The 56631-nt window shown below is 58.5% G+C and carries 55 protein-coding genes and 1 pseudogene (1 of these 56 only partly in view); 23 read left to right on the top strand and 33 right to left on the bottom strand.

What is annotated here, in order from left to right:
- Positions 1 to 217: 217 nt before the first annotated feature.
- Positions 218 to 940, top strand: a complete 723-nt coding sequence (locus tag ACR0LZ_RS19250; protein WP_480751704.1) for a YHS domain-containing (seleno)protein — start codon at positions 218 to 220, stop codon at positions 938 to 940.
- A gap of 274 nt (positions 941 to 1214) precedes the next feature.
- Here ACR0LZ_RS19250 and ACR0LZ_RS19255 read toward each other — a convergent pair.
- Positions 1215 to 1430: pseudogene (locus tag ACR0LZ_RS19255) on the bottom strand (IS256 family transposase); the annotation flags it as partial.
- A gap of 574 nt (positions 1431 to 2004) precedes the next feature.
- Here ACR0LZ_RS19255 and ACR0LZ_RS19260 point away from each other — a divergent pair.
- Positions 2005 to 2625, top strand: coding sequence for a hypothetical protein (locus tag ACR0LZ_RS19260; RefSeq protein WP_480751705.1), 621 nt, complete (start codon positions 2005 to 2007; stop codon positions 2623 to 2625).
- Between the two features lie 562 nt (positions 2626 to 3187).
- Positions 3188 to 5044, top strand: a complete 1857-nt coding sequence (locus ACR0LZ_RS19265; RefSeq protein ID WP_480751822.1) for an SLC13 family permease — start codon at positions 3188 to 3190, stop codon at positions 5042 to 5044.
- Between the two features lie 55 nt (positions 5045 to 5099).
- Here ACR0LZ_RS19265 and ACR0LZ_RS19270 read toward each other — a convergent pair whose 3' ends face one another.
- Positions 5100 to 6746, bottom strand: coding sequence for an acyl-CoA dehydrogenase family protein (locus ACR0LZ_RS19270; RefSeq protein ID WP_480751706.1), 1647 nt, complete (start codon positions 6744 to 6746; stop codon positions 5100 to 5102).
- A 51-nt stretch (positions 6747 to 6797) separates the two neighbouring features.
- Positions 6798 to 7040, bottom strand: coding sequence for a membrane protein insertion efficiency factor YidD (gene yidD, locus ACR0LZ_RS19275; protein ID WP_480751708.1), 243 nt, complete (start codon positions 7038 to 7040; stop codon positions 6798 to 6800).
- 237 nt (positions 7041 to 7277) lie between these two features.
- Between yidD and ACR0LZ_RS19280 the strand changes: the two genes are divergently transcribed.
- Positions 7278 to 8066, top strand: a complete 789-nt coding sequence (locus ACR0LZ_RS19280) for a GNAT family N-acetyltransferase (RefSeq protein ID WP_480751710.1) — start codon at positions 7278 to 7280, stop codon at positions 8064 to 8066.
- Positions 8067 to 8173: 107 nt separating this feature from the next.
- Here ACR0LZ_RS19280 and deoD read toward each other — a convergent pair whose 3' ends face one another.
- From deoD to ACR0LZ_RS19295, 3 genes are all read right to left on the bottom strand, one after another.
- On the bottom strand, positions 8174 to 8887 hold the full coding sequence (deoD, locus tag ACR0LZ_RS19285) for a purine-nucleoside phosphorylase (RefSeq protein WP_480751712.1): 714 nt from the start codon (positions 8885 to 8887) through the stop codon (positions 8174 to 8176).
- Positions 8888 to 8905: 18 nt separating this feature from the next.
- On the bottom strand, positions 8906 to 9223 hold the full coding sequence (locus tag ACR0LZ_RS19290; protein WP_480751713.1) for an H-NS histone family protein: 318 nt from the start codon (positions 9221 to 9223) through the stop codon (positions 8906 to 8908).
- Positions 9224 to 9334: 111 nt separating this feature from the next.
- On the bottom strand, positions 9335 to 11302 hold the full coding sequence (locus tag ACR0LZ_RS19295; RefSeq protein ID WP_480751715.1) for a protein meaA: 1968 nt from the start codon (positions 11300 to 11302) through the stop codon (positions 9335 to 9337).
- A 143-nt stretch (positions 11303 to 11445) separates the two neighbouring features.
- Here ACR0LZ_RS19295 and ACR0LZ_RS19300 point away from each other — a divergent pair, with 143 nt between their 5' ends.
- The 6 genes from ACR0LZ_RS19300 to ACR0LZ_RS19325 all read left to right on the top strand — a co-directional run bounded on the left by ACR0LZ_RS19300 (position 11446) and on the right by ACR0LZ_RS19325 (position 18360).
- Positions 11446 to 12819, top strand: a complete 1374-nt coding sequence (locus tag ACR0LZ_RS19300; protein ID WP_480751823.1) for a 1-acyl-sn-glycerol-3-phosphate acyltransferase — start codon at positions 11446 to 11448, stop codon at positions 12817 to 12819.
- A 137-nt stretch (positions 12820 to 12956) separates the two neighbouring features.
- A complete protein-coding gene (ccrA, locus tag ACR0LZ_RS19305; protein WP_480751716.1) occupies positions 12957 to 14243 on the top strand; it encodes a crotonyl-CoA carboxylase/reductase in 1287 nt (428 codons plus the stop codon).
- Between the two features lie 363 nt (positions 14244 to 14606).
- Positions 14607 to 15326, top strand: coding sequence for a helix-turn-helix transcriptional regulator (locus tag ACR0LZ_RS19310; RefSeq protein ID WP_480751718.1), 720 nt, complete (start codon positions 14607 to 14609; stop codon positions 15324 to 15326).
- A gap of 81 nt (positions 15327 to 15407) precedes the next feature.
- Complete coding sequence (locus ACR0LZ_RS19315) at positions 15408 to 16046, top strand: acyl-homoserine-lactone synthase (protein ID WP_480751719.1); 639 nt, start codon at positions 15408 to 15410, stop codon at positions 16044 to 16046.
- Between the two features lie 56 nt (positions 16047 to 16102).
- Positions 16103 to 17635 carry an ATP-dependent DNA helicase gene (locus tag ACR0LZ_RS19320; RefSeq protein WP_480751721.1) on the top strand — a complete coding sequence of 511 codons (1533 nt, stop codon included), beginning with the start codon at positions 16103 to 16105 and terminating at the stop codon, positions 17633 to 17635.
- Entirely contained in the window at positions 17632 to 18360 is a 729-nt protein-coding gene (locus ACR0LZ_RS19325; RefSeq protein WP_480751722.1) for an SDR family oxidoreductase, read from the top strand. Before ACR0LZ_RS19320 ends, ACR0LZ_RS19325 begins: the two co-directional genes overlap by 4 nt.
- On the opposite strand, the gene ACR0LZ_RS19330 is transcribed toward ACR0LZ_RS19325, so the two are convergent.
- The 13 genes from ACR0LZ_RS19330 to ACR0LZ_RS19390 all read right to left on the bottom strand — a co-directional run bounded on the left by ACR0LZ_RS19330 (position 18357) and on the right by ACR0LZ_RS19390 (position 29119).
- A complete protein-coding gene (locus tag ACR0LZ_RS19330; protein WP_480751724.1) occupies positions 18357 to 19121 on the bottom strand; it encodes a TIGR02186 family protein in 765 nt (254 codons plus the stop codon). The two genes, ACR0LZ_RS19325 and ACR0LZ_RS19330, sit on opposite strands and share 4 nt — an antisense overlap.
- A 1-nt stretch (position 19122) precedes the next feature.
- Entirely contained in the window at positions 19123 to 20043 is a 921-nt protein-coding gene (locus tag ACR0LZ_RS19335; RefSeq protein ID WP_480751726.1) for a sulfite exporter TauE/SafE family protein, read from the bottom strand.
- Positions 20044 to 20133: 90 nt separating this feature from the next.
- Positions 20134 to 21099, bottom strand: coding sequence for an ABC transporter permease (locus ACR0LZ_RS19340; protein ID WP_480751728.1), 966 nt, complete (start codon positions 21097 to 21099; stop codon positions 20134 to 20136).
- Entirely contained in the window at positions 21099 to 22193 is a 1095-nt protein-coding gene (locus ACR0LZ_RS19345) for an ABC transporter permease (protein ID WP_480751730.1), read from the bottom strand. The genes ACR0LZ_RS19340 and ACR0LZ_RS19345 overlap by 1 nt, the downstream gene beginning before the upstream one ends.
- A gap of 1 nt (position 22194) precedes the next feature.
- Positions 22195 to 23724: an ABC transporter ATP-binding protein gene (locus ACR0LZ_RS19350; protein WP_480751731.1), complete on the bottom strand. Its 1530-nt coding sequence runs from the start codon at positions 23722 to 23724 to the stop codon at positions 22195 to 22197.
- 91 nt (positions 23725 to 23815) lie between these two features.
- On the bottom strand, positions 23816 to 24814 hold the full coding sequence (locus ACR0LZ_RS19355; RefSeq protein WP_480751732.1) for a BMP family lipoprotein: 999 nt from the start codon (positions 24812 to 24814) through the stop codon (positions 23816 to 23818).
- A 170-nt stretch (positions 24815 to 24984) separates the two neighbouring features.
- Entirely contained in the window at positions 24985 to 25383 is a 399-nt protein-coding gene (locus ACR0LZ_RS19360) for a GNAT family N-acetyltransferase (protein ID WP_480751734.1), read from the bottom strand.
- 11 nt (positions 25384 to 25394) lie between these two features.
- On the bottom strand, positions 25395 to 25985 hold the full coding sequence (gene tsaB / locus ACR0LZ_RS19365; RefSeq protein WP_480751735.1) for a tRNA (adenosine(37)-N6)-threonylcarbamoyltransferase complex dimerization subunit type 1 TsaB: 591 nt from the start codon (positions 25983 to 25985) through the stop codon (positions 25395 to 25397).
- Positions 25975 to 26538, bottom strand: a complete 564-nt coding sequence (locus ACR0LZ_RS19370; protein ID WP_480751736.1) for a NifU family protein — start codon at positions 26536 to 26538, stop codon at positions 25975 to 25977. The genes tsaB and ACR0LZ_RS19370 overlap by 11 nt, the downstream gene beginning before the upstream one ends.
- Positions 26539 to 26607: 69 nt before the next feature.
- A complete protein-coding gene (locus ACR0LZ_RS19375; protein ID WP_480751738.1) occupies positions 26608 to 27201 on the bottom strand; it encodes a DsbA family protein in 594 nt (197 codons plus the stop codon).
- Between the two features lie 9 nt (positions 27202 to 27210).
- Positions 27211 to 27666, bottom strand: coding sequence for a universal stress protein (locus tag ACR0LZ_RS19380; protein ID WP_480751739.1), 456 nt, complete (start codon positions 27664 to 27666; stop codon positions 27211 to 27213).
- 70 nt (positions 27667 to 27736) lie between these two features.
- A complete protein-coding gene (locus tag ACR0LZ_RS19385) occupies positions 27737 to 28600 on the bottom strand; it encodes a branched-chain amino acid aminotransferase (RefSeq protein ID WP_480751740.1) in 864 nt (287 codons plus the stop codon).
- 60 nt (positions 28601 to 28660) lie between these two features.
- Positions 28661 to 29119 (bottom strand): Lrp/AsnC family transcriptional regulator, encoded by a 459-nt coding sequence (locus ACR0LZ_RS19390; protein ID WP_480751742.1) that lies wholly within the window; start codon positions 29117 to 29119, stop codon positions 28661 to 28663.
- Between the two features lie 131 nt (positions 29120 to 29250).
- Between ACR0LZ_RS19390 and ACR0LZ_RS19395 the strand changes: the two genes are divergently transcribed.
- The 3 genes from ACR0LZ_RS19395 to ACR0LZ_RS19405 all read left to right on the top strand — a co-directional run bounded on the left by ACR0LZ_RS19395 (position 29251) and on the right by ACR0LZ_RS19405 (position 31606).
- On the top strand, positions 29251 to 30300 hold the full coding sequence (locus ACR0LZ_RS19395; RefSeq protein WP_480751744.1) for a Glu/Leu/Phe/Val family dehydrogenase: 1050 nt from the start codon (positions 29251 to 29253) through the stop codon (positions 30298 to 30300).
- Between the two features lie 185 nt (positions 30301 to 30485).
- On the top strand, positions 30486 to 30974 hold the full coding sequence (locus ACR0LZ_RS19400; protein WP_480751746.1) for a peptidase associated/transthyretin-like domain-containing protein: 489 nt from the start codon (positions 30486 to 30488) through the stop codon (positions 30972 to 30974).
- Positions 30975 to 31003: 29 nt separating this feature from the next.
- Entirely contained in the window at positions 31004 to 31606 is a 603-nt protein-coding gene (locus ACR0LZ_RS19405) for a ferric reductase-like transmembrane domain-containing protein (RefSeq protein ID WP_480751748.1), read from the top strand.
- A gap of 27 nt (positions 31607 to 31633) precedes the next feature.
- Here the strand turns inward: ACR0LZ_RS19405 and trpS are convergent, their stop codons facing one another.
- Entirely contained in the window at positions 31634 to 32656 is a 1023-nt protein-coding gene (gene trpS / locus ACR0LZ_RS19410; protein ID WP_480751749.1) for a tryptophan--tRNA ligase, read from the bottom strand.
- A gap of 85 nt (positions 32657 to 32741) precedes the next feature.
- On the opposite strand from trpS, the gene ACR0LZ_RS19415 reads away from it, so the two are divergent.
- Positions 32742 to 33428, top strand: coding sequence for a rhomboid family intramembrane serine protease (locus ACR0LZ_RS19415; protein WP_480751751.1), 687 nt, complete (start codon positions 32742 to 32744; stop codon positions 33426 to 33428).
- A gap of 15 nt (positions 33429 to 33443) precedes the next feature.
- Here the strand turns inward: ACR0LZ_RS19415 and ACR0LZ_RS19420 are convergent, their stop codons facing one another.
- From ACR0LZ_RS19420 to ACR0LZ_RS19440, 5 genes are all read right to left on the bottom strand, one after another.
- Positions 33444 to 33635, bottom strand: a complete 192-nt coding sequence (locus ACR0LZ_RS19420) for a YgaP family membrane protein (RefSeq protein ID WP_480751753.1) — start codon at positions 33633 to 33635, stop codon at positions 33444 to 33446.
- Positions 33636 to 33708: 73 nt separating this feature from the next.
- A complete protein-coding gene (locus ACR0LZ_RS19425; protein ID WP_480751755.1) occupies positions 33709 to 34293 on the bottom strand; it encodes a Crp/Fnr family transcriptional regulator in 585 nt (194 codons plus the stop codon).
- A complete protein-coding gene (murJ, locus tag ACR0LZ_RS19430) occupies positions 34290 to 35831 on the bottom strand; it encodes a murein biosynthesis integral membrane protein MurJ (RefSeq protein ID WP_480751756.1) in 1542 nt (513 codons plus the stop codon). Before murJ ends, ACR0LZ_RS19425 begins: the two co-directional genes overlap by 4 nt.
- A complete protein-coding gene (locus ACR0LZ_RS19435) occupies positions 35828 to 38644 on the bottom strand; it encodes a [protein-PII] uridylyltransferase (protein WP_480751758.1) in 2817 nt (938 codons plus the stop codon). The genes murJ and ACR0LZ_RS19435 overlap by 4 nt, the downstream gene beginning before the upstream one ends.
- Positions 38604 to 39776, bottom strand: coding sequence for a penicillin-binding protein activator (locus ACR0LZ_RS19440; RefSeq protein ID WP_480751759.1), 1173 nt, complete (start codon positions 39774 to 39776; stop codon positions 38604 to 38606). The genes ACR0LZ_RS19435 and ACR0LZ_RS19440 overlap by 41 nt, the downstream gene beginning before the upstream one ends.
- An 87-nt stretch (positions 39777 to 39863) precedes the next feature.
- Between ACR0LZ_RS19440 and rsmI the strand changes: the two genes are divergently transcribed.
- From rsmI to gshB, 3 genes are all read left to right on the top strand, one after another.
- Entirely contained in the window at positions 39864 to 40721 is an 858-nt protein-coding gene (rsmI, locus tag ACR0LZ_RS19445; protein ID WP_480751761.1) for a 16S rRNA (cytidine(1402)-2'-O)-methyltransferase, read from the top strand.
- A 1-nt stretch (position 40722) separates the two neighbouring features.
- Entirely contained in the window at positions 40723 to 41094 is a 372-nt protein-coding gene (locus tag ACR0LZ_RS19450) for a YraN family protein (RefSeq protein ID WP_480751763.1), read from the top strand.
- A 61-nt stretch (positions 41095 to 41155) separates the two neighbouring features.
- A complete protein-coding gene (gene gshB / locus ACR0LZ_RS19455; protein ID WP_480751764.1) occupies positions 41156 to 42088 on the top strand; it encodes a glutathione synthase in 933 nt (310 codons plus the stop codon).
- Here gshB and ACR0LZ_RS19460 read toward each other — a convergent pair.
- The 4 genes from ACR0LZ_RS19460 to cobU form a co-directional block, all read right to left on the bottom strand.
- Positions 42085 to 43599, bottom strand: a complete 1515-nt coding sequence (locus ACR0LZ_RS19460) for a YifB family Mg chelatase-like AAA ATPase (protein ID WP_480751766.1) — start codon at positions 43597 to 43599, stop codon at positions 42085 to 42087. The genes gshB and ACR0LZ_RS19460 overlap by 4 nt on opposite strands.
- Positions 43600 to 43663: 64 nt before the next feature.
- The gene (locus ACR0LZ_RS19465; protein ID WP_480751768.1) at positions 43664 to 44545 is read right to left on the bottom strand and encodes a glutathione S-transferase N-terminal domain-containing protein; all 882 of its coding nucleotides are present in this window, start codon (positions 44543 to 44545) and stop codon (positions 43664 to 43666) included.
- Between the two features lie 58 nt (positions 44546 to 44603).
- The gene (locus tag ACR0LZ_RS19470; RefSeq protein ID WP_480751770.1) at positions 44604 to 45182 is read right to left on the bottom strand and encodes a histidine phosphatase family protein; all 579 of its coding nucleotides are present in this window, start codon (positions 45180 to 45182) and stop codon (positions 44604 to 44606) included.
- Positions 45179 to 45700: a bifunctional adenosylcobinamide kinase/adenosylcobinamide-phosphate guanylyltransferase gene (cobU, locus tag ACR0LZ_RS19475; RefSeq protein WP_480751825.1), complete on the bottom strand. Its 522-nt coding sequence runs from the start codon at positions 45698 to 45700 to the stop codon at positions 45179 to 45181. Before cobU ends, ACR0LZ_RS19470 begins: the two co-directional genes overlap by 4 nt.
- A gap of 100 nt (positions 45701 to 45800) precedes the next feature.
- On the opposite strand from cobU, the gene ACR0LZ_RS19480 reads away from it, so the two are divergent.
- From ACR0LZ_RS19480 to ACR0LZ_RS19500, 5 genes are all read left to right on the top strand, one after another.
- Positions 45801 to 46679, top strand: a complete 879-nt coding sequence (locus tag ACR0LZ_RS19480) for an RNA polymerase factor sigma-32 (RefSeq protein ID WP_480751771.1) — start codon at positions 45801 to 45803, stop codon at positions 46677 to 46679.
- Positions 46676 to 47506 (top strand): ChaN family lipoprotein, encoded by an 831-nt coding sequence (locus ACR0LZ_RS19485; protein ID WP_480751773.1) that lies wholly within the window; start codon positions 46676 to 46678, stop codon positions 47504 to 47506. The genes ACR0LZ_RS19480 and ACR0LZ_RS19485 overlap by 4 nt, the downstream gene beginning before the upstream one ends.
- A gap of 80 nt (positions 47507 to 47586) precedes the next feature.
- Positions 47587 to 48783, top strand: coding sequence for a bifunctional phosphopantothenoylcysteine decarboxylase/phosphopantothenate--cysteine ligase CoaBC (gene coaBC / locus ACR0LZ_RS19490; protein ID WP_480751774.1), 1197 nt, complete (start codon positions 47587 to 47589; stop codon positions 48781 to 48783).
- Between the two features lie 48 nt (positions 48784 to 48831).
- Positions 48832 to 49287 carry a dUTP diphosphatase gene (gene dut, locus ACR0LZ_RS19495; protein ID WP_480751776.1) on the top strand — a complete coding sequence of 152 codons (456 nt, stop codon included), beginning with the start codon at positions 48832 to 48834 and terminating at the stop codon, positions 49285 to 49287.
- Entirely contained in the window at positions 49287 to 50333 is a 1047-nt protein-coding gene (locus tag ACR0LZ_RS19500; RefSeq protein WP_480751778.1) for a HesA/MoeB/ThiF family protein, read from the top strand. The genes dut and ACR0LZ_RS19500 overlap by 1 nt, the downstream gene beginning before the upstream one ends.
- Before the next feature lie 16 nt (positions 50334 to 50349).
- Here ACR0LZ_RS19500 and ACR0LZ_RS19505 read toward each other — a convergent pair whose 3' ends face one another.
- Positions 50350 to 51564 (bottom strand): trans-sulfuration enzyme family protein, encoded by a 1215-nt coding sequence (locus tag ACR0LZ_RS19505; RefSeq protein ID WP_480751779.1) that lies wholly within the window; start codon positions 51562 to 51564, stop codon positions 50350 to 50352.
- A gap of 141 nt (positions 51565 to 51705) precedes the next feature.
- Here ACR0LZ_RS19505 and ACR0LZ_RS19510 point away from each other — a divergent pair, with 141 nt between their 5' ends.
- Positions 51706 to 53721, top strand: coding sequence for a M3 family metallopeptidase (locus ACR0LZ_RS19510; protein WP_480751781.1), 2016 nt, complete (start codon positions 51706 to 51708; stop codon positions 53719 to 53721).
- A 57-nt stretch (positions 53722 to 53778) separates the two neighbouring features.
- Here the strand turns inward: ACR0LZ_RS19510 and ACR0LZ_RS19515 are convergent, their stop codons facing one another.
- The 3 genes in view from ACR0LZ_RS19515 to mrdA are tightly spaced (at most 18 nt apart) and all read right to left on the bottom strand, a layout consistent with a single transcriptional unit that may run on beyond the window.
- Positions 53779 to 54711, bottom strand: a complete 933-nt coding sequence (locus tag ACR0LZ_RS19515; protein ID WP_480751782.1) for a 2-hydroxyacid dehydrogenase — start codon at positions 54709 to 54711, stop codon at positions 53779 to 53781.
- An 18-nt stretch (positions 54712 to 54729) separates the two neighbouring features.
- Positions 54730 to 55869 carry a rod shape-determining protein RodA gene (gene rodA, locus ACR0LZ_RS19520; protein WP_480751784.1) on the bottom strand — a complete coding sequence of 380 codons (1140 nt, stop codon included), beginning with the start codon at positions 55867 to 55869 and terminating at the stop codon, positions 54730 to 54732.
- Positions 55866 to 56631, bottom strand: the end of a protein-coding gene (mrdA, locus tag ACR0LZ_RS19525; RefSeq protein ID WP_480751785.1) for a penicillin-binding protein 2. Its footprint extends 1181 nt past the window's final position; 766 of the gene's 1947 nt are visible here — the last part of the coding sequence; its start codon lies off the right edge, out of view — the gene reads right to left on this strand; its stop codon occupies positions 55866 to 55868. Before mrdA ends, rodA begins: the two co-directional genes overlap by 4 nt.

Consider the following 56631-nt stretch of genomic DNA (forward strand, 5'->3'; position numbering starts at 1 on the left):
ACACAGTGCACTGGGCTATCACCCACCAGCGCCCGAGACCATCATCCCGATGGAACACAGGCCGATCATGCACTAACAATAACATTGGACCCGTCAGATAGGGCTGCTCAGCCGCTTTCGTGAAATTCAGCGTCTCACAAAGCGTCAGAAAATACCGAATCTGATACATTTCCATTTTTGGCACACTGACTATAGCTCACGTCTATAAAATTAAATGATGAGTGCCAAAAAAATTCAAGTTTATAGATGTCCGCTATTGATTTGGAAGCCAATGGGTATTTCACGAATTGGAAATCAACAGGTAGCGTCAGCTTCATCAGTTACAGATCCGATGGGACTAATCGGTCAACCCCATTTCGGATCACCCGTGAAAGGACTCCAAATGAACATTGTAGATAGGATGAATCTGGCGATGGCGACAGGGCGAAACGCGCTCCTTGCGACTGCTCTTGTGCTGATGGGGGCACATTCTGCATCTGCAGGGGAGGCGGTCAATGCCTTGGAAAACGGCGTGGCGATGGACGGCTTCGACGTTGTCGCATACTTCACCGAAAACTCCCCAAAAATCGGGAGTGCAGAATACAGCGTTGACTACAAGGGTAAGTCGTGGCGCTTCAGCTCGTCTGAAAACGCTACGAAATTTTCGACAAACCCTGCCAGCTTTGAACCGCAGAACAACGGCTGGTGTTCCTATGCCGTTTCTGAGGGTTACGGTGCAGAGGTTGATTTCGTAAACGGATGGGCCGTGATCAACGACAAACTATATCTCAACTGGGATCAAGAAACCCGCGATCTGTTCATCGCAGAGCAAACTACCCGTATCGCGCAAGCCGAAACGAACTGGCCCTTGGTGCATTCCGGCCTCAAGGACGGGACGGTCGAGTTCTACACCCACGAAGCGGAAGGCGCGGCGATCTCGCATCCCCAGACATTGAACTGAAGCGCTGATGTTACTGGGGTAAAACTGACTCGCAACGCATATCCTGGCTGTACGAATGGTCGCGCGCCATTCGTACTATCGTTTATCGCAGATCTGTTGATAGGCGGACAAAGCACGGCCCAATCGACGAATCCGGAGCTCAGATTGATACAAGCCTCCGATCCTGAAGCAATGGTGGCTCTGTTTTCTGCCCCGCACTCATATTTCAATCACTTAAGCAACATAGCATTGATCTCACTTGATGAGCTATGCCCGAAAGTTGGTGACGGCGTGATCAGGCGGCTGGTTGAATTTGTTTGATGCCGTCGACGAATGCAATGTCCTGAATGATCTCTGGCATGCGGTTTGATCCGTCGAGCTCCCACCATTTGCCCTGCGGCGACATCATCAGTTTGAAGGCCATGGCCAGTCCGGTCTTTCGGCTGAGGTAGCCCTTCGTTTTGCCGGTTCGATGGCGCACCGTGGCGAATGTGCTTTCTATGGCATCTGCACCAGAAACCAGGCAGACAGCCTGCACCGCAAGCTGGTTGCAGCGGACATGGTCCTCAACCATCTCGACGAATTCGTCCCGGGTCATGTAGCCTTTCGGGTCGTCCCCGTCGTATCGGTCGCCCGGCAGGACGGTCAGCACGTTCGGTGTGTTTATCCGGAACGAGTCCCAGTGCTGGGATCGCCAGTTCTGGCAGATACGGTTGCGTTGGAGAATGACCTAGTCGAACCTGGCCTCGCCGAGTACGCAGCCGACGCTCAGCCCGGCCATCCGGCTCCGATCACAACGACCTCTTGACGTTCGAGCATCGGCTGCCCTCAATGATGTGGTGTTCAGACAACCTTATCAGAAATCAGAACCAATGTCCGCTCTGCCCGCATCGGCGACGCAGGATCAGACATACTTGACGTTTGGGCCGGTAATGCGTGACGCGGCTTTCTGATCGGATTCAGAAAATCACGCTCTTCGCGTCGAAGTCTCACGACGGTTCACATGAACCCAAGCGAATTTTGGACAGGTGGCGTAGTGTGCTAACCTGTTGTCATTCTTTCTCATCGGATTTGGATTGAACGACATGGCCGACGCTTTGACTTATGTCCCCCTGCTGGACAGCGATGACGCGCTTGCGAAACACCGTTTTCGCGTGATGGACCCTGGGCACGGGGGCGAGGAAGGTCTTGAGATGCCTATGACCGGCGCCGCCGATCTGGCGGTGACGCTGGATCAGCACTTTGTCAGTTCAGTGGCCTATATACGCGATGCCAGCGGCAAGCTGAGCTGGTTTGCCGGTCTGTTCAAGGGCGGGGCCGAGGGCAGCTCGGTGGGCGTGGTGCAAGAGGCCAAGATGTTCACCACCAGCGAAATCGAAGGCCAGAAGGTCGAAATCGGCGTGGCTGTTCAGCTGCGGATCGAGGCGACCACATTCAAGAGCAACGTTCAGGTCTCGGTCCCCAACATCGCCGCCGAAGCGCAACTGGGGCTGTCACGAGCACAGATGGAGATCAGCGTGCGCGGCTATTCCGGCATTCTGGGCGACATGCTGCCGGTTCCGGCGGGAGTCGATCTGACCTCGTACACCCACTATCTGGAGGCGTTTTCCAAGCTGCAGCGCCATGTGTTCGGCGCGGGAGGCAAGGCGCATTTCTCGCCGGTCGTGCTGGGCAAGGTGGTGACTGCGGGCGCCGGGGCGACGTGATGCGGTGCCAGGCCGATTGACCGGCGTATCTTCGGGGTCGGCTACGCACTATCAGCCGAAAGATTACCATTTGGCGAGATGTGTTTTCGTTCGAAGTGAAACGGACATCCGGAAGCTGCGTGGCAGGTGGCCGGTTTGATCAAGGATTTTCGACGCGGGCCCTTGCGTGCGGGATAGGCTGGGACTGACAGTGGCCTGCGTTGACAAACCTCTCAGGGAGGAAGCTGCGGTGTCTGGGTGCTGCCTGTCCCCGCACCGTGATCCAGAGCACCGCGTCACGCTTGAAATCGACACTTTAGTCGCTTGTCCGCATGTCTTTCCGCTTGCCTCAAAGCTAAGGTGTAAGGCGTCTACAAATCTAAGGGCACCCATAAGCGCTTTGGGTGTCCGTTGAAACGGGGCTGGGTTAGTGTTGCCGGCGTCTAAAGGAAACTTTGTTTCAATAGGTTGCCAAAAATTGAAACATCATGACAGGATGGGCGAAATGGTCTAATTTTCTTGTCAAACAAAACCGAACAAAATCTCGGTGAAATCTGTGGAACAAATTGCGTTTACGTTCGAGATGGGAGTGGTTTGTGCTCTGCTGGCATTCACCGTTTTCTTGTTCGTATCCGAAATTGTCAGAATTGACCTTTCCGCAATACTGGTCCTGGTCATTGTCGGGCTTCTCAGCTATGCGCCAGGTCTTGAGAACCTCTCGGATGCCACGCATCTTTTCGATGGATTTGCATCCAACGCAGTGATTTCTATCATTGCTGTCATGATCGTTGGTGCAGGGCTGGACAAAACCGGCATCATGAACAAAGTTGCCGCCGTCATCTTGAAATACGGCGGCACGGCCGAAAACCGGGTATTGCCGATCGTTTCCGGCACCGTTGGTGTCATTTCATCCTTCATGCAGAATGTGGGCGCAGCCGCCTTGTTTCTGCCAGTCGTCAGCCGAATATCCTCAAGATCCGGAATTCCGTTGTCGCGCCTGCTGATGCCCATGGGATTTTGCGCCATTTTGGGGGGCACAATGACGATGGTTGGGTCATCACCTCTGATTTTGCTTAACGACCTGGTACTGACCGCAAATGAGGGGTTGCCCGAAGGCCAAAAAATCGAACCGTTCGGGCTTTTCTCGGTGACGCCTATCGGTGCTGTCCTGATCCTGACCGGGATCGGCTACTTTCTGCTGCTCGGACGATGGGTATTACCAGGAGACGCCGGTTCCGACAGTACCGGAACGGGGCAGGGCACGCAGGAGTATTTGCAGCGGGTCTACGGGCTCAAAGCGGATGTCTTCGAGGTGGTCGTGCCCGCGGAAAGCCCGTTGGTCGGACAGGTATTGGCGGATATCAACCACGAAAACCATCTTTACATAATCTCCACATTCTATCGCGGTAAAACTTCGATGGTTCAGGTCCTGACCGCCGAGATTGCAGCGCCCTGCAGGCTTGCGATCATCGGGAACCGGTGGACGGTTGAGGAATTTGCCCGGAAGTTCGGTCTGACCGTACTTCCGGAACTGGACATTTTCGTCGAGGAGTTTGCACCCACCAATGCCGGAATAGCCGAAGTCGTTGTGACACCTGACAGCAAGCTGATCGGAAAATGCCCGCGCGAACTTTTGTTTCGTAAAACATACGGCATGTCGCTGCTTGCAATTCACCGAGGTGAGGAAACCCTCAGCCACGTAGAAACCGAAACACATGAGTCCACACAGATCGGGCTTGAGGAATTTCGCGCAGGCGACATGCTTGTTGCACATACCAGGTGGGACAACCTGATGCGGATCAAACGGGATCCTGACTTTGTTGTTGTAACAACAGATTTTCCGCAGGATGAACTGCGCCCGCAAAAGGTCGGCTGGGCCTTGGTCTTTTTCGCGATTTCCCTGTCTTTGATTTTGTTCACCGACGTTCGGTTGTCGCTTTGTCTGCTGACCGGAGCCGCCGGAATGATGCTTACGCGCGTACTCAGCGTGGACGAGGCATACCGCGCGGTCGGATGGAACACCGTTTTTCTGCTCGCATGCCTCATACCACTGGGGCAGGCCGTGCAGAATACAGGAACCGCTGCGTGGATTGCTCAACAAATCATGATCATTTTGAACGGCTGGCCGATTTGGGCACTACAGGCCGGTGTCGCCGTTTTGGCCACTGCCTTTTCGCTCGTCATGTCAAATGTCGGGGCCACCGTACTGCTCGTGCCCCTCGCCGTTTCCATTGCGGTGGCGGCAGGTGGGAACCCGACCGTTTTTGCGCTTACAGTGGCAATCTCGACCTCAAACAGTTTCATCATCCCAACGCATCAGGTAAACGCGCTGATCATGGGGCCCGCAGGTTATAAAGTGATGGATTTCGTGCGTTCAGGCGGGGTCATGACAGTTCTGTTCCTGGTCGTTTCCCTGTTGATGCTGAACGTGGTTTACTGAGCCAAACATTCCGGCTTGCATGCGATCTCTTGTTGCGAACAGGACGCTCATCGCGTCACCCGCCCAATCGGGTCAGTATGTGACCGCTTTCTACCGTTCCGATGGCACCCGGTAAGCGACCGCCTAGGCCCTCCAAACGCGTGGCGATGAATGCGTCGGCAACTGCCTCGGGCGCGCGGCGCAACAGAAGGGATGCCGTCAGCAACAGTGCCGTTCGCTCGGCAAACCACCGGGCTTCGGCCTCGGGAGGAAGACCATTCCAGCGTTCTTCATGGGCACTCAACGCCGCATCATACCGCCTGTCCGCACCGATGCCCGCCCGCAACTCGGCCCGCAGGATTTCATTGGCCAGGGGATCGCGCGCAAGACTGCGAAGGATATCGAGACAGATCACATTGCCGGATCCCTCCCAGATACCGTTCAATGGCGCTTCGCGATAGAGCAGCGGCATAGGCGTGTCTTCGACATAGCCCATGCCACCCAACACCTCCATCGCCTCGGCAATGACGACGGGGCAGCGTTTGTTGGTGTGAAACTTGGCCAGGGCCACACTGATCCGGGCAAAGGCGCGTTCCTCGACCGAGGTGCCGTCGAATGCCTCTGCTACCCGCAGACCAAGGGTCACCGCGCCCTCCCAGTCCAGGACAAGATCGGACAGGACCGCCCGCATCAGGGGTTGGTCGATCAGCCGCCGCTGAAACGCGCTGCGATGCGTGACCCAATGGTGCGCCTCGGTCAACGCTGCGCGCATCAACCCGGCAGGGGCCATCGCTGTATCCAGACGCGTGTGATGCACCATTTCGATGATCGTGCGCACCCCGGCGCCCTCGTCCCCAAGCTGAAATCCCAGCGCGTCGTGAAATTCGACCTCGGCCGACGCGTTGGACTTGTTGCCCAGTTTATCCTTCAACCGCATGAGGTGGAGCGCGTTGCGCTCGCCGTCCAGCCAGCGCGGCAGCAGAAAACAGGTCAACCCGCCCGGTGCCTGGGCCAGTGTCAAAAACCCGTCGGACATCGGCGCCGAGCAGAACCACTTGTGCCCTCGAAGCCGCCAGTGCTCGCCATCGCGGCGTGCAACGGTGGAATTGGCGCGCACATCCGAACCGCCCTGTTTTTCGGTCATGGCCATGCCAAGGGTTGCGGATTGCTTCGCGGCGATGGGTCGGGTCGACGGATCGTAACCACGCGCCATCAGTTTCGGTTTCCACTCGGCTTCAACGTCAGGGTTCGCCGCGAGGGCCGGAATGGCGGCATAGGTCATCGTCATCGGGCAGCAATGTCCGGGTTCGACCTGACTGGCGAGATAGACCATGGCGGCATGGGTCACATGCCCGCCGGGCTGTTGGCCCCAAGCGATACCGGCATAGCCCGCGGACAGGCTGGTGTTCATAAGCTGATGATAGGCGGGGTGAAACCGGACCTCGTCCAGTCGCCGCCCACCCCGGTCAAACAAGCACAATTCCGGCAATGAGCGATTGGCCTCTCGTCCGGCCTCGCGCATCTCTGCGCTACCCATCGTTCCGCCATATCTGGCCAAGGGTTCAACCTGCCCTCCCGTATGTGTGATGTTTTCGCGCAGGACGGGATCGGTTTCCCACAGATTGCAATCGCCACGAACAGGCGGTTGGTTGTGAACCTCATGTGTGGGCAAATCAGAGCGGGCGTTGGAAAACATGGCGACCTCGCGAGGCTGGAACGCCATGCCAATGTTCTGCCCGAATGCAGAAGGGTCAAGAATTACGGCGCGTCGCCGTTACTTGGTTTCGTCTCCGGAATGGTTCGGAACCGGGTCGTATCCTGTCCCTCCCAATGGATGACAGCGCCCGATCCGCTTGGCGGCAAGCCAAGCTCCCTTGACTGCGCCATGATTTTCCAGCGCCTCAAGAGCATAGGCCGAACAGGTCGGTTGATAGCGGCAATTGAACCCGACCCACGGGCTGAAAATCAACCGATAGGCGCGCACCGGAAGGGCCAGAATATGGGCGAACGGGGACATGACCATATTTTAGCCTTTGCAGGAGTTCGTGCAAGACCTGCATATGTCCAAACATAAGAGTTGCCATATGAAAATGACAACTCTAGGTTGCTTCTTTAGGGCGTCACCACATCCAATTGGCCTGCTGACATTTTCATTTGGGGCTTATTGTTTGGCGCTTGGCCGAAATTTGTAAAACAGCGACAGTTGCGGATTGTTTGCACTGGCGCCAGACTATTCACGATGGAAGGTTTGAATATGCCGCTGGATCTTGAGTTCACGACAAGAATGGACACCAACTGCGCGTCATACTGGCGCGAGTATGCCCGTGTTTCAGGGGGGGAGTATCGCGAGTTTTCGGATGCGGTGTTCATGTACTCGAACATCCCTTTGTTCCTTTTCAACAACGTGTTTGTGACTGGGCAGAATGTGGACGCGCTGGACGAGGTTTTTGCGGCGGCGCAACATAGCATTGCGGCCAAGGGCACGCCTGTCTTGTGGCGTATTTGCCCATCTGCTGCGACAGGGGCGGTCAAGGCAAAGCTGGAACAACTGGGCCTGCAACTTGTGGGCCAGCAGCCCGCCATGCATTGCGACCTGACCGAATTCGACCCAACTGCGAAAGTCGAGGGCCTCAGGATCGAACTGATCGAGGGGCAGTCCGCGCGCCACGACTGGGCGGCGGTGGCCGCCGAAGCGTTCGAGCTTGACCCGGCGTCTTGCAAAGCGATGGCAGAAAGCGAAGGCCAGATTCCGGATTCGGCGTTGACCGAACAATGGCGGTACCTTGGGATTCTTGATGGCAAGCCAGTTGCCACCAGCGCCCTGGGAATGGCGGATGGTCTGGCGGGCGTCTTTGTCGTCGGAACCCTGCCGGAATTCCGTAACAAGGGTATCGGGACGGCGATGACGCTGCATGCCATGGCCGAAGGCAAGAAACGCGGCGCCACGTCTTCTATTCTGCAGGCGACGGATATGGGCAAACCGGTCTATGAAGAGATCGGGTTTTCAACTGTCTACAACTATGACTTTTACGTACAGGCATAGTCTGAAAATGTGAGCCATTGCGGTTCTTAAGGAAAACGCCGCCCGTTCTGGGCGGCGTCGCGTTTCAGGTATGCTGAACCATAAATTCTGGCGTTGATATCCACTGGTCAGGCGGCATCGGGAAACGCGGCATGCAGGGCGATCTCGACCATGTCGCCAAAGCTTTTTTCGCGATCTTCCGAAGGCAGGGCCGCACCGGTCAACAGATGATCCGACACCGTCAGAACAGCCAGTGCGCGGCACTTGTGGCGCGCTGCCAGAATGTAAAGTTCTGCGGCCTCCATCTCGACCCCAAGGATGCCATGACGAACCATCTGTTCGTTCAGGTCGGGGCGTTCATCATAGAAGACGTCCGACGAATAGATCCCGCCGACGTGCGTTGGCGTGCCCTTCGTTTCGGCGGCCTTGGCAGCGGATTGCAACAGTCCCCAATCCGCGCAAGGGGCAAAGTTGAGCTCACGGAGTATCCCTCGCGACGGAGTGCTCAGTGTCGTCGACGTCATCGCCAGAATGATATCACGAAGATTCACGCTGTCCTGCATGGCGCCACAAGATCCGATACGGATCAATGTTTTTGCCCCATAGTCGCGGATCAGTTCATTTACGTAAATGGACAACGACGGCATTCCCATGCCGCTACCCTGAAATGTAACACGATTTCCTTTCCAGGTGCCGGTGAAGCCAAGCATTCCGCGAACATTGTTGATCTGACGGATGTTGGTCAAAAACGTTTCCGCGGCCCATTTCGCCCGATAAGGATCGCCGGGCAAAAGAACCGTTTCGGCAATATCGCCCTTTTCCGCACCGATATGAATCGTCATTTCAAAGCGCCGTTCAGGTCAAATTTCCAGATCGGAAACATCCGCACCTGCCTTGAGGGCATCATGCACCCATTGTGGCTTGCGTCCACGCCCGCTCCACGTTTGATCCGGGTTTGCCGGATTGCGATATTTTGCTTTGGCTTTTGGGCCCTTGCCGACGCGGCGCACATCATCGGTAAGCTCGGCGAGCGAAAACCCGTGCTCTGCGGCGGCTTTTTTGACAGCTTCCAAGGCTTCACGGCGTTCCCGCTGCTCGGCCTCCTGCAAAGCGGTTTCGATGTTTCCGCGCAATTCCAACAATTCCTTGCGGGACATTTTGCCAAGGTCGATAGCCATTATTTTTCCATTTCTACAATTGCCGATCAAACGTGATGCGCCGTTTTCGCGCGCACTACGTTAATATGGGCAATTATTATTGTCTGCTAGAAAAAAATGTGGGGAAGTTTTTTATTCCGCTGCAATCTCTTTCGTTTCAACCAAAGTGATCAGATCACCCATGATGGCGTTCAACTCGAAATTCTTTGGGGTATAAACTTTTGCCACCCCCATGGTTTCGAGTTTTTTGGCATCATCGTCAGGAATGATCCCGCCAACAACGACGGGGATATGGCCCAGGCCTCCTGCGCGCAAACGCTGCATCACGTCTTCGACCAGTGGAATGTGGCTGCCGGACAGGATCGACAGGCCGATCACATGCGCGCCTTCCTCAGCCGCAGAAATCACGATTTCCTCGGGTGTCAGCCGGATGCCGTCATAGGTGATATCCATGCCGCAATCGCGCGCGCGGAATGCGATCTGCTCGGCGCCGTTGGAATGGCCGTCAAGTCCCGGCTTGCCGACAAGAAATTTCAGGCGGCGGCCCAGTTTATCGCTTACCGCATCGACGGCAGCTCGCAGATCGTCCAATCCTTCGGTCTTGTTCGAGACCGAGCCGGATACGCCAGTCGGGCCGCGATAGGTGCCATAGGCCTTGCGCATCTCTTCGGCCCATTCGCCCGTGGTCACGCCTGCCTTGGCGGCGGCAATCGAGGGTTCCATGACATTCGCGCCGGTTTTGGCGGCATCGCGCAACGCGGCAAGCGCGGCGGTCACGGCGGTATCGTCGCGCTCGGACCGCCATGCGTTCAGGCGGGCGATCTGCTCCTGCTCGACCGCGGGGTCGACGACCATGATCCCGCCATCCTCGGTCTGCAGCGGCGAGGGTTCGCCCTCGGTCCACCTGTTGACGCCGACAACAACGGTTTCATTGCGCTCGATCCGGTTCAGGCGGTCGGCGTTTGATTCCACAAGGCGTGATTTCATATACTCGATCGATGCGACCGCCCCGCCCATCGAGTCGAGGTTGCCCAACTCCGCCCGTGCACCGGATTTCAATTCTTCGACCTTGGCGTCAACGGCCGGATTCCCATCGAACAAATCGCCATATTCCAGCAAGTCGGTCTCATAGGCCAGGATCTGTTGCATCCGCATCGACCATTGCTGGTCCCAGGGCCGGGGCAGGCCCAACGCTTCGTTCCAGGCCGGCAGCTGCACCGCGCGGGCGCGCGCCTTTTTCGACAAGGTCACCGCCAGCATCTCGATCAGGATACGATAGACGTTGTTTTCGGGCTGCTGCTCGGTCAGTCCCAGCGAGTTCACCTGCACGCCATAGCGGAAACGGCGGAATTTCGGGTCGTTGACGCCATAGCGCTGTTCCAGGATCTCGTCCCACAGATCGACAAAGGCGCGCATTTTGCACATCTCGGTTACAAACCGGATGCCAGCATTCACAAAGAATGAAATGCGGCCGCAGAGCGCCGGGAAATCCTCGGCAGGGACGCGAGGCTTAAGCTCATCCAGTACCGCAATCGCCGTTGCCAGCGCATAGGCCAGCTCCTGTTCCGGTGTCGCGCCCGCCTCTTGCAAGTGATAGGAACACACGTTCATCGGGTTCCATTTCGGCACATTGGTATAACAGTACTCGGCCACGTCCGCGATCATCTTGAGCGAGGGTTTCGGCGGGCACACATAGGTGCCGCGCGACAGGTACTCCTTGATCAGGTCGTTCTGAACCGTGCCCTGCAGTTTGGAAACGTCGGCGCCCTGTTCCTCGGCCGCCGCGATATACAGCGCCAGCAACCACGGCGCGGTGGCATTGATGGTCATCGACGTGTTCATCTGTTCCAGAGGGATCTGGTCGAACAGCACCCGCATGTCCCCCAGATGGCAGATCGGCACGCCCACCTTGCCCACTTCGCCGCGCGCCAGAGTATGGTCGCTGTCATACCCGGTTTGCGTCGGCAGATCGAACGCCACGGAAAGCCCTGTCTGCCCCTTGGACAGGTTGTTGCGGTAAAGCGCGTTCGAGGCCTTGGCGGTGGAGTGACCGGCGTAGGTCCGGATGAGCCAGGGGCGGTCTTTCTGCATCTGCGTCATGGGTGAGCCTCGCATTGAATGGGCAATAATATTTCGTCAAAGCGTTCTAAATCGTAATTTTCGGGATATGTCAATTCGCTGCAATGCGGCATCGGGTGTTTCTAAAGATTGTGGCCCTGTTTGATTGGTGGCACTGTGCGGGCATGACGCGAACCGTGGAACTTCCGCTTTGGCTTTTTATCCTGATCCTGCTGTTCGCGGCGGTCACTTTCGCATCTCATTTCCTGTTTCCTTCCGTGCGCTGGTTTTTCCGGCGCAGGTTGGAACGAGCGGTCGAACGACTGAACAAAAAACTGCAGCGCCCGATCCAGCCATTCAAGCTGGCGGGGCGGCATGACATGATTCAGCGGCTGATCTATGACCCGCAAGTGGCGCGGGCCGTACAGCAAGAGGCTAAAGAAACCGGAATTCCTGAAGCGGTGGCATCCGAGCAGGCGCGCCGATACGCCCGCGAGATCGTACCTTCTTTTTCCGCCTTCGCCTATTTCAGCTTTGCGATTCGGGCGTCGCGTATGCTTGGCAATGCCTTTTACAATGTGCGCATGACGTACGAGGACGAACAGGCAGTGGCCGGGATCGATCCGGATGCGACAGTCGTTTTCGTCATGAATCACCGCAGCAACATGGACTATGTGCTGATAACCTATCTGGCCGCCGAACACTCGGCGCTGTCTTATGCGGTTGGCGAATGGGCCAGGGTCTGGCCGCTCAGCGGTTTGATCCGTGCCATGGGCGCGTATTTCATCCGGCGAAAATCGGGCAGCGACCTGTACCGCCAGGTTCTGGCGGCCTATGTCCGCCACGCCACCGAGGCGGGGGTGACGCAAGCCATGTTTCCCGAAGGAGGACTGAGCCTGACCGGCGGGCTGGGACGCCCCAAGTTGGGGCTTTTGAAATACATTATCGAAGGGGTCGACGCGGGGGGTAAGGATGTCGTCTTTGTCCCCGTCGCCCTGAACTATGATCGGGTGCTGGAAGACACCATTCTGACCGCTGCCGCATCGCGCAAGGAACGGCGGTTCCGGGCAAGGATCGGCGTTATCACGGGATGGATGCTCAAACAGGTCTGGCGTCGTGTGACAGGGCGGTACCGGAGGTTCGGGTTGGCCTCGGTACGCTATGGCCTGCCCTTGTCGCTTTCCGCGTTTCGAGCGGAACATCCTAAGGATCTGACGACGGAACTGGCGCGCGACCTGATGAAGCGGATCGGGTCGGCCGTTCCTGTGGTTCCGGGGCCATTGGCATGCTGGCTGATCCTAAAAAACGGCGACATGAACGAAGCCGAACTGACGTCCGAAGTTACACGGATGATGGAGGAACAAGGTATGGTGCCAGACCAGATCAACGGATCGGTCGCGTTTGCCATCGGTCAGTTGGTAGATCGGCGCATTTTGCTGCGCAACGGAGATATCATCTCGGCGTCGGTCGAACGGCGCGACCTGACTCTCTACTACGGACAGTCGATTGCACATCTCTTCGCAAAGGGTAATGCAGGCAATGCCGCGCATGCAAAATAACTTTCTGCAGTCGCAGGGTCATAAAATTTCAAAAACACACCGAAAATCTATTGCATTGTTACCCGGCGGCCAATATCTCATCCATTGAGAACCGCGATTCTGCATTGCGGCAACAGAATAGAAAGAAGGAGGCCATCATGGCTTTGGATACCGACAGCGGCATTGCGTCGTACGAGGCGCCTGAAAAAGACCTCTACGAAATGGGCGAAATCCCTCCGATGGGCTATGTGCCCAAGCAGATGTACGCTTGGGCTATTCGCAAAGAGCGTCATGGCGAACCGAATACGGCGATGCAGCAGGAAATCGTGGACGTTCCCCAACTGGACAGCCACGACGTACTGGTCCTCGTGATGGCGGCAGGGGTCAACTACAATGGCGTCTGGGCCGCTCTGGGCAAGCCGATCAGCCCCTTTGACGGCCACAAGCAACCTTATCATATCGCCGGTTCCGATGCCGCCGGAATCGTCTGGGCCGTCGGCGACAAGGTCAAGCGCTGGAAGGTCGGGGACGAGGTGGTGATCCACTGCAACCAGGACGATGGCGACGACGAGGAATGTAACGGCGGCGATCCGATGTATTCACCCAGCCAGCGGATCTGGGGGTATGAGACACCGGACGGTTCGTTCAGCCAGTTCACCCGCGTTCAGGCGCAACAGTTGATGCCGCGCCCCAAGCACCTGACCTGGGAAGAAGCGGCGTGCTATACGCTGACGCTGGCGACCGCCTATCGTATGCTATTCGGTCACGAGCCGCACGACCTGAAGCCGGGTCAGAACGTTCTGGTCTGGGGTGCGTCCGGCGGTCTGGGGTCCTATGCGATCCAGCTGATCAACACCGCGGGGGCCAACGCGATCGGCGTGATCTCTGACGAGAGCAAGCGTGAGTTCGTCATGGGCCTTGGCGCCAAGGGCGTGATCAACCGGCGCGATTTCAACTGCTGGGGCCAGCTGCCGACAGTCAACACGCCCGAATATGCAGAGTGGTTCAAAGAAGCCCGCAAGTTCGGCAAGGCGATCTGGGACATCACCGGCAAGGGCGTGAATGTCGACATGGTGTTCGAGCATCCGGGCGAAGCGACATTCCCGGTGTCGTCCTTTGTCTGCAAAAAAGGTGGCATGGTCGTTATCTGCGCAGGCACCACGGGTTTCAACCTGACCTTTGATGTGCGCTATATCTGGATGCACCAGAAACGCCTGCAGGGGTCGCACTTTGCTCACCTCAAACAGGCGGCGGCAGCCAACAAGCTGATGCTTGAACGCCGGCTTGATCCCTGCATGTCCGAGGTGTTCGCCTGGGCCGATCTGCCCGAGGCGCACATGAAGATGATGCGCAACGAGCACAAGCCCGGCAATATGTCGGTTCTGGTGCAATCGCCCCGCACCGGGCTGCGCACACTCGAAGAAGTTCTGGACGCGCGCGGCTGATCCGGAAATGCCACAAGGAAAAGCACCCGCGAATCACGCAAGTGACTCGCGGGTGCTTTCTTTTCCATTCCCGGGTGAATGGTTCCAGAGCTTTGCCCTCAGATAGCTCGCTATTTTTGGGGAATGGAAACCGGTGAATATCTTTCGGAAAGCTGCTCATGCTATGGTTGTGTTAACCCTTCGTTAACCATTCCGGAGAGAGTCTGATGCAGCATAATGAGTGGATACTGGACGTTCTTTCCGACCTCAGAACTTTCGCCGCTGCGAACGGGTTGAATGTGCTGGCCGAACAGCTTGACGACACCAGGCTGATCGCGGCCGCCGAGATTGCGTCTGGCAAAAAAGAGGTACGGGCGCCCGCGCATGCGAAAGAAGGTCGATTTGAACCAGGTCCTAGAGGAGTTGGACAACAGCAGCACGCTTGAAGACCTCGAACGGGTTGCCGACGCACTCCGGGACAGACTGGGTATTGATCACATAATCTATCATTGGGTAGACGGCGCCGGGGACCAATATGGGTGCACCACCTATCCCGACATCTGGGCGGACCGCTATCTTGAGCGGAACTATCATCGGATTGACCCGGTGATTTTGGGATGCTTCCAACGTTTCCACCCTGTTGATTGGAAGAAGCTGGACTGGTCGGGCAGGGTGCAGAAAGCGTTTCTGAAGGACGCTTTGCAGCACGGGGTCGGAAACCAGGGCTATTCCATCCCGATCCGGGGTCCAAATGGCCAGTTCGCGCTGTTCACGGCCAACCACAACTGTGACGACGAAACCTGGAGCAGGTTCACTGAAGCGCATGGGCGAGACCTGATCCTGATCGCGCATTACTTCAACCGAAAAGCGCTGGAATTCGAAAGTGGTCAGCATCCGGAACCAAACCGGGCATTGTCACCACGGGAAGTGGACGCAATGACCTTGCTGGCCCTGGGCTACAACCGTGCTCAGGTTGCGCATTCCCTGTCGATTTCAGAGCACACATTGCGTGTCTACATCGAAAGCGCCCGATTCAAGCTGGGGGCACTGAACACCACTCATGCCATCGCCACCGCGATGAGCAGGGGATTAATAGTGGTTTAACGCCCGCGCGCCCTGATGACAGGATTTTAACCATAGCTTTGTACCCCCTTTGTTCTCAAGTGAACGACGAGGGGAATCGTTATGTTGCGCTATGTCTACGCAGATGAACTGCACAAGTTTCCGAAATTGGCCGAAGGCATGTTTCGCGATCGGGCGGACCAGTTCAAAACCCGGCTGGGCTGGGATGTTCACGTCAATGAAAAGGGGGAGGAACGGGACAACTACGACGACCTGAACCCCCTTTATGTCATCTGGGAAGAAGAAGATGGCAGTCACGGCGGGTCAATGCGTGTTCTGCCAACCACCGGTCCCGTCATGGTCAACGATATCTTTGGGCATCTGACCGGTGGCGCGCCGATTTGTAGCCCGTTGATCTGGGAAGTCACCCGGTTCTGCCTGTCCCGCGATGCCAGCCCGCGAACCGCCGGTGCGATCATGCTCAGCGGTGGCGAGATCATGGAAGGTTTCGGCCTGACCCACATCGCCGGGGTTTTTGACGCCCGGATGGTGCGGATCTATTGCCTGATCGGGTCATCCCCGGTCATTCTGGGGTCCGAAGGAACCGGGCGTGATCAGATCTCTGTCGGGTTGTGGCCCTATTCGGCAGAGGATTGCATGCGTGTTGCCGAACGTGCGGGCATCTCACGCGAATTGTCGCGGATGTGGTTCAACACGGCCTTCGGCAAGGCGCAGCAGCCCCGGTTCGCCCAAAGCGCCTGAACCTGTCGCACAATTGGTGTCTGGTGATGGCTGGCGCGGCCCTGTAGGGTCGCGCCATGTCCTTGCCACAAGTGAAATTTTCCGACGATCAGGCCACCGCCTATGACAGCATCGCCGAGATGCTGCGACTGGCCGGAGTCGATCTGGATGACGACTCCCTGCTGAAATCTCCGGGTGACGGAAAGTCTGGCGTCATGGCCGTGATCGGCAAGGCCGGATCGGGTAAAACACTATTGCTGGCCCAGCTTTACAAGGCCTTGGCCGACGCTGGTATCAACGTTGTCTCGGGTGACTATGAAAGTCGCAAATCGCGTGACAAACGGTCGCTGGCAATTCTCGCGCCGACGAACAAGGCCGCCAGTGTCTTGCGCCTGCGCGGGGTCCCGGCCACGACCATCCATCGCATTCTCTATACTCCCGTCTACGACCCTGAATACGAACGCATTGCCGAGTGGCTCGAAGGCAATGACGAGCGCCCCGAGATCGAGGGGTTGACCGATGAGGCCCTGGATCGCGCCGCCGCGTTTTATTCCAGGAACAAGTCCATCCCCGGTGCGCTGGCAGCCGCCGGTTTGCGCGGGTCCGATTTCATCACCGGTTGGAAACGTCGCGAAGAGCCCCTGGATATCGGTTTCGTGGACGAAGCCTCGATGCTGGATGACCGACAATTCGAGGATTTGAAGGAAATTTTCCCAACACTTCTGTTGTTCGGTGATCCGGCCCAGCTGGCCCCGGTCAACCAGTCTGGCTCAATGGTGTTCGACGGGCTGCCAGAGCCGCGCAAACTGACGCTCAGCCGCATTCACCGTCAGGACGCGGACAACCCCATCCTTGATCTCGCACACGCCCTTGCAGACCCGCAGATGGGGTTCGAAGAGTTCGAGCGCCTGATCGAAGACACCGCGCGCCGGGACGATCGCGTGGTGTGGGGCCAGCGGGTCGAGGTCGATCTTATGGCGCGCAGCCCGGTTCTGGTCTGGCGCAATGCAACGCGCATTCGGCTGATCAATGCCTTTCGCCATGTTCACGGTGCACCCGAGACCGAACTTTTGGAAGGTGAACCACTGATCTGCGACGGGATCGAGCTGCCCTTGAAACACCGCAAGAAGCGCCTCGATCTTGAGGCGCGCGGGCTGATCAAGGGGGCTCAGGTGATCTATCTGGGGCCGGGGCGCAAGGCAGGTTTTTCACGATTGCACGTGATCGGGGCCGAAGACCCGCAGGTCAGCGCCGCTTCGATCGTCAAGATCGAAAAACCGGACGAAGAGGAACCGTTCATCCCCTATGCCGCCCGTATGGGGGCGACGTTTCTGCACGGCGCGGCGGTGACGATTCACAAGGCACAAGGCTCGCAATGGGAAACGGTTCAGGTCTTTGCCCCCGACATTTATGCCGCGGCACGCATGGGGCGCACCGAAGCGGGCCAGCCCTTGTGGAAGCGGCTGGCCTATGTGGCGATCACCCGCGCGCAAGAGCGGCTGATTTGGGTGGTGCGCAACAGGCTGTCAAAACCGACCCATCCGCTACGGGTGGATGACCTGCGTCTGATCGCTACGCCGGAACTGACATTGGAGGCGGAAGAGACATGAAAACGATCATCGTGACCGGCGCCAGCTCGGGCATTGGCCGGGCAACGGCAGAGTTGTTTCTGGCCGAAGGCTGGCATGTCGGACTGCTGGCGCGACGCGGCGACGTTCTGGACGAATTGGCTGAGGGGCAGCCCAACGCCTTGCCATTGGTCGCGGATGTGACCGACCCACACGCCGTGGTGGCCGCGTTTCGCAGGTTTGTCGACCGGGTTGGGCGGCTGGACGTCCTGTTCAACAATGCCGGGATCTTTGCAAGGGGCGGTACAATTGAGCAAATTGCGCTTCAGGACTGGTACAATTCGGTCAATGTGAACCTGAACGGCATGTTTCTGTGCGCCCGCGAAGCGTTTGCCGCGATGCGCAAACAGTCTCCGCAAGGGGGGCGGATCATCAACAACGGCTCCATTGCTGCGCATGTACCCCGCCCGAATTCGGTGCATTACACGGCCACCAAACACGCCATTACCGGGCTGACCCGGAGCCTGTCACTGGACGGAAGGCCGTTCGGTATCGCCTGCGGTCAGATCGATATCGGCAATGCACGCACGCCAATTGTACAAGGGCTGGTGGAGGCCGCCCAGGCCGACGGGCGAGAGCCAGATCCCACGATGGCGGTCGAGGATGCCGCGCGTTCGGTTCTGCACATGGCCAGCCTGCCGCCCGAGGCGAATGTTCAGTTCATGACCGTCATGGCCACGACCATGCCTTATATCGGTCGGGGTTAGTTATTGCGTAGCAACCGGAACGCGGTCGAGGCTCCCCAACCGGCTGCAATGGCAATTGCCAGGGACATCAGGCCATAGAAAATTGGTTGTTCGCGGGACATGGTATACAGGATGCGTTCCAGCCCTACCTTGCGCACGTCAATGGTGGTTTCAAATTCCGAAATCACCTCGCCCTCACGAGTCAGGAAAATGCGCGCCACATAGTCCCCTTCGGTCAAGTCGGCGGGCATGTCGATGGACGTTCTGAACAAGGTCTGCTCGTCCACGGCCACCGTGTTTTCGCGGATCGAATAAAGATGCGCATGCTCGCGAATGCGGACCACGGCATCGGCAAAGGACTGTGCCCCACGGATGTGCATTGCCGCGCCGACCGAGCGAATGGCGCGTTCGATTGAGATGCGGTAGCGCAGATCCTCGGTATCTGTGATCACCTCGTCGATTGGTGCGCTGGTCGCTACTGCATAAAAACTGGGTGCGGAATCGACCAGAACGCTGTCGACGTTGACCCAGATGCCGAACTTCTTCTCTTTCCGTCGTACCAGCACTGGTTCGGAGGGGCCAGAGACCGCCACGATGACCTGAAGTGGCGCACCGGCAGGAATTGGTGTCTCTCGCTTCACGGCACCAAAGATCAGAATTTCGGAGCCATTGAAGTCAGCGGTGATGGCCACACGATCCTGACTAAGTCCCAGAACAACGGTTTCCTGCGCTGCAGAGGCGGGTATGGCTAATAAAAACAAGACAAAGAAAAGGCGCAACATGTCAGTGACCCCCGCTTGCGCCGAGCGAGTACAATTCGGTGGGCTGCAACAACAGATCAAGCGCCAGCTTGCCGCAGACAGCAAGAACCATCAAAGCCAGAAGAATTCGCAATTGCTCGGCTTTCATGCGCGCACCGATTACAGTCCCGAACTGGGCGCCGATGACACCGCCGACCAACAACAGAACGGCCAGAACGACATCCACGGTATAGTTCGTGGTTGCGTGCAACATGGTTGTAAAGGCGGTCACGAAAATGATCTGAAATAGCGAGGTTCCAACCACGACCTTGGTCGGCATGCCAAGCAGATAGATCATGGCGGGAACCATGATGAAGCCACCACCAACGCCCATGATTGCCGACAGCACGCCGACAAACAGGCCGACGATCAGAGGTGGTATCACGGAGATATAGAGACCCGAGGTGCGAAAGCGCATCTTGAGCGGCATCGCGTGGATCCAGCCGCGCTGACGCCGTTTTGCCGGAGTGCCGCCGGATTTGCGGGATTTCCGAATAGCGTTCAGGCTTTCGATGAACATCAGCCCGCCGATGATGCCAAGGAACACCACGTAACAGAGCTTGACGAGCAGATCGACCTGACCGAGGCTTTTGAGGTAGTTGAACACCACCACGCCCAAGGCAGCGCCGGTCAACCCCCCTATCAGAAGAACCGTACCCATCTTGAGATCGACGGTTTTTCGTCGGAAATGCGCCAGCACACCCGAGAAGGATGAGGCGACGATCTGGTTCGCCTCTGTGGCGACCGCAACCGCAGGCGGGATGCCGATGAAGAACAACAGCGGCGTCATCAAAAAGCCGCCGCCAACACCGAACATGCCGGACAAAACGCCAACCATTCCCCCCAGCCCCAGCAGGAGGAACGCGTTGACGGAAACTTCGGCGATAGGAAGGTATATCTGCATACCCTCTTAGAACCGCAACCGTTGGCAAAATCAACTGCCCATGCTGCCGCGCAGCGATCAGGACTGATTTACGATCCCGAACTGGCCTTATCAGCGTTCCTTTACATAGGGTTCGCCACCTGCGCGCGGCGGAATGGCCTTGCCGACGAAGCCTGCAAGAATCACGACAGTCAGGATGTAGGGCAGGGCGTCCATGACCTGCACCGGGATCACGATCCCGCCAAGGTCGATATTCTGAAAGCGCAAGGCGATGGCCTGTAACAGGCCGAACAGCAGGCAGGCCCACATTGCATGCCAGGGTCGCCACTTGGCAAAGATCAGCGCCGCGAGAGCGATAAAGCCCCGCCCGGCGGTCATATCCTTGACGAACCCGGCCTGCAGCGCAGTCGCCAGATAGGCCCCGGCAATACCGCAGAGCACACCGCAGATTGCCACCGCGGCATAGCGCAGGCCGACGACTGATACGCCGGCGGTATCAACCGCCGCCGGGTTTTCGCCCACCGCGCGCAGTCGCAGGCCGAAGCGTGTCCGGAAGAGAATCCACCAGGTCGCAGGTACGGCCAGGAAAGCGACATAGACCAGAATGGAATGGCCTGAGAGGAGCTCGGCATAGATCGGTCCGACAACCGGCACATTGGCGATGGCGTCGGCAAAGGGCCAGTTGATGGGTTCAAATCGTCCACCGCCGAACAGAGAGGGCGTGCGCCCGCCCTGTTGGAACCAGTCCTGCGCCACCAGAACGGTCATGCCTGCGGCCAGAAAATTGATCGCCACACCAGAAATCAGCTGGTTGCCCCGGAACGTGATCGAGGCCATACCGTGCAGTCCGGCCAGTACCATGGAAGATGCAATACCTGCCAGCAATCCCAGCCAGACCGAGCCGGAAACCGCAGCCACGGCGGCCGAGAAAAAAGCAGACATCAGCATCTTGCCTTCAAGACCGATGTCAAAGATGCCGGCGCGTTCTGAATAGAGGCCTGCCAGGCAGGCCAGCAGCAGCGGGGTGGACAGTCGAACCGTCGAATCGAGTATCTGGATGATCGTCAGGAAATCCATCAGGCCGATCCTTTCCGCAATCCGAGAAACAGTTTTTCAAGCGGTGCGCGAACCATGTTGTCCAGCGCGCCTGTAAACAGGATTACCAACGCCTGAATGACGACGATCAATTCGCGAGGGATCGATGTCCATAGCGCCAACTCCGCGCCGCCCTGATAGAGAAACCCGAACAGGATCGCAGCCAGGAACACACCAAAGGGGTGCGAGCGGCCCATCAACGCCACGGCGATACCGATGAAACCCGCGCCTTCGGTCGAGTTGAGCACCAGACGCTCGGCCTCACCCATCACGTTGTTGGTCGCCATAAGTCCGGCCAGGGCACCTGAAATCAGCATTGAAACGATTGTGATCCGTACCGGTGAAATTCCGGCATAGAGCGCGCCGGTCTCCGAATGGCCATAGGCCCGGATTTCATAACCCAGCCGGGTACGCCAGATCAGCGCCCAGACCACGACGCAGGCGATAACTGCGACGATCAGCGAGATATTCGCAGGCGCAGCCTTGGAAAAGTTGATGCCGATCGGGGCCAGCAGTTCATGCAGGGTCGGTAAGTGGACCGCCTCTGGGAACCGTTTTGTCGCCGGGTCCATCGACCCTTCGGGTCGCATCACATTGACCAGCATGTAATTCAGGAAGGCCGCGGCGATGAAGTTGAACATGATCGTTGTGATCACGATGTGGCTGCCCCGCTTTGCCTGCAGATAGGCCGGGATCGCGGCCCATGCGGCGCCAAAGATCATCGAGGCGGCGCAGGCGGCGAGCAATGCGACGGACCAGTGCGGCCAAGGTATATAAAGACACACAAGGGCCACGCCCAGACCGCCCAGCATCGCTTGCCCCTCGCCGCCGATGTTGAACATCCTCGCGTGAAAGGCCACGGCAACCGCAAGGCCGGTGAAGATGAAGTTGGTGGCATAGTAGAGCGTGTAGCCCCAGCCATAGGTTGACCCGAGCGCGCCGGAAACCATCAGCTTGACCGCCGCAACAGGGTCTTCGCCGATGCCGAGGATGACAAGGGCCGAAAGGATCGCGGCCAGGATCAGGCTGATCAAAGGGATCAGGACCACATCGGCCCATTTGGGCATCTTCTCCATCTTAAGCGGCCTCCCCGGCGACACCGGCCATCAAAAGGCCAAGTTCTTTTTCATCCGTTTCCTGTGGCAGGCGTTCGCCCATGATGTGCCCGTCAAACATCACCGCGATACGGTCGGAAAGCGAGAATATCTCCTCCAGCTCGACAGAGACCAGCAAAATGGCTTTGCCCTGGTCGCGCAGGGCGACGATCTGTTTGTGAATGAACTCGATGGCCCCGATATCGACCCCACGCGTCGGTTGCCCGACTAGCAGCAATTCGGGATTGCGCTCGATCTCGCGCGCCACGACGATTTTCTGCTGGTTCCCGCCTGAAAAACTTTTGGCTGCAAGCCAACCGTCAGCGGGACGAACGTCGAATTTCTCGATCTTGCGCTCGGTATCGGCGCGCAGAGCGGCGTTGTCCATGAAAATGCCACGCTGATAGGCCGGGTCGCGGTGATACCCGAAGGCCACGTTTTCCCAGGCGTGAAAATCCATGATCAACCCTTCGCGCTGGCGGTCTTCGGGGACATGCGCGACACCCTGGGCGCGACGTGCTTGCCCATCGGCCCCATGGCCAGACAGCGTCAGTGGTTGGCCATTTAGGCGGATCGTGCCGGTGGCGGGGCGCATACCGCCCAGCACCTCCAGTAACTCGGACTGGCCATTTCCGGCAACGCCCGCGATGCCAAGGATTTCTCCGGCGCGGACGGTCAGATCGATACCCTTCACGCGCTCGACACCAGTTTCGTCGGTGACGCGCAGGTTTTGGATTTCCAGGATCGGGTTGCCGGGCTGCGCCGGTGCCTTGTCTACGCGCAACAAAACTTTGCGGCCAACCATCAGCTCGGCCAGGTGTTCAGGGTTGGTTTCCGATGTTTTGACGGTGGCCGTCATCTCGCCCCGGCGCATCACCGAGACGGTATCGGTCGCCTCCATGATTTCACGCAGCTTGTGGGTGATCAGGATAATGGTTTTTCCTTCTTCCCGAAGGCGGTGGAGAATGCGGAACAGTTGATCAGCCTCGGCCGGAGTCAAAACGCCTGTGGGTTCGTCTAGAATCAGGATTTCCGCCTTGCGATAGAGCGCTTTGAGGATTTCCACCCGCTGTTGCATGCCAACGCCGATCTCGTCGATGCGTTTGTCGGGGTCGACGAACAACTCGTACTCTTCCTCAAGCGCTTTCAGCTCTTTTCGCGCCTTGGCCAGAGAAGGGGCCAAAAGCCCGCCATCTTCGGCGCCCAAAACGATGTTCTCCAGAACGGTAAAGTTCTCGACCAGTTTGAAATGCTGGAACACCATCCCGATGCCCGCGGCGATGGCGGCCTGGCTGTCGGGGATCTCGGTTTTTCGTCCGTTGATCCAGATCTCGCCTTTGTCGGCTTTGTAGAAGCCGTAAAGAATACTCATCAGCGTGGACTTGCCTGCGCCGTTTTCTCCGATGATCCCGTGGATCGTTCCGGGGGTGACGCTAATGGAAATGTCCTTGTTTGCCTGGACCGGCCCAAAGGCCTTGGATATCCCTTTGAGCTCGATTGCGGGGGCGGTCATATCTTGTCCTCATGGCCAAAAGGGCCGTTTGCCAGCCTGGGCTGACAAACGGGAATTTGGGAGTAGGGCAAAGGGGCTGCCCTGCCTTGGATTAGAAGCTCAATGCAGGGCAGCTGTCGTTTTCGTAATAGCTGACCACGCTCACGTTTCCGTCGATGATATCCTGACGAGCTTTGTCAACCGCGGCTTTCATCTCGCCGGAAACGAGCGGAGCATTGTTGTCATCCATCGCGTATCCAACACCCTCGTCGGCCAGACCCATGGTGAAAACACCGGTTTCAACGTCGGCACCGGCTTTCATCGCGTCATAAACGGCGACGTCAACGCGCTTGAGCATCGAGGTAAGCACCTTGCCCGGGTGCAGGTGGTTCTGGTTGCTGTCCACGCCGATCGACAGGATACCTTCGTCGGCGGCGGTTTGCAGAACGCCAACGCCAGTACCGCCAGCGGCCGCGTAGATCACGTCGGCTCCCTGGCTGATCTGTGCCTTGGTCAGTTCAGAGCCTTTGACCGGGTCGTTCCATGCTGCCGGAGTGGTGCCTGTCATGTTCGCCACGATCTTGATGTCGGGATTTACGGCCTTGGCGCCCTGCGCATAGCCGCAGCCAAAGTGACGGATCAGCGGGATGTCCATACCACCCACGAACCCGACGGTTCCGGACTTCGAGGCCATGGCCGCCATCATCCCGACCAGATACGATCCTTCGTGCTCGGCAAAACTTACCTGACGGATATTCGGCGCATCCAGCCAGTTCACGTCGACAGCGACAAACTTAGTGTCGGGATAGTCGGGCGCCACGGCTGCCAGCGGATCGGCCATTGCAAAACCCATTGTGATTACCGGGTTGGCACCCGCTTCGGCAAAGCGGCGCAGGGCTTGTTCGCGCTGGGCTTCGGACTGAAGCTCAATCTCGCGGAAACTACCGCCGGTTTCCTCGGCCCAACGCTGGGCACCGTTGAACGCGGCCTCGTTGAACGATTTGTCGAATTTTCCGCCCAGATCGAAAATCAGGGCCGGTTCGGCGAGCGCGGCGCCTGCGGTCATGGCGACGGCGGCCGCTGCACCCATCAAGGATTTCATGAGGGTCATATGTTACTCCCGTTGTTTTGTTATCGGTCCGAGGTTGGGAATTTCCCGAAGCCTCGCACAAAGCGAGCAGAACTGCTGTGGTGCTGGCAATTAAGGCCGTTTGCAGCGGCGCTGGTCAACCGCTTTTTCACTGATTTTTGACCATATGGTCTGAAATCACCCCCTTGCCGCTAGGGCAGGTCACGCTGCATCAGCATCGCGTCGGCGTTCTCGCTGTTTTCGCGTCGGTAGTACCCCCGACGCATGCCGCAGATGGAATAACCGCAGAGGTTGTAGAGTGCAATGGCCGGAGTGTTGTCAGCGGCAACATCCAGAAAGGCGCGAGTTGCTCCCAGAATTGCCGCTTGCTTGTGCCAATGCTTCATGCAGGCCAAGGCTAGATGTTGACGTTGGTGTTCCGGGTGGGTCGCAATGGTCAGCAGTTCGGCCTCGCCTGCGATTACCTGATACAATGCGAAACACCGTTCGTCACCAATGGTATGCGTGAAGGGATTGGTAAGTAGACTTGCGAATTCCCCTGCACTCCACGGTCGGGATTGCGTGAATGCCACCGCGTGAGTCGCGGCCATCTGCTCGGGTGTCATCCGTCCAGCAAAATCGGTGGCACATCGCTGGACGGCGCCGCGTCGGCCGGTCGAATGTACAGCGGTGCGGGTGGTAGTGTGCTGCTCTCCCATCGGGTGGCCGCGATGCGGGCGATGCCTTCGGCGACGATGGCAGGAGAAACCTCGGAAAATAGTGGACCGTACGAAATAGCGTCGTCACGCGGCATCAATGCCGGGTGAGAGCCTGCGGGATGCAGATAGATCTGGTCACGCGGGGCCGGGATGGCTACCAGATGCCCTTCGGGCGCGCTGGACGCGTGAGATTCGAAGCCTGAAACGCCAACTGCGGGTATGCCCAATCCCAGCGAAAGGCCGCGTGCGGCGGATACCGATATTCGAATACCCGTGAAATTTCCGGGCCCGATGCCCACGCCAATGGCCGTCAGATCGCGCCATTTGGCGTTGTTTTGCCAGAGAAGCTCCTCCAGTAGCGGCATCAGCCGTTCGGCCTGGCCGCGCGTCATGGCCTCGGCAGTAGAAGCGATGATGTTTGATCCCTGCAACAAAGCGGCCGCGCAATGCGCGGCCGATGTGTCAAAACCGAGGATCAGGCGATCAGACGGCAACAGGCCGAACCTCGGTCACTTCGGGAATATAGTGGCGCAACAGGTTTTCGATTCCCATCTTCAGTGTCAAGGTGGACGACGGGCATCCCGCACAGGCGCCTTGCATGTGCAGATAGACAACGCCCCGATCGAACCCGTGGAATGTTATGTCCCCACCATCTTGCGCAACGGCAGGTCGAACTCGGCTGTCCAGCAATTCCTTGATTTGGTTGACGACCTCGGCATCTTCGCCATCGTGATCGGCATGGCCCGAGGCGGTAGAGGCATCGGCGCCCATCACCGGCTGACCTGATTGATAGTGTTCCATCACCGCGCCCAGTATCGCGGGTTTGATGTGATCCCATTCAATCCCGTCTGCCTTGGTGACGGTTACGAAATCGTTGCCGAAAAACACGCCAGTGACGCCATTCACCGAGAATATCCGCGCCGCAAGCGGGGATTTCAATGCTGCGTCAGCTGTAGGAAAATCGGCAGTTCCCGCTTCCAGAACCGTCTGGCCGGGCAGGAATTTCAGGGTCGCCGGATTCGGGGTCGATTCGGTCTGGATGAACATGGCAGCACTCCGTTTCGCTTGGCATTGATATGCGGGCAGAACCAAGGGAAGTCAATATTTGGAACGATTCTAAAAGGTGGCGGCATGTGCGAGCGCCTGATCCAGCCGATCATCACCCCAATATAGCTCATCCTCGACTAAAAAGCTGGGTGCACCGAAGATGCCAAGCGTTTTGGCCTTGGCGACCTGTTCAAACAAAGTCGACTTAATCTCGGGTGACGTGCTCCGCTCCAGCAGGGTGTCCGGCAAATCCGCCGCAGCAAGGCAAGCGGTCAGAACAGAAGGTTTTGAGATATCCTGCCCAATTCCGAACTCGGCGTCGAATACGGCCCGAACAAACGGACCTGCCTTGCCCAATTCCCGGGCTGCCAATGCGATGCGAGCAGCAGCCAGCCCATTTTGCGGGAAGGGATCAGGTCGCACAAATGGTAACTCGCGCGTCGCGCTCAGGCGCTCCAGATCCCGCCACATATAGCGGCCTTTGGCGGGATACAGGTTGAAGGGCGAATTGTCCCATCCCTGTTCGGCAAAAATCGGACCCAAAAGAAACGGCTGCCAATCCACTGCTACGTCGTGCTTGGCCGCCGCCTCTACGATTCGCATGGCGCTGAGATAGGAGTATGTCGAGGCGAACTCGAACCAGAATTGAATGCGCCTCTTCATCCGCTTGCCTCAGGTGATTTCTTCGAGCTTCTCCTTGCTCAGATCGCCCGGAACGATGGTGATTGGGATTGGCAGGCTTCCAGAATTACGGGTCAGTTGCGTGACCAGTGGACCGGGGCCTTTCTTGTCGGTCCCGGCACCCAGAACCAGAACGCCGATTTCCGGATCAGTCTGTACATGTTCAATGATTTCCGGCACCGCCTCGCCTTCGCGGATTGCCAGTTCCGGTTCAATCCCCTGCTTGTCCCGCATCCATTTGGCGAACACTTCGAAATGCGCATGGATACGCTCGCGCGCTTCTTCGCGCATCACCTCACCTACACCGATCCAGTGGTTGAATTCGTCTGGCGGTATGACCGACAGAATTGTCACGCCACCACCGGTGTGCGCCGCACGCATTGCGGCAAAGCGCATGGCGTTCAGACATTCGCGACTGTCATCCAGGACGACAAGGAACTTACGCATGTATTACCTTTCAGTTTGCGGCGATCATGCCGCAGCAAAGAGCAAGTGGCAACTGACAGCGTTCAAGCAATCACCCGTTTGACGCGGCCCAGTCCCAATACAACTCGCGTGTTCGACGGGCGATAGGTCCAACTTGGAATTGTGTTTCGTCCAGTGCAGTGACCGGCGTGACCTTGTTCATGTTGCCGGACATGAACACTTCGTCCGCCTCGTGGAAATCGGCAAAAGTCAGAACCTTTTCATGCACTGTCACCCCATCGGCGCGAAGGTTTTTCATATGTCGCGCACGAGTGATCCCAGCCAGAAAAGTGCCGTTGGCGATGGGAGTAAACACCTCGCCATCCTTGACCATGAAGATGTTTGCCGTTGCCGTTTCGGCCACGTTGCCCATTGCATCAGCCACTAAAGCGTTGGAAAACCCTTTTGACCGCGCCTCGCGAACCATGCGGGCGTTGTTGGGATAAAGGCACCCGGCCTTGGCGTTGACAACGGCATCCTCCAATACCGGGCGGCGGAAATGGGTCTTCGTCAGTGTCGCCGCAGCCGTTGCAGGCGCCATGGGGATTTCTTCGAGGCACACGGCAAAAGCAGTGCTGTCCTCTTTGGGGGCAATGGTCGAGGTATCACCATCAATCGCCCAATACATAGGCCGGATATAGACCGCCTTGTCGGGGCCATAGGGTTTTAGTCCCTCACGGATGATTTGAACCATGTCCTCGACACTTACCGAGGGCGTGAGCATCAGCGCCTCGGCCGAGCGATTGGTGCGGGCACAATGGGCATCCAGATCAGGAGCCAACCCATCGAAATACCGCGCCCCGTCGAATACTGAAGAGCCCAGCCAGGCCCCGTGATCGGCTGCATGCATGATCGGAGTGTTTCCGTCATGCCAGGTGCCATTGAAATATGTGCGGATATTAGTGCCGGCGGCCATCTCTCACTCCCTCGTTTGCGCGAAAGGTAGGGCGGAGTGGGTCAGGGGTCCAGACCTTTTTCAGATCACCATGGGCAGAACCTCACGTTTGACCATGGTTCGCAACGCGAAATTTGACCGTAAATTTCTGATGCCCGGAATCTGCATCAAGCGATTTTCAAGAAAAGCGTCGAAGGCCGACAGATCGGCGGCGACCACCCGCAGCAGGATATCTCGCGACCCGGTCATGAGGTAACATTCCATCACCTCTTCGCAGCGCCGGATCGCGCGTTCGAACGCATCGATGGCCGCCCTGTCCTGTTTGTCCAGCTCAACCGAAACGAATATCGACACCCCCAGCCCGAGTTTTGCCGGATCGACCTGGGCGGCATAACCGGTGATGACTTTGTCCTTCTGAAGTCGTTCCAGTCGCCTTGCGCAGGGCGTTGCTGACAGTCCGATGGTCTCCGCAAGCTCGGTGACGGTTATTCGTCCGTCGCGCTGCAAGGCGCGTACGATTCTGCGATCTATCTCGTCCATTTAGTGAATCCACCCAAAAATTATTTACTCTGTAGGTGAAATCGCTAACACAGCGTTTGTCGACAGGCAATCTTGGTGAAAATCGCTCCAAACTCCGTGCGATGACTCGATAAGATCATTGGAGACGACAAATGAAGATTGTTGCGGTTGATGTGCCTGATCATGAGCAGGTCATCCAATTTGAAGACACGGAAGTTGGCCTCAAAGGATTCATTGCAATACACTCCACGCAACTTGGTCCCGCTGCGGGTGGCGTGAGAATGCGCCCCTACGGCCATCCGACAGAGGCGCTGAATGATGCCTTGCGCCTGTCGCGCGGTATGACGTTCAAGAATGCCGCGGCCGATCTTCCCCTGGGCGGGGGCAAGGCCGTCATCCTCGGCGACCCCACCATAGACAAGACACCCGAACTGATGCAGGCTTTTGGCCGCGCGGTGCAAAGCCTTGAGGGCCGCTATTGGACCGCCGAGGATATGGGCATGACACCCGCCGACATGGCGATGATCGGGACCGAAACGCGCTTTGTTGCAGGGCTCGCCGATGGCGAGTTTGCCAGCGGCGATCCTTCTCCGATCACCGCGCGCGGGATTTTTAATGCGATCCGGACGACAGCCCGGCACCGGTTCGGATCGTCTGATTTGACTGGCAAGACGGTTTCGGTACAGGGGCTGGGACATGTAGGTCACCATCTGTGCAAGCTGCTGACCGACGCTGGCGCCGGGTTGATCGCTACCGATATTGATGCGCAACAGGTGGCGCGCGTGGCCGAAGAGTTCGCGGCCCAACCGGTAAAGCCAGACGCGGTCTATGAGGCAGAGGCCGACATTTTCGCCCCCTGCGCTATCGGGGCGATCCTGAACGATGCCAGTATTCCGCTGCTCAAGGTTGGCGCGGTGGCAGGTGGGGCCAACAACCAGTTGGCAACCGAAGCCGATGCGCAGCGCCTGCATGACCGCGGCATTCTCTATGCGCCCGATTTCGTGGCCAACGGTGGTGGAATCATCAACGTGGCGACGGAAATCCTGCAGATCGCCAATCGAACGGATTGGGTCGCAGGCAAGCTGGATGCGCTGGATCGGACGATGGACCGGATTTTGACTCGTGCGGTCAATCAATCGGTTAGCCCCAATGATGTGGCCGAAGCCATCGTCCACGAGATCCTGCACCAGAAGGCGGCCTGAGACGCGCTGGGTCACTCGATAAAAAATGGCAGAGTACGCTCACGAAACGTTGATTGTGCTTTGCCATGTCTCTCCGTGTCCTGTTCCCGGAAACACTTCAGGTATGTTATGATTGGAGGAAGTACGGATGCGACCGGTCCCATCAGGCTGACCGTGTGTCTGTCCGTTGGACAGGAGACCAACACATGCAGACTTCTTTCTTCACCCGCCGTTCCCTTCTTGTCACGGGCGGCGCCCTTGTGGCGACCGGTGTGTCGGGCCATCTGGTTCCTGCCCGCGCCCAAGATCTTGCGCCTACGCCCTCGATGCGAGGTGGGGCCAACAATTATCTGCCGGGAGCTCCGATCGTGGAAAGGATCGGGGGCGGCGGGTTCTGGATGACGGGGACGGTGCGACGCGCTGGGGATGGTGCGCCGCTCGCCGGGCAAAGAATCCAGATCTGGGCGCATACGACCGAAGGGCACGAGCGTGAACCGCACAGTCACGGAGCCACGCTCACTGACGAACGTGGGGTTTTCCAGTTGGAAATGCCGCAGATCGTCCCCGCCTTCGGTCAGCCGCATGGCCATCTCGCTTATGACAGCGGCGAATTCGACACGGTATTCCTGCGCCCCATCATGCGCAGCGCAAACGACACCAGCCTTATTGCGCATTTCGTGCTTCGGCCTGTCTGATCGCGGTGGCGTTCACTGGGGCAGGTCGATTGCGCGTGATCCTGATCTGGAGTGCGCTCGCGATTGTACTCATCGTGCCGGTCGCCGCCGCAGCGATGAGCCCGCTGCTGGCCTGGCGCAATCCGGTTTACATCATGGCAGGGTTTGCTGGCGTTGTCGCGATGAGTCTTTTGCTTGTACAGCCCCTTCTGGCAGGCGGGTTATTGCCAAGGCTCTCCACTTACCGCAGCCGACGCGTGCATCGCGGGGTTGGCATCTGTCTGGCCGCCGCGGTGGTGGTTCATGTTGTCGGTCTCTGGATCACCAGCCCGCCGGATGTAGTCGACGCACTGCTGTTCGTGTCACCGACGCCGTTCTCGTTCTGGGGTGTCATCGCGATGTGGGCCGTGTTCGCTTCGGTGCTTCTGGCAGCACTCCGTCGGCGCCTGAAATGGCGTAACTGGAGACGCGGCCACACTGCCTGTGCGGCGGTGATTGTCGTCGGCGGCATTGTTCACGCCCTGATGATCCAGGGAACGATGGAGACGCTGTCCAAGGCCGTGCTGAGCGCGTTGGTTCTTGCCGCGACGGTCAAGACGTTCTCGGATCTGCGGGTCTGGTCAACCCGCGCCCGCCACCGCGCAAAAGACTGAAGCGGGGCGGTTCGCATGGCGTCTTCGTTACGTAGCGCCGACCATCCCGACAATTTCATAGGTCTTTCGCAGAATTGGCACGGAAATTTCGCGAGCTCGCTCTGCTCCACGTGCGAGAATCCGGTCAATCTCGGCCTGATCGTCCATCAACCGGGCCATTTCGCCCGAAATGGGGGCAAGCTTGGCAACTGCCAGATCAGCCAGCATCGGTTTGAATTCGCCAAACTGTTTGCCGCCTACCTCGGTCAGAACCTGATCAATGCTTTGATCGGCAAGCGCGGCAAAAATGTTGACCAGATTTCGCGCCTCTGGCCGCTCTTCCAGCCCCTTTGCTTCGGACGGCAGAGCATCGGGATCGGTTTTGGCTTTGCGGATCTTCCTGGCGATGGCGTCGGCGTCATCAGTCATGTTGATCCGGCTCATGTCAGAGGGGTCAGACTTTGACATCTTCTTGGACCCGTCACGCAGACTCATGACGCGGGTCGCGGCGCCCTCGATCACTGGTTCGGTGACGGGAAAGAAATCGGTGCCATAGTCGTTGTTGAACTTGATTGCGATGTCGCGGGTCAGTTCCAGATGCTGTTTCTGATCCTCACCCACCGGCACATGGGTGGCATGATAGATCAGGATGTCGGCGGCCATCAGCGAAGGATAGGCAAAGAGACCCAGCGAGGCGTTCTGCTGGTTCTTGCCAGCCTTGTCCTTCCATTGTGTCATCCGTTGCATCCAGCCCATTCGGGCGACGCAATTGAAAATCCACGCCAATTGGGCATGCTCGGGTACCTGGCTTTGATTGAACAGGATGGATTGTTCAGGATCGATGCCCGCGGCGATGAACCCTGCACACAGTTCACGCGTGTTGTGTGCAAGCGCTGCGGGGTCCTGCCAGACGGTGATCGCGTGCAGGTCGACCATGCAATAGATGGTTTCGAACTCTGGCCCCTGCATGTCCACAAAGCGTTTCATCGCGCCAAGGTAATTGCCAAGCGTCAGCCCGCCCGAGGGCTGGATGCCGGAAAACACCCGCGGCGTGAACTTTGTCTTGGTCATGGAAGAGAACTCCCGTCTGGAAAAATCGGCTTCCGTCGCTTACCCATGAGGCCAAGGGACGTCAACAGCCGCGAAAGGCCAGCCCATGAGCAGTGACCATTACACCCCAGCAGTAAACCCGTTGCCGCCCGTGGTGGTGGCGCTGGTTCTGTTCATCATGGGGGTCGAACTGAGTTTTACGCTTGGTGCGCGCGGGCTGGTCGGCGGGCCAGAAGCGGTCGGTTGGCGATTGGCGGCGATTCAGTCCTATGCATTCTCCGCCGATATCTTTGATTGGATGGTCGAGACTGGGCGCTGGCCGATAGAGCATGTTATCCGATTTGTCACTTACCCCTTTGTCCATGGCAGTTTCACACAGGCGGTATTTGTCTGCGTCTTCGTCCTGGCAATGGGCAAGATGGTCGGCGAGGTATTCGGCAGCGTGGCGATGATCCTGATCTTTGTTCTTTCGGGCATCGGAGGTGCGCTGGCCTATGCCATATTCCTCGATCCGCGCTACCCATTGATCGGTGGGTTTCCCGCCGTCTACGGCTTGATCGGGGCATTCACCTGGCTTTTGTGGCGCAAGCTGTCGTTGGTGGGCGCTAATCAGGCGCGCGCCTTCAGCCTTATTGCGGTGCTGATGGGGTTGCAACTGCTGTTCGGCCTGCTCTTTGGCGGCACCGGGGACTGGGTCGCCGATCTGGGTGGGTTTGCCACAGGATTCGGTTTGTCGTTCTTTCTGGCACCGGGTGGATGGGCGCGGATTGTCAGTCGTTTGCGCCGGGACTGACCCGGCGCAAAGGTCTTATTTCTTCATGGGACAGGTGTTGAGACCCAAGATGTGATACAGCGGGCAATACCCGAATACACCTGTCACCAATGGGATGATCCCGATCAGACCCCACATGCTTTGCGGGCCGATGACGGTGAGTGACAGAAGGACGAGGCCCAGCAGAACACGGGCGGCGCGATCAAAGGTTCCTTCGTTGCGGATCATGATGATTCTCCGAAATCAGATGCAGTTGATGGGTCCGTTATGATCCCATTTCGGAACCTGGTCGGTGACAGTGTCACCGTTCTTCGGCGGTAAGTCGCTCCAATCCGGCTTTGTCCAGTATTGTGACCTTCCCGCGTGCCAATTCGACCAGACCGAGGCGGGCAAATTCCGCTAGACGGCGGCTGACAAAGGCCCGACCCGAGGCGGTTTCGGTGGCCAGCGCCTCATGCGTGGCCTGTACCACCCCTTCTTTTGCAAGCCGCAACAGGACGCGGGCGAGCCGGGCGTCAAAACCGGTCAGGGCGACCTCTTCGACAAGCTGTTCGAAATCGGCAAAACGGCGGGCGACGGCAGTCAGGACCTCGGTTCGAAAACCTTCATCCGAGGCCATGGCCGAACGAAAGGCCGCATGAGGGATGATTTCGCCTTTGACCGCCGTTTCGGCCACTCCTTCGGCAGAATAACTGCGGCCCTCGGTGAGGCAGGCGAAGGTTTGCAGGCAGACATCACCGGGATTCACACGATAAAGGACAACTTCGCGACCATTCGGGGCCGTCAGTGTTACCCGGATCGTACCTTGGGCCAGCCGAACAAATCCTGGACACTCTTGACCTGGGCGGAACACAACGGTGCCTGCGGGAAGGTCGAGCTTGCTCATGACCTGCGCATCGCCCGTTTGAATTCGGACATACGGAAGGCGCCGAGTGCCTGGCCCGAACCGAAATAGACGACTGCGGCGATGGCAATCAAACCTAGCAAAGCCATGTATCTCCAGCTGGGCACGGCAAAAATCCAGCCGAACAGCGATACGATGGCAATCAGTACAAAACCCATAATCGCGGATGATGCGGCAATCCGCCAGGCGCGCTTGCGGAACCGGTCGTCGAACCGCGCGACCTCACCCATGCGGCGTGCGCCCAAGGCAAGTTGTAGAACCATGACCCAGCCGGCAACCGAGGTCGCAATCGCCGGGGCGATCCAACCGATGACCGGGTAGAGGCCAAACGCGAGCGTGGCGTTGATCACCATCGCGACGACCGCATAACGAAAAGGCGATTTGGTGTCTTCGCGGGCGAAGAAGAGCGGTTGCAGCAGTTTCTGCAGCATGAAGGCTGGCAAACCCAATCCGTAGATGGCAACGGCGAGGGCGGTGGCGGCGCTGTCTTCGGCACTGAAATGGCCGCGTTGGAACAGGACCGAGACGAGAGGCAGCGGAATGACCACCAATGCAACGGTGGAGGGAAGTGTCAGGAGCATTGAAAACTCCCCAGCACGCGAAAACGCATCGCGTGCTCCGATATCGTCCCCGGCCCTCAATCGGCGTGACAGATCGGGAAGCAACACGATCCCGACAGCAATGCCCACGACCCCGAGCGGGAGTTGGTACAAACGATCGGCCGCAAATAGCCAGCTCACCGCCTTTTCGGTTTTTGACGCCACCAGTTGCCCGACAACAAGGTTCACCTGGGTTACGCCCATCGCCAACGCAGCGGGCAGTGCAATGCGCACCATATGGCGCATCTCGGGGGAAAGGCGGGGCAGGCCGGGTCGGATGCTGATGCCCGCGCGCTCTGTCGCAACCCAGACAAGTGTCAATTGCGCGATACCCGCAAGAGGGATCACCCAGATCAACCAGTTGATGACATCGCCACCAAGAACGGCGCCCAAAATCATTGCCGCACAGGCAAAGATGTTCAGCAGGACGGGGGCTGCGGCGGCAGCGGCAAACCGACCGGTGGCGTTCAGCACTCCGGAAAACAGCGCTGCCAGCGACATGAACAGGATATAGGGAAAGACGACATATCCATAGCCGACGGCCAGCTCGAAACGTTCGTCTCCATAGAAACCTTCGGCCGTGACCCAGACCAGAGCCGGCATGAAAATCATCGCCAGCCCAACCAGCGCCAGAACCGCCGCGCCCAGCAGGTTGAACGCGGCCCGTGCAAAACTTTCGGCGTCTTCGCCACCTTCCAACCGCTTCGAGAACATAGGCACGAAAGCTGCATTGAACGCGCCTTCGGCGAAAAAACGGCGGAACATGTTGGGTAGGCGGAACGCGGCGACAAAGGCGTCCATCACCGGGCCGGGGCCAATATAGGCGGCCAACAGAATTTCCCTGAGAAATCCCAAAATTCGACTGGCGAGGGTCCAGAACCCGACCGTGAACAGCCCCGAAAGCAGTCTGATGGGCTTCATGACGCGGCCCGCTCCGCGCCTTCGGTGATCGCCCTGCGCAGCTTGGATTCAAGTCCACGCTGCTTGCTGTCCGAGTAGTACTTCAGGCCGAACATGTCCTTGACATAGAACGTGTCGACCACCTGTTCCCCATATGTGGCAATGACTGCATTTGCTATATAGACATTCGCGGCAGCCAGAGTGCGCGCCAGATCATAAAGCAGCCCGGGCCGGTCGCGTGTGTCCACTTCGATGATCGTGTAAATTTCTGACCCATCATTGTCGAAAGTGATGTGTGTGGGCACATTGAACGCTTTTTCGCGCTTCTTGATCTTATCACGCGACTTAAAGGCATCCCGAGCCACCACTTCGCCTTTCAGCGTCTTGTGGATCATCTGGGTGAGGCGAGGAAGGCGCGAGGCTTCGAACGGATGGCCTTCGGCATCCTGTATCCAGAAGGCATCGGTCACATAGCCGTCCTTGGTGGTATAGCTTCGGGCATCGACCACATTGGCGCCGGCCAAGGCAAGTGCACCGGCAATGCGGGCAAAAATGCCAGGATGATCGCCCATCGTGAAACAGGCACGGGTGGCGTCGCGATCCTCGTCTGGTTGCAGCCGGATTTCCATCGCGCCCTCATCGCCGCTTTCGTCCAGAACCCGCAGCATGTCTGCGAACTCGATGTGGGTCGACAAGTTCAGACCCTGCCAATAGGGGTCATAGTGGCGCCCGGTCTCGGTTTTGAGATCAACCTTGGACCACTCCTCCAGCGCCTCGCGCAGAGCCTTCTTGGCCTCCGCGCCCCGATTGGCACGGTTGAGATCCTCCATCCCGGTTTCCAATGCCCGTTTGGTTTCCTTGTGGAGCGCCCTGAGCAGCGTGGCTTTCCAGTTGTTCCAGGTGGTCGGCCCGACACCGCGAATATCGCAGACGGTCAGAACCGTCAGCAAGTCCAGCCGCTTGACGGTCTGCACTGCCTTGGCAAAATCCCGGACGGTACGCGGGTCGGAAATGTCGCGCTTTTGTGCCATGTCGGACATCAGCAGGTGATACCGCACCAACCATTCGACAGTTTCACTGTCGGATTTGTTAAGCCCCAGCCGCGGTGCTACCTTGCGGGCGATCTTGGCGCCCAGGATCGAATGATCTTCAGGCCGCCCCTTGGCGATATCGTGCAGCAGCAAGGCGACATACAGAACCTTGCGGTTGACCCCGCGTTTGAGGATGGATGAGGCGAGCGGCAATTCCTCGATCAACTCTCCGCGCTCGATCTGGGCAAGGTTGACGATGGTCTGGATCGTATGCTCGTCCACCGTATAGCTGTGATACATGTTGAACTGCATCATAGCGACAATGGGCTCGAATTCCGGCAGAAAGGCCGTGAGCACCCCCAGTTCGTTCATGCGCCTGAGGGCACGTTCGGGATTGCCATGTTTGAGCATCAGATCAAGGAAAATGCGTTGCGCATCCTTGTCGTTGCGCATGTCTTCGTCAATCAGGTCAAGGTTTGCTGTCACCAGCCGCATCGCATCGGGGTGGATCAGCATACCCGTCCGCAAGCCTTCCTCGAAGAGGCGCAGAAGGTTCATCTTGTCGGCCAGAAATTTCTTGGGATCGACAACGGCCAGCCGCCCATGAACCACCTTGTAGCCTGCTTTCAGCCTGCGGCGGCGGCGGAAAATGCGTTGCAGCAAGGGGGCACTTTTCATGTGCGCCGCTTCCAGCTTGGTCAGAAAGATTCGGGTCAGTTCGCCAACGCGTGTCGCCTCGCGGAAGTACTTCTGCATGAAAATCTCAACACCGCGCCGACCGGCCCGGTCCTTGTATCCCATGCGTTCCGCCACCTCGACCTGCATATCAAAGGTCAGCTGTTCGGTGGCCCGTCCGGTGACCAGATGCAGATGTGAGCGGACGGCCCAAAGAAACTCTTCGGCCTGCACAAACGTGTTGAATTCGTCCTTGGTGAACAGGCCCAGCGGTACCAGTTCCGCCACATCTTGAACATCATAGACATACTTGGCGATCCAATAGAGCGATTGCAGGTCACGCAGGCCGCCTTTGCCTTCCTTGACGTTGGGTTCGACCATGTAACGCTCACCCTGTTTGTGGTGGCGCTCGTCACGCTCGTTCAGTTTGGCTTCGATAAACTCGCCTTCTGATCCTTTGAACAGGTCGGCGTGAAGGCGTTTGTTCAGCTCTTTCGCCAACGCCTGGTCCCCAACCAGAAACCGATGCTCCAGCATTGCCGTGCGGATGGTGAAATCGTCGGTGCCAAGTCGCAGGCAATCCTTGATCGTCCGCGAAGAATGTCCGACCTTCAGCCGTAAATCCCATAGCATGTATAGCATGGATTCGATCACGCTTTCGGCCCAGGCCGTGATTTTGTACGGTGTCAGGAACAGCAGATCGACGTCTGAAAAGGGCGCCATCTCGCCACGGCCATAACCACCGACGGCCAGAACCGCGATGCGTTCGCCGCGCGTCGGATTGGCCAGCGGGTGCAGGATTTCACCGGCGACGTGCAAGGCCGTGTGAACCAGTCCGTCCGTCAGATAGGTGTACGCCCGAGTGAGCGGTCGCGCAGCAAAGGGTTGCGCGGAAAAGGCCTCGGCAATCGCGGCGCGGCCGGATTTCTGAACCCCGCGCAGGATTTTCACGACCTCTGTTCGCAAGGTCGCGTTGTCGCTGCACGTCTCACGCAATTCCGCGATGCGGGTGCGCACCGCACTGTGGTCGAAAATTGCTTCGGGCGCGCAGATCAGCTCGTCACCGGGTCTGGGATAGGTGGCCGGATCAGAAGCCGGCGCCAGAGAAGCTTGTTGGGGCAGGGTCAATCACAACCACCTGTTTGTTCTGGATCGTGGCAACGGCCAGTCCGCGTTCATTAGTTCCGTCGGGACGCAAGCGGAAAATACCGCCCACACCTTGAAAGCCCGCGCCTTGCGTCAGCGCGGCCCCTGTCAATGCATCCGATTTGCCAGCACTGACCAGTGCGCCGATTGCCGCGATGCCGTCATAGGCAAGCCCGCCAATAGGGTGCGGGGCGCCGCCATAAGTTGCTTGATAGCGCGAGTTGAACGCCTGTGCCTTGGCAGGGTCGGGCAGGGCGAACCAGCCCCCCTGAACACCCGGCAGTTCCAGTGTCTGCGCCGGTATATCCCAGCGCGTTAGACCGATGAATTGAGTGGTTGCCGGTGAAACGCCTGCTTCGGGCAGCAATTGGCTATACAGCGGCAAGGCACCAGCCGTAGTTGCGGTCAGGAAAATCGAATCCGCGCCAGAGGCATCCACAGTCGACTTGATTGTCGGGACCGAGTTGATGACTCCCTGTTGCGAGCGTTCATAACTGATATCGCCCGCTTTGCGCACACTGGTGCGGCTGATCGCGCGGTCTATGGCGGCCTTGCCGACCTGCCCCGCCTCGTCATTGCTGTAGACGACGACCATGTTGGTCTTGCCTTGACGTGCCGCATAAGTGGTCAGGCGGTTGGCGGTGTTGTCAAAGGTCGGACCAAGAACAAAGACATTGCCGCCGGCGATGTTGGTGTTGTTCGAAAACGACAGCACATTGACATTGTCGTTCAAAACGGCCAGCCCCGCCGCGTTTGCAGCTTGGGCATAAACCGGGCCGAGGATGATCTTGGCCCCGTCATCCACCGCTTGCTGCGCCACAGCGGCTGCCGTGGTGGCGTTGCCCACAGTGTCGTAAACGCGCAGGTCGATCTGGACATTCTGCAAATCCGCGATTGCCAGCCGCGCCGAGTTTTCAAGGCTTTGCGCCAGAACCGCGTCGCCCGATTGCGGCGAACCACGCGGCACCAGCAGCGCGACCGGCACAGGTTTCGAAGTGTTGATCGACGGGCCGCCGCCGGTGGCGACCGGGTCACAGGCCGACAGGAATCCGGCCGCGGCGAGGGCCATTGCGGACAAGGCCAGTTTGCGGGCAGGCTTGCAAAGGCTGAACATCTAAATCAAAACTCCCTGATCTGGCGGTCTGAGATGCCGCCTTGTGTTGATCCGCGATAATAAACGTCACGCAGAGGGGGTCCAGAGTTGAATTTCCAAAAGACCAGATTGACGCCCGGACTGTACTTTATCGCAACGCCGATCGGCACGGCCCGAGACATCACGCTTCGGGCGCTGGACGTTCTGGCATCGGCGGACGTGATCGCGGCAGAGGATACTCGCAGCCTACGCCGCCTGATGGAAATTCACGGGGTTCCGTTGGACGGGCGGCGGATACTGGCTTATCACGACCACAGTGGAGCGGCAGCACGCGAAAAATTGCTGGAGGCACTGTCCCAAGGTTCATCGGTCGCCTATGCCTCCGAGGCAGGCATGCCCTTGATAGCCGATCCGGGGTACGATCTGGGGCGTCAGGCCACCGAGGCCGGTCACACCGTCACATGCGCGCCCGGTCCGTCTGCGGTGTTGACTGCGCTAACACTCGCAGGGCTGCCGACCGACGCCTTCTTTTTCGCAGGTTTCTTGCCCAATGCATCGGGCGCGCGGCGGGCGCGACTTGAGGCCCTGCGCGATGTTCCCGGAACGCTTGTGTTCTACGAATCTCCCAAACGGATTGCGGCAAGTTTGACGGATATGTCCGAGACGTTGGGCGGCGACCGCCCTGCGGCTGTGTGTCGGGAGTTGACCAAGAAATTCGAGGAGATCCGGCGCGGACCACTGATCGAACTTGCGGACGCTTACAAAGGGGCGTCGGTCAAGGGAGAGATCGTGGTGCTGGTCGACCGGCCGCGTTCACAAAGCATTAGCGAGTTGGACGTAGAAGAGGCATTGCGGACTGCATTAGAAACGCATTCAGTTCGGGACGCGGCGGATCTGGTTGCAAGGATGTACGACCTGCCACGCCGTCCTCTGTACCAAAAGGCGTTGAATCTGGGAAAAGGGTGAAATGCGGAACAAATCGGTGCGTGGGTCGATAGCCTATCACTCCGGGCTGGCCGCCGAAGATCGCATCGCGTCGGACTATCAGAAGCGTGGGTTCACAATTCTGCAACGACGCTGGCGCGGAGCCGGGGGTGAAATAGACCTGATCGCTCGGAACGGCGATGGTATCGTTTTCATCGAAGTCAAAAAAAGCAACAGTTTCGATCGCGCCGCCGAATCCCTGGGTCGTCGGCAGATGGCGCGGATTGCCGCGTCAGCCGAAGAGTTTTTGGCACGCGAACCAGACGGACAGTTGACCAATGCGCGATTCGACGTGGCCCTTGTCGATGTGGCGGGGCGCTTTCAAATTCTCGAAAACGCGTTTGGTTTGATCTGAACGCCATTGCACCCCCCTGCATGCTGCGCCATGTATCTGGCGTGGAAATGAGGGACGCGTCATGAAAATCGCCTTTCAGATGGACCCGATCGGGGCCGTGAACATAAATGCGGACAGTTCGTTCCGTCTGGCTGAAGAGGCACAGGCACGCGGGCATGATCTGTTTTTCTATGGGCCTGACCATCTTGCCTATCAGGAAGGTCGGATCACCGCACGTGGTCATGACATGACGATACAGCGTGTTGCCGGAAATCCGGCGGTGTTGGGACCCGAGCGTGAGGTCGATCTGGGCGACTATGACGTGGTCTGGCTGCGACAGGATCCGCCATTCGACATGCATTACATCACGTCGACGCATTTGTTGGACCGGCTCAAGGGGAAAACGCTGGTGGTGAACGATCCGTTCTGGGTTCGGAACTATCCCGAAAAGCTTCTGGTTCTGGATTTTCCTAACCTGACGCCACCCACAACGATTGCGCGCGACCTGCAGACAATCAAGGCGTTCAAGGCCAAGCATGGCGACATCATCCTGAAACCGCTTTATGGCAACGGCGGTGCAGGCGTGTTCCGGTTGGATGAGAATGACCGCAACCTCTCTTCGCTGCATGAACTGTTCACCGGATTCTCGCGCGAGCCATTGATCGTGCAGAAATTCCTGCCGGATGTCCGCAATGGGGACAAGCGAGTTATTCTGGTCGATGGCGAGGCAGTTGGCGCAATCAACCGTGTTCCCGCCGAAGGCGAGACCCGGTCGAACATGCATGTGGGCGGTCGCCCGGAAAAAATCGGCCTTTCAGAACGTGACCTGGAAATCTGCGCGGCTATCGGGCCTTTGCTGAAAGAAAAGGGCCAGGTTTTCGTAGGAATCGACGTGATCGGCGAATATCTGACCGAGATCAACGTGACCTCTCCCACCGGAATTCAGGAGTTGGAGCGTTTCAACGGCGTCAACATCGCCGAGAAGATCTGGCTGGCGATAGAGGCAAAAATCTAGGCAGTTACCTTGGCGCTGATCCGAAAACTCAGCGCCTCGGCCACATGGGGGCGGCGCACATCCTCTGTGCCTTCCAGATCGGCAATGGTGCGCGCAACACGTAGGATGCGGTGATATGCGCGCGCCGACAGGCCGAAGCGGTCGGCCGCTTTCAACAGCAGTTCCTTGCCTTCGGTATCGGGCGTAGCGATCTGTTCCAGAGTCTTGCCTTCGACATCGGCGTTCTGCCTGATCCGTGGATGGTCGCGAAAGCGCTGAGCCTGCACCTCGCGCGCGGCCGCGACCCGAATGGCCACGGTAGCGGAACTGTCACCCGAAGGCGGCAGATCGAGATCCGTGAACCCGACCGGTGGCACTTCCATCCTCAAATCAAAGCGGTCCATCAGTGGGCCGGAGATGCGCCCCAGATAATCGTCGCCGCAATTAGGCGCACGGGCACAGGCCCGACCGGGATCGGTCAGATACCCGCACTTGCATGGGTTCGCGGCGGCCACCAGCATGAAACGGCAGGGATACTTCACGTGCGCATTGGCACGGGCAACCATGACCTCGCCGGTTTCGATTGGCTGCCGCAGGGTCTCCAGAACGGTGCGCGGAAACTCTGGAAACTCATCCATGAACAGAACGCCGTTATGGGCCAGCGAAATCTCGCCCGGTTTCGCCCCTTTGCCACCACCAACGATGGCGGCCATCGAAGCGGTATGGTGCGGTTCTCGAAAGGGGCGGGTCCGGCTGATCCCACCCTCATCCAGTAGTCCGCACAAGGACTGGATCATCGAGGTTTCCAGCGCCTCGGCGGCGGTCAATGGCGGTAGTATTCCAGGAATGCGTGCGGCAAGCATGGATTTTCCCGAGCCGGGCGTGCCGATCATGATCAGATGGTGCCGCCCGGCGGCGGCGATCTCAAGCGCACGTTTAGCTCGTTCCTGTCCTTTCACGTCGCGCAGGTCGCGGGGACAGGGAGACAAGTCAACCTCTCCCGGTTGGGCCTCGGGCAAGGGTGACTGGCCGGAAAAGTGCCGGACGACCGCGCCCAAGGTATCTGCCCCAATCACCTGCGTGGCCCCAACCCAGGCTGCCTCGGCGCTGGAGGCGCGGGGGCAAAGCAGAATGCGGTCATGTTCGGCGGCAGTCATGGCGGCGGGCAGGGCTCCGACGACCGGCATCAGTGCGCCGTCCAGCGACAACTCACCCAACGCTACCGCGCCCTCGACCGCATCGTGTGGGATGATTTCCAGCGCGGCCAAAAGCGCCATGGCGATTGGTAGGTCGAAATGGCTGCCTTCCTTGGGCAGGTCGGCGGGTGACAGGTTGATCGTCACCCGCTTGGATGGCAACGCAATGGCCATCGAACTAAGCGCGCTGCGCACCCGGTCACGGGCTTCGGAGACCGCTTTGTCCGGCAGCCCGACGATGGAAAACGCGGGCAGACCCGGCGTGACGGCGCACTGCACCTCGACCGGGCGGGCCTCGACGCCTTGAAACGCGACGGTGTGGGCGCGGGCGACCATATTTCTCCTGCTCATGGTTAACAGGAGATTGCTAGCGTCATTTGAGTTTAAGAATGGTTAAAGCCTACCATGAATAACGACCGACCATGTCCACGAATTTGGGCCAGGCGTGCGGATCGGCGACGGTTTTGTCGCGGCAAAAGCGATTGCAAAAGCCCCATCGCTTCCCTTCCAGCTCAAGGAAATGCGTCACAGGTTTGCCGGAATAAGGGCAAACCGAGTTGATCGGGGGGCCGGTTTCAACGGTGTTGGCCTGCAATTCACCCCCAACGGGCCATGATTCGGTCGGCAGATCCTTGGAATAGGGAAATGGCTCATATCGAACCGTAAGCCCCATCGCGCGCCATTGCCGCAAAGAGATATCCTTGAGCAGTTCGAGGCAATACTCACGATTGCCAGCCGAAACCGGCAGGCCATATCCAATGATGCGCGCGGCTACCGGAGTATAGAATACATCCGCCAACGAATAGTTGCCGAACAAGGGGCCGGAATCGCAGCCAGATACCGAACGGGCATGCGCCCAAAGTGTCTGAACGCGATCCACGTCCACTAAGGTTCCAGACGACGGCACGAAGCCCTTGAAGCAATGCTTCAGCTGCATTGGGCATTCACTTCGCAGCGTATGAAATCCGGCTGCCATTTCAGCGCAAAGCCACCGGGCCGTGGCGCGCGCAGCCGGATCATCTGGCCAAAGGCCCGCATCCGGATGATTTTCGGCCAGTGTCTCTGCTATGGCCAGGCTTTCCCCTACGATCGTTCCATCCGGCAATCGAAGAACCGGGACAAGGCGGGCAGGGGCCAGCGGCTGCATATCCGCGGCCATAGTGCCGGAATAAAGGCCAACAATGTGCGAGCGATAGGGGATACCGAATTTCTCAAGCATCAACCATCCGCGAAGGGACCAACTGGAAAACAGCCGGTCACCGATGAAAAGATCATATGTCATGCGTTGACGTTATTCGTGGTTTCAACGATCAGAAAACGATCATTTGTGAGTGGCGTCATCACGGCAGGTGATTGATCCGCCCTACCGACCATCCGGTGTCCAACCTGATGATCTCTGTGACGGACAGGTTGTCGATCCGGTGGCCAAAAGCCTCTTCTGCATTGATCTCCAATGCGCGCTGCACCTGACTGAGTATGACGCCAAAATGGGCCACGATGATCAGATCGCGCGCCCGATGGGTTGAAATCAACGCATCGATGGTATTGTCCACCCGCGCACGTACCTCGTTCCAGCTTTCTCCCTGCGGAGGGCGAACATCGCCCGGAAAGTCCCAATACGCGCGGGCCAGATGGGGGTCTTCGGCTTCGATCTCGGTATGTGATCGCAACTCCCAGGTACCGAAATTGATCTCCCGAAGACCGGCATGATGCGGTAACCGTCGTCGTGGGCCCTGAATGGCGCTCGCGGTATCAGCAGCGCGGGATAAGTCGGAGGAAATCACCAGGGCGTCTTGGGGAAGATGCGCGGCCAGACGCGCAATTGCCGCGTGATCACTCAAGTCGGCGGGAAGGTCGGACCAGCCGACCATTGTTTTGGCGTGGGTCGGGCCGTGGCGAACGAGGTGCAACCGGGTCACGGCAATCGCCCTTTCAAGACCGTAGGTAATCCTGCGGTGACCTGAACCACCAGATCGGCCTGCGCGGCCAAGGCGATGTTGAGCCGCCCTTGCGCTTCCCGGAACCGCCGCGCCAGCGCGTTGTCGGGCACGATGCCTTGACCGACTTCATTGCTGACGATGACTACCTGTGCAGCACAGTTTCGCAAAGCGACCTGAAGGTTCGCCGTTGCCTGTTCCAGATCGTTTTCGGCAAGCAGGTGGTTTGTGAGCCACATGGTCGCGCAGTCAATCAGGCAGACCTGATCTGAAGTCAGCTTGGAAAGGTGGGGTTCCATATCCAAGGGAGATTCGATTGTGGTCCAGCCATCGCCGCGTTGTGCAATATGTTGCTCAATTTTTAGGCGCATCTCTTCATCAAACACTTGTGATGTGGCGAAATAAACGCGAGTTTTCTTAGTCGAAACAACGAGTTGCTCGGAAAATGCTGATTTCCCCGAAGCTGCGCCTCCAAGAATTAAGGTTAAACTGGGATGCACTTTTATTACCTTTCTAGTGATCCACTTGGTTTTGTCCTGCGTATCGACCGTATCAAAGCATGACAAGACCAACCCCGAGCCTGCAAATTGGGAGAGATGCATGGCACTGGACAACCCGCAAGAACTGTCGATTTCCAGACAGGCCATGAAGGCGGAACTTCTGGACGCCAAAACGGAACTGCGTCTGGCTTATGCTTGGCGCGACGAACGGGATGTTGAGGCGCTGCACCGCTTGATCAATGCCTACATGCGGTTGGCCATTTCGATGGCTGCAAAGTTCAAACGTTATGGCGCGCCGATGAATGACCTGATCCAGGAGGCCGGGCTTGGTCTGATGAAGGCCGCCGACAAATTCGATCCTGACCGTGGCGTACGCTTTTCAACCTATGCGGTCTGGTGGATCAAAGCCAGCATTCAGGACTATGTCATGCGCAACTGGTCGATGGTGCGTACCGGGTCTACTTCGTCACAAAAATCCCTGTTCTTCAACATGCGGCGGGTTCAGGCGCGGCTGGAACGGGAAGCGGTGAACGATGGTGTTGCGCTGGACAAACACCAGTTGCATCAGTTGATCGCGGCCGAGATCGGCGTTCCCCTTCGCGATGTCGAGATGATGGAGGGGCGGCTGTCGGGTTCGGATTTCTCTCTGAACGCCGTGCAGTCCGCTGAAGACGAGGGGCGCGAGTGGATAGACACGCTGGAAGATGAACGCGAACAGGCGGCGGAAGCGGTTGAAAACAGACACGATACCCGACAATTGCGTGAATGGCTTGTAACTGCGATGCAGGATCTGAACGAGCGCGAGCGGTTCATAGTGCGCGAACGCAAGTTGCGCGAACCGGCGCGCACGCTTGAAAGTCTTGGGCAGGAATTGAACTTGTCCAAAGAGCGAGTGCGACAATTGGAAGCCGCAGCCTTTGCCAAGATGCGCAAGTGCCTTGAAGCGCAATCGCGCGAGGTGCAACACTTCCTCGCATGAGACATATTTCGATTCTGATTGGTGCCTGTGTGGCATTTCTGACCGCTCCGTTTGGGGCGGCTTTGGCGTCTGATTCAATTCCGGCGGACGTGCTGGAACAGATGCAGCAGGCCGACGTTGTTCTGCTTGGCGAAACCCACGACAACCGGCACCATCATCTGCGTCAAGCCGAAGCCGTCGCGGCGATAAAACCCAAGGCGGTAGTCTGGGAAATGCTGACCGAAGAAGGCGCGGGGCGGGTCACGGCACAGGCGGTGTCTGACCCTGAGCGGTTGGCGATAACGCTGAAATGGGCTGAACTCGGCTGGCCGCCGCTGTCAATGTACCTCCCCGTGTTCAAGGCTTCGGCGGGGGCGCCGGTCTATGGCGGGCTGGTTCCGCGACAGGCCGCTCAGGCTGCGATGGAAAGTGGCGTGGTGGCGGCCATGGGCGCGGACGCCGCACGATATGGTTTGACGATACCTTTGCCAGCCGTTGAACAAGCGGCCCGTGAAGCCGATCAGCAGGCGGTCCATTGCGATGCGATGCCGCCAGAGATGCTGCCAAACCTTGTTGCAATTCAGCGCCTGCGAGATGCAGTTCTGACGCGGGCGATCTTGAGGGCAATCGAGGAAACCGGAGGTCCGGTTGCCGTCATCACCGGCAACGGGCACGCCCGCAAAGATCAGGGAATTCCCACATTTCTGACCAGGATGGAGCCGGGACTGCGCGTGTTTGCGTTGGGACAATCCGAAGACGGGGTGATAGGCGGCACGTTTGATGCAGTGATCGACAGCCCGGCGGCAAAGCGTGACGACCCTTGCGAGGTTTTCCGGAAAGAGGACTAGGCTTGCACTGATTATCCGCTGGCACATGCCAAGGCTCTTGCCTAATGTCAGGGCCGTCCGGATTGTGAGAGAGGCTGGGAATGCTGGCGTCGAAACGTATCTTGCTGATCATCGGGGGCGGGATTGCTGCCTATAAGTCGCTCGACCTGATCCGGCGTCTTCGTGAGCGAGGTGCGTCAGTGACACCGGTGCTTACAAAGGCCGGTGAAGAATTCGTAACCCCGTTGTCGGTTTCGGCTTTGGCTGGCGAGAAAGTCTATGGCGATTTGTTCGATCTGACGGATGAGGCCGAGATGGGCCATATTCAGCTGTCCCGTTCAGCCGATTTGGTGGTTGTTGCTCCAGTGACTGCAGATTTGATGGCCAAGATGGCGGCGGGTCTGGCGAACGATCTGGCCTCGACCCTTCTGATGGCGACAGACACGCCGGTCTTGTTGGCTCCCGCGATGAACGTGCGTATGTGGGGCCATCCCGCGACACAACGCAACCGGTCGCTCCTCGCTGCGGACGGGATCAGTTTCGTCGGTCCGAACGAAGGCGACATGGCCTGCGGCGAATACGGGCCGGGTCGCATGGCGGAGCCGATGGAGATCGTGTCCGCAATCGATCAGGCGCTGGGCAATGGCCCTCTAATGGGCAAGCGGATACTGGTGACGTCCGGGCCGACGCACGAACCGATCGACCCCGTTCGATACATCGCCAACCGATCTTCTGGGGCGCAGGGAACAGCCGTCGCACGGGCGCTGGCGGCTTTGGGGGCCGAGGTGGTTTTCGTGACTGGTCCTGCCGAGGTTCCGCCGCCCGCTGGGGTTCAGGTGATACGGGTTCAGACGGCGCAGGAGATGTCGGAGGCGGTGGACGCAGCCTTGCCAGTTGATGCCGGAGTTTTTGCTGCGGCAGTGGCGGATTGGAGGATGGCAAGCGCCTCGGACCGCAAGTTGAAGAAAAGCCGCGATGGATTACCGGTTCTGGACTTTGCCGAGAATCCCGACATCCTCAAACGCGTATCGCAGATGCAGACGGGCAGACCCGGACTGGTTGTGGGATTTGCTGCGGAAACCGATAATGTGATCGAGCACGCAACCGCCAAACGGGCTCGCAAGGGGTGCGACTGGATCGTGGCAAACGATGTCAGCCCCGCAACCGGGATCATGGGGGGAACCGAAAACGCTGTTGTTCTGATCACGGACGCAGGGGCCGAGGAATGGCCACGGATGGGCAAGGACGCGGTTGCGGTACAACTGGCTCAACGGATAGCGGCGGCACTGACCGAGTGAGTTTGCCTTGAGTGACCAATTTGAAGCGAAATAGCGAGGGGCGTGGAAATGGTGGCAATCCGTGTGATCCGGGACGAAGGCGCTGATCCCGATGTGGCGTTGCCGTCATACGAAACAGTGGGCGCCGCGGGTGCCGATGTCCGCGCCAATCTGCCCGACCGGGGCGTCATCACGCTGGAGCCGGGGCAGCGTGCGTTGGTGCCGACGGGTTTGAGGATCGAGATACCCGAAGGATTCGAGGTGCAGGTGCGGCCACGATCGGGGCTGGCACTCAAGCATGGGATCACCCTGCCCAATACGCCGGGTACTATCGACAGCGACTATCGCGGGCCACTTGGCGTAATCGTTCTGAACGCCGGGCAGGAACGGTTCGAGATCGCCCATGGCGACAGGATCGCGCAACTGGTGGTGGCCCCGGTGCTGCAGGCGCGTTTTGAGTTGGCCGAGGCGCTGTCGGATACCACGCGCGGTGCAGGCGGCTTTGGGTCGACGGGGCGCGGCTGATGCTTTTGGTTCTGGTTGTTGCCGCCGCGTTGTGGGGGCTTGGTTTCGCTATGGGGGTGTCACGCACGGCGCGGCTGATCCCGGTTGGCATCCTGTTCACTGGCGTTTTGCTGATACAATTCCTTTTGCCGGACGGCCATGGTTTGCGCGAAGCGACAGGAAAGTCGCCGGCGCTTTGGCTCATTCTGGGTGGGATGGTTGTTCTGGCGCTTGTCTATGCCCGCCTTCTTTCGGTATTGCACAGGAGGGCTGCTGCGAACCCCTCAGAGGAGACACCGGTGCCACAGGGCAAGTTTTCCGACAGTGAGCTGGAGCGCTATGCCCGCCACATTGTTTTGCGCGAACTTGGCGGACCCGGGCAGAAAAAACTGAAACACGCCAAAGTTCTTGTGATTGGTGCCGGGGGGCTGGGCGCACCCGCGTTGCAATACCTTGCGGCTGCCGGGGTGGGAACCATAGGCGTGATCGATGACGATGTGGTCGAGAATGCCAACCTGCAACGCCAGGTGATCCACAGGGACGCCGATATCGGAACGCCCAAGGTGTTTTCCGCACAATCCGCGATGGAGGCGCAAAATCCCAATGTCGTTGTGCGCCCCTATCATCGCCGCCTGACCGAAGAGATCGCGCAGGAGCTGTTTGGCGACTATGATCTTATCCTCGATGGCACCGACAATTTTGACACCCGATATCTGGCCAATCGCACCGCAGTGGCGCTGGGCAAGCCTCTGATCTCGGGGGCGCTGGCACAGTGGGAGGGGCAACTCAGCGTATTCCACCCCGCGAAAAACGGTCCTTGCTATCAGTGCATCTTCCCCGCAGCTCCGGCTGCCGGCCTTGCTCCGTCGTGTTCCGAAGCCGGTGTAATCGGGCCGTTACCGGGGGTTGTCGGGTCAATGATGGCGGTGGAAGCAGTCAAACTGATCACCGGGGCAGGTGCCCCCTTGATCGGCGAGATGCTGATCTATGACGCGCTTTACGGCGAATCCCGCAAGATCACGCTTGGCAAGCGCGCCGATTGTCCGGTTTGCGGGTCAAGCGACTGACGGGCGAACCCTTATCCTACCCCAGTGCGCGATCAAGGTCCGCAATCAGATCCTCGGTATCTTCCAATCCCACCGACAGGCGAAAGACTCCGTCGCCGGCATAGGCGCTATAGGCCTCCAATTGCGCGCCCTCAAGACGGAATGATGTCTCCATCAGACCTGCTGTTTCCATCCAGAAAATCAGCGACCGGTGATGGCCCAGAGATACCGCATAATGGATCACTTCCAACCGGTCGATCATCTGTTGTGCCATGCGCCGCCCAGTGGCGGCATCCCCAACCTGGAACGAGATCATGCCTGACATGTTGCGCATCTGTCGTGCGGCCAGTTCCGCCTGCGGGTGCGACGGAAGGCCGGGGTAGATCACTTTGGTCACGCGCGGATCGGTATCCAGCCATTCCGCAACAGCCTGTGCGCCCATTTGGTGCGCCTTCATTCGCAGTGGAAGGGTTGCCGCCCCTCGTGCGATCAGCCATGCGTTGAAGGGCGACAATACACTGCCATGGTGAATGGCTGCCTCGGCGCGCATGCGTCCGATCAGATCGGCAGACCCGGCCACCGCGCCACCGACTGCGTCGCCATGTCCGCCTATTTGTTTCGTGATCGAGTGCATCACCAGATCGACGCCCAGTCCCGCCGCATCCATGCCCAAGGGCGAAGCAAATGTAGCGTCGCAGCTCAGCAATGCATTTGCTCCCTTGGCGAGTTGCGAAACGGCCGCCAGATCGGTCAGCCGCCCGATCGGATTGACCGGGGTTTCAGTGTGGATCAGTTTCGTGTCTGGACGGATAGCTGCTGCGACGGCTTCCAGATCGGACATGTTCACTGCCGTCACCTCGATTCCCATCCGGGGCAGTGTGTCGCGTGCCAGTTCCGCTACTCCGGCATAAGAGACATCCGAGATGACAATATGGTCCCCTGCCGAGAGGAACGTGAAGAAAATGGCCGACGCGGCGGCCATGCCCGATGCCAGACACAGGCAGGACTCGGTTCCTTGCATGGCGGCAATCTTGGCTTCCAGCATTGCGACAGTGGGGTTGTTCCAGCGGGAATACAGATATCCCCCGGTTCCTTCTTCCAGATCATGAGCCGAGAACCCCGCCACCTGATCGGTCACGAAGGTCGAGCTCATGTGCAGTGCCGGGGCCGAAGCGCCTGTGGCCGCGTCCGGCCTTTCGCCAGCGTGAATGGCAGTAGTCATGGGGCCGCGGTGTCGGTCGGTTCTGGTCATGTCGTATCTCCCGTTTGGATCAACCTGCTTTTGTTGCAGCTGTATCGCAACCGGACATATGACAATGCGTGCTGTTTTGAGTGTCGCACCACTGGACCAATCCGACGCGCGAACCTAGCTTGACCAGCAAAGGAGACATTCATGACCAACCCGATCCTTGCCGACTGGCAGACCCCATTCGAAATCGCCCCCTTTGACGACATCAAAGATGACGATTTCGAACCCGCGCTTGAGCAGGCTCTGGCCGCCCACAAGGCCGAGATCGGAGCAATTGCCTCCGACCCAGAAGCGCCGAGTTTTACCAACACGGTCGAGGCGCTAGAGGCGGCTGGGGATCTTGTCGACAAGGTGCTCGGCGTGTTTTTCACCGTTGCCGGGGCGGACAGCAACCCGAAACGCGAAGAGTTGCAGCGGGCCTTTTCACCCAGGCTGGCTGCGCATTTTTCCGAGATTTCGTCAAACAAGACGTTGTTTCGTCGTGTGGCCGCCGTATGGGATCAGCGGGACGAGTTGAACCTGACCGACGAACAACAGCGGGTTCTGATGCTGACCCATCGCGGCTTTATCCGGGCAGGGGCCGCGTTGGAAGGTGCGGATGACGTTCGGATGAAGGCAATCAAGTCCCGGCTTGCCGAACTTGGTACGGCCTTTACCCAAAACCTTCTGGCGGATGAGCGCGACTGGTTCATGCCGCTTTCCGAAAACGATCTCGAAGGATTGCCGAAATTTGTCGTCAGTGCTGCACGTGAGGCGGGCAAGGAAAAAAACGTGGAAGGACCGGTCGTCACTTTGTCGCGGTCTCTGATCGCGCCCTTCCTGCAGTTCACACCGCGCCGCGATCTGCGCGAGAGGGCTTATCGCGCTTGGGTCGCTCGCGGGGCCAATGGCGGGGAAACCGACAACCGGGCTCTTGCGACCGAGATCCTAAAGCTGCGCGAAGAACGCGCCCGGTTGCTCGGATATGACAACTTCGCGGCCTACAAGCTGGAAACCGAGATGGCCCGCACACCCGAGCGTGTGCGTGACTTGCTGATGCAGGTTTGGGAGCCGGCCAAGGCGCGGGCCGAGGCGGATGCCAAGGTGTTGACCGACATGATGCAGGCCGACGGAATCAATGGAGAGCTAGAGCCGTGGGACTGGCGCTATTACGCGGAAAAGCGGCGCAAGGCCGAACATGATCTGGATGAGGCCGCGCTCAAGCCATATCTGCAACTCGATCGGATGATCGAGGCCGCGTTTGCCTGCGCGAACCGCCTGTTCGGTCTGGAATTTCGCCCGCTGGACGTCCCGCTCTATCATCCCGATTGCCGCGCATGGGAAGTGACGCGGGGCGGGCAACACATCGCGGTGTTCATCGGGGATTATTTCGCGCGGGGCTCGAAACGGTCGGGCGCGTGGTGTAGCGCGATGCGGCAACAGGCGATATTCCCCAAAACGCAAGCGCCTGTGGTCATCAATGTCTGCAACTTCGCCAAAGGCGATCCGGCCCTCTTGTCCTATGACGATGCACGCACGCTGTTTCACGAATTCGGCCATGCCTTGCACCAGATCTTGTCGAATGTGACCTATGAGAGCATTTCGGGAACGTCGGTCGCGCGGGATTTCGTGGAATTGCCCAGCCAGCTTTATGAGCACTGGCTGGAAGTGCCCGAAGTTCTGTCTGAATTCGCGACCCATGCCGAAACCGGTGAACCGATGCCGCCACAGATGCTGAAAAAGGTCCTGGAAGCCGCGAATTTTGATCAGGGCTTTCAGACGGTCGAATATGTGGCATCGGCGCTTGTCGATCTGGCCTTTCACGACGGCGTGGCCCCAGCCGACCCGATGGCGAAACAAGCCGAGGTTCTGGCGGAACTCGGGATGCCTCATGCAATCGGCATGCGCCACGCCACGCCGCATTTTGCCCATGTCTTTGCAGGGGACGGATACAGCTCGGGGTATTACAGCTACATGTGGTCCGAGGTAATGGATGCGGACGCATTCTCAGCTTTCGAAGAAGCGGGCGGCGCATTTGACCCGGAGCAGGCAAAGGCACTGGAAGACAACATTCTGTCGACTGGTGGGTCGAAAGAGGCAGAAGAGTTGTATCTGGCGTTCCGTGGCCGCATGCCGGGTGTCGATGCCCTGCTCAAGGGGCGTGGATTGATCGCTGCCTGAACGCGCAGATTTCGCCTCTGGCGACCGTGTTTTGCACGAAAAGAAAAGGGCGGGAGGTCAGTATCCCGCCTCGCGATCCACCAGATGCAGCAACGGTTCGCCGGATTCGCTGCGACGGATGTTGTCGACGATCACCTGAGCGGCTGTCGCCGGGCGGGTTTCCGAGGCGATATGCGGCGTTACTGTGACTTTGGAATGTGACCAATAGGGATGGTCCTTGGGCAGTGGCTCGGTTCGGAAAACATCAAGTGTGGCATGACCGATTTGGTCCGTGTCCAGCGCTGCCAGCAATGCATTGTCGTCAATCAACGGGCCGCGGCCGGGATTGATGATCCGGGCGCCCTTGGGCATCAGCGCCAGTGTTTCCGCATTCAGGGTGTTTTCCGTCGCGGGCGTGTCCGGCATAAGCAGAACGGCTATCTCGGCGGTCGAAAGCGCCTGATGCAATCCTTCCGTTCCGCTGAAACAACGGATTCCAGGGAACTCCTTGAGTGTACGAGACCAACCGGTGACGTCGAAATTCAAGGCCACCAGCGCTCGTGCCGCAGCCTCGCCCAAGGCGCCAAGGCCAAGAATACAGACGGTACGATCCTGTGCCAGTGGCGGAACCTTCTGCAGCCAGTCCCCGTTCAGGCCATGAATGTGGGCATCCATGCCAAGGTGATACCGTAAGACGTGGCCGACAACCCATTCTGTCATCCCCTGCGTCAAGCCATGATCGACCATCCGCACCAACGGCACCGTCAGGGTTTTGTTTCCCACGATAGTCTCGACACCTGCCCATAAGCTCAGAACCGCCTTGAGGCGTGTCATCGGGGTGAAATCCTGCAAACCTCCATTGGGGGCATACACAACATAGTCGACTTCGGCAGGGTCGAATTGTGTGTTTAGAGTGAAATCCAGCCCGGCATCGCTTAGATTCCGAAGCAGCAGTGGCTCGTAGATTGGCCAAAGGGCAGGGCGGGCGGAGAAAAGCACATTGATTGTCAAAGTCACAGCTTTCGGCGGTTATCGGGGATTGTGGATGTGAGCGCTTTGCACGATGCCAAAGGCTGCCATCAGAACCAACATCGCCGACCCGCCATAGCTGACCATCGGCAGCGGGACGCCAACGACGGGGGCCAGGCCCATCACCATGGACATGTTGACCGCGAAGAACAGAAAGAAGTTGAGCGAGATTCCGAGCGTGACCAGTGACGAGAAACGGTCTTTTGTTTTCAGCGCCGTGGCCAGGCAGAACACCAGTATCAGCGTATAAAGGGACAGAAGCGAAAAGCCGCCCACGAACCCGAATTCTTCGGCCAGAGTGGTGAAGATGAAGTCGGTGTGCTTTTCGGGCAGAAAATTCAGCCGCGACTGGGTACCCTGCATGAAACCGCGCCCGTTCCAGCCGCCTGACCCCAATGCGATCTTGGACTGGGTGATGTGATATCCGGCACCCAAGGGATCGGTCGAGGGGTCCAGAAAGGTGTCGATGCGGCGGAACTGATAGTCCTTGAGCAGTTGCCAGTCGGTATCCCGACTTTTGAATACTGTGGAAATCAATCCGACGCCCGCCGCGATGACTGCAACAAAATAGGCCCAGTGGACCCCGGCCAGAAACATCAGGCCGCCCCCCGCCGCAAGCAGCAGGATCGACGTGCCAAGATCGGGTTGTTTGAGAACCAGAGCAGTCGGCAAGAGGATCAGAAGTACCGGCAGAAGTACCCAAAGCGGGCGTGATGTCTTGTGCTCGGGCAGCCAATCGTAATAGGCCGCAAGAACCATAACCAAGGTAATCTTCATCAATTCCGACGGTTGCAGCCGCATGAACCCAAGATCGATCCAGCGCTGTGCGCCCATGCCGACCGTGCCCATGATCTCGACCAGAACCAAAAGTGTGATTGAGACCAGATAAGCCAGAACTGACATGTTGCGCCAGAACCAGATCGGGACCATGGCCACCACGAACATGACCACCAACCCAAGCCCAAAGCGCTCGATTTGGGGTTTGGCCCAGGGGGTGAATGAACCGCCCGCCACCGAGTAAAGCATCAGAAACCCGACACTGGCCACGCTGGCCAACAACAGGGTAAGCGGCCAGTTCAAATACAGAAACTTGCGAAACCCGGTGGGCGTGGATTTGACGGAATGCTCAAGATAGCTCATGCACGATCTTTCTCGTCTGGACGTGCCTTAGGTCGCTGATCGCTTTCGATCCTTGCCTGCTGTTCCTTTATTTGTTCGCGATCAGCGACCGGATAAGCTTCGAGCGGCGGAGTTCCCTCGTACAGCGCTTGTAGCATGATGTCCCGCGCAACCGGGGCAGCGGCCTTAGATCCGCCACCGCCATGTTCGACCACGACCGAAACCGCGTACTTGGGATTTTCGAATGGGGCAAAGCAGACAAAAAGCGCGTGGTCTCGGCGTTCCCAAGGAAGGTCCTCGTTCCGGATCACCCCGGCGGCCCGTTCGGCAGCGGTGATGTTGCGTACCTGACTGGTGCCGGTCTTGCCCGCCATCCGAAAGGCGTCTTCGATGATGCGGCTGCGATAGGCCGTACCGCGCCGGTCGTTCGAGACGGCAAACATAGCCCGGCGCAACTGAAGAAGGTTGTTCTGGTTGATGTCCAGCGCCTCACCCGCCCCCGAGGGCTGTTCCATTCCGTCAATGGACTTGACGAGTCGGGGCGTGACCGCGCGACCAGTGGCGATGCGCGCGGACATCACCGCCAACTGCAGCGGCGAGGCCAGCATGAAGCCTTGGCCGATCGATGAGTTCGCCGTATCGCCAATCAGCCATTCCTGACCGTGAACGCGGGATTTCCATTCCTGGTTCGGGGCAAGCCCTTCGGCAACGGCGGACATTGGAATGTCGTGCCTGATGCCCAAGCCGAATTTGTTGGCCATCTCCGATATCCGGTCGATACCG

The organism is Ruegeria sp. CI1 (assembly GCF_056536925.1).

Coding starts and splice junctions, on each gene's coding strand:
- ACR0LZ_RS19290 (WP_480751713.1), bottom strand. CDS start 9,223: ATGGCTATCGACCTTGGCAAAATGTCCCGCAAGGAATTGTTGGAATTG.
- ACR0LZ_RS19270 (WP_480751706.1), bottom strand. CDS start 6,746: ATGGCGTTCCAGCCTCGCGAGGTCGCCATGTTTTCCAACGCCCGCTCT.
- gshB (WP_480751764.1), top strand. CDS start 41,156: ATGAAAATCGCCTTTCAGATGGACCCGATCGGGGCCGTGAACATAAAT.
- ACR0LZ_RS19400 (WP_480751746.1), top strand. CDS start 30,486: ATGCAGACTTCTTTCTTCACCCGCCGTTCCCTTCTTGTCACGGGCGGC.
- ACR0LZ_RS19440 (WP_480751759.1), bottom strand. CDS start 39,776: ATGTTCAGCCTTTGCAAGCCTGCCCGCAAACTGGCCTTGTCCGCAATG.
- coaBC (WP_480751774.1), top strand. CDS start 47,587: ATGCTGGCGTCGAAACGTATCTTGCTGATCATCGGGGGCGGGATTGCT.
- murJ (WP_480751756.1), bottom strand. CDS start 35,831: ATGAAGCCCATCAGACTGCTTTCGGGGCTGTTCACGGTCGGGTTCTGG.
- ACR0LZ_RS19250 (WP_480751704.1), top strand. CDS start 218: ATGAGTGCCAAAAAAATTCAAGTTTATAGATGTCCGCTATTGATTTGG.
- ACR0LZ_RS19315 (WP_480751719.1), top strand. CDS start 15,408: ATGTTGCGCTATGTCTACGCAGATGAACTGCACAAGTTTCCGAAATTG.
- ACR0LZ_RS19300 (WP_480751823.1), top strand. CDS start 11,446: ATGACGCGAACCGTGGAACTTCCGCTTTGGCTTTTTATCCTGATCCTG.
- ACR0LZ_RS19370 (WP_480751736.1), bottom strand. CDS start 26,538: ATGTTCATCCAGACCGAATCGACCCCGAATCCGGCGACCCTGAAATTC.
- ACR0LZ_RS19380 (WP_480751739.1), bottom strand. CDS start 27,666: ATGCGTAAGTTCCTTGTCGTCCTGGATGACAGTCGCGAATGTCTGAAC.
- ACR0LZ_RS19395 (WP_480751744.1), top strand. CDS start 29,251: ATGAAGATTGTTGCGGTTGATGTGCCTGATCATGAGCAGGTCATCCAA.
- ACR0LZ_RS19390 (WP_480751742.1), bottom strand. CDS start 29,119: ATGGACGAGATAGATCGCAGAATCGTACGCGCCTTGCAGCGCGACGGA.
- ACR0LZ_RS19330 (WP_480751724.1), bottom strand. CDS start 19,121: ATGTTGCGCCTTTTCTTTGTCTTGTTTTTATTAGCCATACCCGCCTCT.
- ACR0LZ_RS19505 (WP_480751779.1), bottom strand. CDS start 51,564: ATGACCAGAACCGACCGACACCGCGGCCCCATGACTACTGCCATTCAC.
- ACR0LZ_RS19510 (WP_480751781.1), top strand. CDS start 51,706: ATGACCAACCCGATCCTTGCCGACTGGCAGACCCCATTCGAAATCGCC.
- ACR0LZ_RS19355 (WP_480751732.1), bottom strand. CDS start 24,814: ATGACCCTCATGAAATCCTTGATGGGTGCAGCGGCCGCCGTCGCCATG.
- ccrA (WP_480751716.1), top strand. CDS start 12,957: ATGGCTTTGGATACCGACAGCGGCATTGCGTCGTACGAGGCGCCTGAA.
- ACR0LZ_RS19465 (WP_480751768.1), bottom strand. CDS start 44,545: ATGACATATGATCTTTTCATCGGTGACCGGCTGTTTTCCAGTTGGTCC.
- trpS (WP_480751749.1), bottom strand. CDS start 32,656: ATGACCAAGACAAAGTTCACGCCGCGGGTGTTTTCCGGCATCCAGCCC.
- ACR0LZ_RS19425 (WP_480751755.1), bottom strand. CDS start 34,293: ATGAGCAAGCTCGACCTTCCCGCAGGCACCGTTGTGTTCCGCCCAGGT.
- yidD (WP_480751708.1), bottom strand. CDS start 7,040: ATGTCCCCGTTCGCCCATATTCTGGCCCTTCCGGTGCGCGCCTATCGG.
- ACR0LZ_RS19280 (WP_480751710.1), top strand. CDS start 7,278: ATGCCGCTGGATCTTGAGTTCACGACAAGAATGGACACCAACTGCGCG.
- ACR0LZ_RS19375 (WP_480751738.1), bottom strand. CDS start 27,201: ATGAAGAGGCGCATTCAATTCTGGTTCGAGTTCGCCTCGACATACTCC.
- ACR0LZ_RS19335 (WP_480751726.1), bottom strand. CDS start 20,043: ATGCAGATATACCTTCCTATCGCCGAAGTTTCCGTCAACGCGTTCCTC.
- ACR0LZ_RS19500 (WP_480751778.1), top strand. CDS start 49,287: ATGCTTTTGGTTCTGGTTGTTGCCGCCGCGTTGTGGGGGCTTGGTTTC.
- ACR0LZ_RS19485 (WP_480751773.1), top strand. CDS start 46,676: ATGAGACATATTTCGATTCTGATTGGTGCCTGTGTGGCATTTCTGACC.
- ACR0LZ_RS19450 (WP_480751763.1), top strand. CDS start 40,723: ATGCGGAACAAATCGGTGCGTGGGTCGATAGCCTATCACTCCGGGCTG.
- deoD (WP_480751712.1), bottom strand. CDS start 8,887: ATGACGATTCATATCGGTGCGGAAAAGGGCGATATTGCCGAAACGGTT.
- ACR0LZ_RS19295 (WP_480751715.1), bottom strand. CDS start 11,302: ATGACGCAGATGCAGAAAGACCGCCCCTGGCTCATCCGGACCTACGCC.
- dut (WP_480751776.1), top strand. CDS start 48,832: ATGGTGGCAATCCGTGTGATCCGGGACGAAGGCGCTGATCCCGATGTG.
- ACR0LZ_RS19345 (WP_480751730.1), bottom strand. CDS start 22,193: ATGGAGAAGATGCCCAAATGGGCCGATGTGGTCCTGATCCCTTTGATC.
- ACR0LZ_RS19360 (WP_480751734.1), bottom strand. CDS start 25,383: ATGGCCGCGACTCACGCGGTGGCATTCACGCAATCCCGACCGTGGAGT.
- ACR0LZ_RS19320 (WP_480751721.1), top strand. CDS start 16,103: ATGTCCTTGCCACAAGTGAAATTTTCCGACGATCAGGCCACCGCCTAT.
- rodA (WP_480751784.1), bottom strand. CDS start 55,869: ATGAGCTATCTTGAGCATTCCGTCAAATCCACGCCCACCGGGTTTCGC.
- ACR0LZ_RS19385 (WP_480751740.1), bottom strand. CDS start 28,600: ATGGCCGCCGGCACTAATATCCGCACATATTTCAATGGCACCTGGCAT.
- ACR0LZ_RS19260 (WP_480751705.1), top strand. CDS start 2,005: ATGGCCGACGCTTTGACTTATGTCCCCCTGCTGGACAGCGATGACGCG.
- ACR0LZ_RS19420 (WP_480751753.1), bottom strand. CDS start 33,635: ATGATCCGCAACGAAGGAACCTTTGATCGCGCCGCCCGTGTTCTGCTG.
- ACR0LZ_RS19310 (WP_480751718.1), top strand. CDS start 14,607: ATGCGAAAGAAGGTCGATTTGAACCAGGTCCTAGAGGAGTTGGACAAC.
- ACR0LZ_RS19415 (WP_480751751.1), top strand. CDS start 32,742: ATGAGCAGTGACCATTACACCCCAGCAGTAAACCCGTTGCCGCCCGTG.
- ACR0LZ_RS19265 (WP_480751822.1), top strand. CDS start 3,188: ATGGGAGTGGTTTGTGCTCTGCTGGCATTCACCGTTTTCTTGTTCGTA.
- ACR0LZ_RS19480 (WP_480751771.1), top strand. CDS start 45,801: ATGGCACTGGACAACCCGCAAGAACTGTCGATTTCCAGACAGGCCATG.
- ACR0LZ_RS19350 (WP_480751731.1), bottom strand. CDS start 23,724: ATGACCGCCCCCGCAATCGAGCTCAAAGGGATATCCAAGGCCTTTGGG.
- ACR0LZ_RS19340 (WP_480751728.1), bottom strand. CDS start 21,099: ATGGATTTCCTGACGATCATCCAGATACTCGATTCGACGGTTCGACTG.
- ACR0LZ_RS19460 (WP_480751766.1), bottom strand. CDS start 43,599: ATGGTCGCCCGCGCCCACACCGTCGCGTTTCAAGGCGTCGAGGCCCGC.
- ACR0LZ_RS19325 (WP_480751722.1), top strand. CDS start 17,632: ATGAAAACGATCATCGTGACCGGCGCCAGCTCGGGCATTGGCCGGGCA.